The organism is Mesorhizobium sp. M0207 (genome assembly GCF_040321995.1).
Lineage (GTDB): Bacteria > Pseudomonadota > Alphaproteobacteria > Rhizobiales > Rhizobiaceae > Mesorhizobium.
Window position 1 is genome coordinate 55,678 of sequence record NZ_JAMYSQ010000006.1, and the last position, 55,017, is coordinate 110,694.

Annotated in this window: 60 protein-coding genes (1 of these 60 only partly in view); 17 read left to right on the top strand and 43 right to left on the bottom strand. The window is 62.2% G+C overall.

Annotated elements, in window-relative coordinates; translation table 11 throughout:
• Positions 1-525: the 5' portion of a PhzF family phenazine biosynthesis protein gene (locus NKJ15_RS11395; protein WP_352681705.1), read on the bottom strand. It extends 381 nt beyond the left edge of the window; the window shows 525 of its 906 coding nt (coding positions 1-525); it begins with the start codon at positions 523-525; the stop codon falls past the left edge of the window.
• Positions 526-636: 111 nt separating this feature from the next.
• On the opposite strand from NKJ15_RS11395, the gene NKJ15_RS11400 reads away from it, so the two are divergent.
• From NKJ15_RS11400 to NKJ15_RS11415, 4 genes are all read left to right on the top strand, one after another.
• Complete coding sequence (locus NKJ15_RS11400; RefSeq protein ID WP_352815345.1) at positions 637-1,929, top strand: efflux RND transporter periplasmic adaptor subunit; 1,293 nt, start codon at positions 637-639, stop codon at positions 1,927-1,929.
• A 2-nt stretch (positions 1,930-1,931) separates the two neighbouring features.
• Entirely contained in the window at positions 1,932-2,639 is a 708-nt protein-coding gene (locus NKJ15_RS11405) for an ABC transporter ATP-binding protein (protein ID WP_352815347.1), read from the top strand.
• Positions 2,640-2,641: 2 nt separating this feature from the next.
• Positions 2,642-3,859, top strand: coding sequence for an ABC transporter permease (locus tag NKJ15_RS11410; RefSeq protein WP_352815349.1), 1,218 nt, complete (start codon positions 2,642-2,644; stop codon positions 3,857-3,859).
• A 114-nt stretch (positions 3,860-3,973) separates the two neighbouring features.
• Positions 3,974-4,216 (top strand): hypothetical protein, encoded by a 243-nt coding sequence (locus NKJ15_RS11415; RefSeq protein WP_023720771.1) that lies wholly within the window; start codon positions 3,974-3,976, stop codon positions 4,214-4,216.
• Here the strand turns inward: NKJ15_RS11415 and NKJ15_RS11420 are convergent.
• Both NKJ15_RS11420 and NKJ15_RS11425 read right to left on the bottom strand, forming a co-directional pair.
• Positions 4,213-4,941 (bottom strand): hypothetical protein, encoded by a 729-nt coding sequence (locus tag NKJ15_RS11420; RefSeq protein ID WP_352539593.1) that lies wholly within the window; start codon positions 4,939-4,941, stop codon positions 4,213-4,215. The genes NKJ15_RS11415 and NKJ15_RS11420 overlap by 4 nt on opposite strands.
• Positions 4,942-4,948: 7 nt before the next feature.
• Complete coding sequence (locus NKJ15_RS11425) at positions 4,949-6,061, bottom strand: endonuclease/exonuclease/phosphatase family protein (RefSeq protein WP_352539592.1); 1,113 nt, start codon at positions 6,059-6,061, stop codon at positions 4,949-4,951.
• Here NKJ15_RS11425 and NKJ15_RS11430 point away from each other — a divergent pair.
• The 3 genes from NKJ15_RS11430 (at position 6,060) to NKJ15_RS11440 (ending at position 7,291) form a co-directional block, all read left to right on the top strand.
• Positions 6,060-6,197 (top strand): hypothetical protein, encoded by a 138-nt coding sequence (locus NKJ15_RS11430; protein WP_352470206.1) that lies wholly within the window; start codon positions 6,060-6,062, stop codon positions 6,195-6,197. The genes NKJ15_RS11425 and NKJ15_RS11430 overlap by 2 nt on opposite strands.
• 49 nt (positions 6,198-6,246) lie before the next feature.
• Positions 6,247-6,831, top strand: a complete 585-nt coding sequence (locus NKJ15_RS11435) for a BA14K family protein (protein ID WP_352539591.1) — start codon at positions 6,247-6,249, stop codon at positions 6,829-6,831.
• 175 nt (positions 6,832-7,006) lie between these two features.
• Positions 7,007-7,291: a PilZ domain-containing protein gene (locus NKJ15_RS11440; RefSeq protein WP_352470452.1), complete on the top strand. Its 285-nt coding sequence runs from the start codon at positions 7,007-7,009 to the stop codon at positions 7,289-7,291.
• Between the two features lie 10 nt (positions 7,292-7,301).
• Here the strand turns inward: NKJ15_RS11440 and NKJ15_RS11445 are convergent, their stop codons facing one another.
• The 5 genes from NKJ15_RS11445 to NKJ15_RS11465 all read right to left on the bottom strand — a co-directional run bounded on the left by NKJ15_RS11445 (position 7,302) and on the right by NKJ15_RS11465 (position 11,865).
• A complete protein-coding gene (locus NKJ15_RS11445; protein WP_352815351.1) occupies positions 7,302-7,925 on the bottom strand; it encodes a hypothetical protein in 624 nt (207 codons plus the stop codon).
• A complete protein-coding gene (locus NKJ15_RS11450; RefSeq protein WP_352539589.1) occupies positions 7,918-8,439 on the bottom strand; it encodes a hypothetical protein in 522 nt (173 codons plus the stop codon). Before NKJ15_RS11450 ends, NKJ15_RS11445 begins: the two co-directional genes overlap by 8 nt.
• 494 nt (positions 8,440-8,933) lie before the next feature.
• Entirely contained in the window at positions 8,934-9,911 is a 978-nt protein-coding gene (locus NKJ15_RS11455; protein ID WP_352539588.1) for a DUF3592 domain-containing protein, read from the bottom strand.
• A 257-nt stretch (positions 9,912-10,168) separates the two neighbouring features.
• Positions 10,169-11,188 carry a ketol-acid reductoisomerase gene (gene ilvC, locus NKJ15_RS11460; protein WP_023676662.1) on the bottom strand — a complete coding sequence of 340 codons (1,020 nt, stop codon included), beginning with the start codon at positions 11,186-11,188 and terminating at the stop codon, positions 10,169-10,171.
• 23 nt (positions 11,189-11,211) lie between these two features.
• Positions 11,212-11,865 (bottom strand): TetR/AcrR family transcriptional regulator, encoded by a 654-nt coding sequence (locus NKJ15_RS11465; protein ID WP_352470201.1) that lies wholly within the window; start codon positions 11,863-11,865, stop codon positions 11,212-11,214.
• A gap of 155 nt (positions 11,866-12,020) precedes the next feature.
• On the opposite strand from NKJ15_RS11465, the gene NKJ15_RS11470 reads away from it, so the two are divergent.
• Complete coding sequence (locus NKJ15_RS11470) at positions 12,021-12,449, top strand: anthrone oxygenase family protein (RefSeq protein WP_352815353.1); 429 nt, start codon at positions 12,021-12,023, stop codon at positions 12,447-12,449.
• Between the two features lie 38 nt (positions 12,450-12,487).
• Here the strand turns inward: NKJ15_RS11470 and NKJ15_RS11475 are convergent, their stop codons facing one another.
• The gene (locus NKJ15_RS11475) at positions 12,488-12,940 is read right to left on the bottom strand and encodes a MarR family winged helix-turn-helix transcriptional regulator (protein ID WP_352470199.1); all 453 of its coding nucleotides are present in this window, start codon (positions 12,938-12,940) and stop codon (positions 12,488-12,490) included.
• A gap of 100 nt (positions 12,941-13,040) precedes the next feature.
• On the opposite strand from NKJ15_RS11475, the gene NKJ15_RS11480 reads away from it, so the two are divergent.
• Both NKJ15_RS11480 and NKJ15_RS11485 read left to right on the top strand, forming a co-directional pair.
• Positions 13,041-13,346, top strand: coding sequence for a Rieske (2Fe-2S) protein (locus NKJ15_RS11480; RefSeq protein WP_352470198.1), 306 nt, complete (start codon positions 13,041-13,043; stop codon positions 13,344-13,346).
• Between the two features lies 1 nt (position 13,347).
• Entirely contained in the window at positions 13,348-14,073 is a 726-nt protein-coding gene (locus tag NKJ15_RS11485; RefSeq protein ID WP_352815354.1) for a glutathione S-transferase family protein, read from the top strand.
• Here the strand turns inward: NKJ15_RS11485 and NKJ15_RS11490 are convergent.
• Positions 14,021-15,259, bottom strand: coding sequence for an FAD-dependent oxidoreductase (locus NKJ15_RS11490; protein WP_352815356.1), 1,239 nt, complete (start codon positions 15,257-15,259; stop codon positions 14,021-14,023). The genes NKJ15_RS11485 and NKJ15_RS11490 overlap by 53 nt on opposite strands.
• 74 nt (positions 15,260-15,333) lie before the next feature.
• Positions 15,334-15,744: a winged helix-turn-helix transcriptional regulator gene (locus NKJ15_RS11495; RefSeq protein ID WP_352466906.1), complete on the bottom strand. Its 411-nt coding sequence runs from the start codon at positions 15,742-15,744 to the stop codon at positions 15,334-15,336.
• A 136-nt stretch (positions 15,745-15,880) separates the two neighbouring features.
• Between NKJ15_RS11495 and NKJ15_RS11500 the strand changes: the two genes are divergently transcribed.
• Entirely contained in the window at positions 15,881-16,771 is an 891-nt protein-coding gene (locus tag NKJ15_RS11500) for an SDR family oxidoreductase (RefSeq protein ID WP_352815358.1), read from the top strand.
• A gap of 43 nt (positions 16,772-16,814) precedes the next feature.
• Here the strand turns inward: NKJ15_RS11500 and NKJ15_RS11505 are convergent, their stop codons facing one another.
• From NKJ15_RS11505 to NKJ15_RS11515, 3 genes are all read right to left on the bottom strand, one after another.
• Positions 16,815-18,734, bottom strand: a complete 1,920-nt coding sequence (locus NKJ15_RS11505) for a potassium transporter Kup (RefSeq protein WP_352450049.1) — start codon at positions 18,732-18,734, stop codon at positions 16,815-16,817.
• Positions 18,735-18,892: 158 nt separating this feature from the next.
• On the bottom strand, positions 18,893-20,806 hold the full coding sequence (locus NKJ15_RS11510; RefSeq protein ID WP_352815360.1) for a potassium transporter Kup: 1,914 nt from the start codon (positions 20,804-20,806) through the stop codon (positions 18,893-18,895).
• A 96-nt stretch (positions 20,807-20,902) separates the two neighbouring features.
• A complete protein-coding gene (locus NKJ15_RS11515) occupies positions 20,903-21,643 on the bottom strand; it encodes a pyridoxine 5'-phosphate synthase (RefSeq protein WP_352471639.1) in 741 nt (246 codons plus the stop codon).
• A 115-nt stretch (positions 21,644-21,758) separates the two neighbouring features.
• Here NKJ15_RS11515 and NKJ15_RS11520 point away from each other — a divergent pair, with 115 nt between their 5' ends.
• Positions 21,759-22,163, top strand: coding sequence for a SpoIIAA family protein (locus NKJ15_RS11520; RefSeq protein WP_352450052.1), 405 nt, complete (start codon positions 21,759-21,761; stop codon positions 22,161-22,163).
• A 19-nt stretch (positions 22,164-22,182) separates the two neighbouring features.
• On the opposite strand, the gene NKJ15_RS11525 is transcribed toward NKJ15_RS11520, so the two are convergent.
• The 8 genes from NKJ15_RS11525 to NKJ15_RS11560 all read right to left on the bottom strand — a co-directional run bounded on the left by NKJ15_RS11525 (position 22,183) and on the right by NKJ15_RS11560 (position 31,384).
• Positions 22,183-23,310, bottom strand: coding sequence for an ATP-dependent DNA helicase (locus tag NKJ15_RS11525; protein WP_023720791.1), 1,128 nt, complete (start codon positions 23,308-23,310; stop codon positions 22,183-22,185).
• 148 nt (positions 23,311-23,458) lie between these two features.
• Positions 23,459-23,791, bottom strand: coding sequence for a nitrile hydratase accessory protein (locus NKJ15_RS11530; RefSeq protein WP_156937343.1), 333 nt, complete (start codon positions 23,789-23,791; stop codon positions 23,459-23,461).
• Positions 23,792-23,810: 19 nt separating this feature from the next.
• A complete protein-coding gene (nthB, locus tag NKJ15_RS11535; RefSeq protein ID WP_352767821.1) occupies positions 23,811-24,470 on the bottom strand; it encodes a nitrile hydratase subunit beta in 660 nt (219 codons plus the stop codon).
• The gene (gene nthA, locus NKJ15_RS11540; protein ID WP_352501008.1) at positions 24,467-25,072 is read right to left on the bottom strand and encodes a nitrile hydratase subunit alpha; all 606 of its coding nucleotides are present in this window, start codon (positions 25,070-25,072) and stop codon (positions 24,467-24,469) included. Before nthA ends, nthB begins: the two co-directional genes overlap by 4 nt.
• A gap of 56 nt (positions 25,073-25,128) precedes the next feature.
• On the bottom strand, positions 25,129-28,287 hold the full coding sequence (locus tag NKJ15_RS11545; RefSeq protein WP_352815363.1) for an efflux RND transporter permease subunit: 3,159 nt from the start codon (positions 28,285-28,287) through the stop codon (positions 25,129-25,131).
• Entirely contained in the window at positions 28,284-29,531 is a 1,248-nt protein-coding gene (locus tag NKJ15_RS11550) for an efflux RND transporter periplasmic adaptor subunit (protein WP_352815365.1), read from the bottom strand. The genes NKJ15_RS11545 and NKJ15_RS11550 overlap by 4 nt, the downstream gene beginning before the upstream one ends.
• Before the next feature lie 168 nt (positions 29,532-29,699).
• Entirely contained in the window at positions 29,700-30,296 is a 597-nt protein-coding gene (locus NKJ15_RS11555; protein ID WP_352815367.1) for a LysE family translocator, read from the bottom strand.
• 131 nt (positions 30,297-30,427) lie between these two features.
• Positions 30,428-31,384, bottom strand: a complete 957-nt coding sequence (locus tag NKJ15_RS11560; RefSeq protein WP_352815368.1) for an acyl-CoA desaturase — start codon at positions 31,382-31,384, stop codon at positions 30,428-30,430.
• Between the two features lie 186 nt (positions 31,385-31,570).
• Here NKJ15_RS11560 and NKJ15_RS11565 point away from each other — a divergent pair, with 186 nt between their 5' ends.
• Positions 31,571-31,975: a metalloregulator ArsR/SmtB family transcription factor gene (locus tag NKJ15_RS11565; RefSeq protein ID WP_352681732.1), complete on the top strand. Its 405-nt coding sequence runs from the start codon at positions 31,571-31,573 to the stop codon at positions 31,973-31,975.
• Here NKJ15_RS11565 and NKJ15_RS11570 read toward each other — a convergent pair.
• The 7 genes from NKJ15_RS11570 to NKJ15_RS11600 all read right to left on the bottom strand — a co-directional run bounded on the left by NKJ15_RS11570 (position 31,972) and on the right by NKJ15_RS11600 (position 38,213).
• Positions 31,972-32,547 (bottom strand): SEL1-like repeat protein, encoded by a 576-nt coding sequence (locus tag NKJ15_RS11570; RefSeq protein WP_352815371.1) that lies wholly within the window; start codon positions 32,545-32,547, stop codon positions 31,972-31,974. The genes NKJ15_RS11565 and NKJ15_RS11570 overlap by 4 nt on opposite strands.
• A gap of 114 nt (positions 32,548-32,661) precedes the next feature.
• The gene (gene ilvN, locus NKJ15_RS11575) at positions 32,662-33,234 is read right to left on the bottom strand and encodes an acetolactate synthase small subunit (protein ID WP_023676680.1); all 573 of its coding nucleotides are present in this window, start codon (positions 33,232-33,234) and stop codon (positions 32,662-32,664) included.
• 66 nt (positions 33,235-33,300) lie between these two features.
• Positions 33,301-35,052 carry an acetolactate synthase 3 large subunit gene (locus tag NKJ15_RS11580; protein ID WP_352471629.1) on the bottom strand — a complete coding sequence of 584 codons (1,752 nt, stop codon included), beginning with the start codon at positions 35,050-35,052 and terminating at the stop codon, positions 33,301-33,303.
• 351 nt (positions 35,053-35,403) lie between these two features.
• On the bottom strand, positions 35,404-36,564 hold the full coding sequence (locus NKJ15_RS11585; protein ID WP_352815373.1) for a PcfJ domain-containing protein: 1,161 nt from the start codon (positions 36,562-36,564) through the stop codon (positions 35,404-35,406).
• 219 nt (positions 36,565-36,783) lie between these two features.
• Positions 36,784-37,311: a GNAT family N-acetyltransferase gene (locus NKJ15_RS11590; RefSeq protein ID WP_352471627.1), complete on the bottom strand. Its 528-nt coding sequence runs from the start codon at positions 37,309-37,311 to the stop codon at positions 36,784-36,786.
• 22 nt (positions 37,312-37,333) lie between these two features.
• Positions 37,334-37,645 carry a hypothetical protein gene (locus tag NKJ15_RS11595; RefSeq protein ID WP_352815375.1) on the bottom strand — a complete coding sequence of 104 codons (312 nt, stop codon included), beginning with the start codon at positions 37,643-37,645 and terminating at the stop codon, positions 37,334-37,336.
• A 1-nt stretch (position 37,646) separates the two neighbouring features.
• The gene (locus NKJ15_RS11600; RefSeq protein ID WP_352539571.1) at positions 37,647-38,213 is read right to left on the bottom strand and encodes a helix-turn-helix domain-containing protein; all 567 of its coding nucleotides are present in this window, start codon (positions 38,211-38,213) and stop codon (positions 37,647-37,649) included.
• Between the two features lie 151 nt (positions 38,214-38,364).
• Between NKJ15_RS11600 and NKJ15_RS11605 the strand changes: the two genes are divergently transcribed.
• Entirely contained in the window at positions 38,365-40,191 is a 1,827-nt protein-coding gene (locus tag NKJ15_RS11605) for an ATP-binding protein (protein WP_352815378.1), read from the top strand.
• 36 nt (positions 40,192-40,227) lie between these two features.
• On the opposite strand, the gene NKJ15_RS11610 is transcribed toward NKJ15_RS11605, so the two are convergent.
• The 3 genes from NKJ15_RS11610 to miaA all read right to left on the bottom strand — a co-directional run bounded on the left by NKJ15_RS11610 (position 40,228) and on the right by miaA (position 42,613).
• Positions 40,228-40,614, bottom strand: a complete 387-nt coding sequence (locus NKJ15_RS11610) for an ester cyclase (RefSeq protein ID WP_352539569.1) — start codon at positions 40,612-40,614, stop codon at positions 40,228-40,230.
• A 131-nt stretch (positions 40,615-40,745) separates the two neighbouring features.
• Complete coding sequence (locus tag NKJ15_RS11615) at positions 40,746-41,540, bottom strand: GGDEF domain-containing protein (protein WP_352501016.1); 795 nt, start codon at positions 41,538-41,540, stop codon at positions 40,746-40,748.
• A gap of 104 nt (positions 41,541-41,644) precedes the next feature.
• Complete coding sequence (miaA, locus tag NKJ15_RS11620) at positions 41,645-42,613, bottom strand: tRNA (adenosine(37)-N6)-dimethylallyltransferase MiaA (protein ID WP_352815494.1); 969 nt, start codon at positions 42,611-42,613, stop codon at positions 41,645-41,647.
• On the opposite strand from miaA, the gene serB reads away from it, so the two are divergent.
• Together serB and NKJ15_RS11630 are read left to right on the top strand one after the other, a co-directional pair.
• A complete protein-coding gene (gene serB / locus NKJ15_RS11625; RefSeq protein ID WP_352501017.1) occupies positions 42,603-43,490 on the top strand; it encodes a phosphoserine phosphatase SerB in 888 nt (295 codons plus the stop codon). The two genes, miaA and serB, sit on opposite strands and share 11 nt — an antisense overlap.
• Positions 43,487-44,059, top strand: a complete 573-nt coding sequence (locus NKJ15_RS11630; protein WP_352815381.1) for a GNAT family N-acetyltransferase — start codon at positions 43,487-43,489, stop codon at positions 44,057-44,059. Before serB ends, NKJ15_RS11630 begins: the two co-directional genes overlap by 4 nt.
• Before the next feature lie 47 nt (positions 44,060-44,106).
• Here the strand turns inward: NKJ15_RS11630 and NKJ15_RS11635 are convergent, their stop codons facing one another.
• The 5 genes from NKJ15_RS11635 to NKJ15_RS11655 form a co-directional block, all read right to left on the bottom strand.
• Positions 44,107-45,624 (bottom strand): DegQ family serine endoprotease, encoded by a 1,518-nt coding sequence (locus tag NKJ15_RS11635; protein WP_352815383.1) that lies wholly within the window; start codon positions 45,622-45,624, stop codon positions 44,107-44,109.
• 145 nt (positions 45,625-45,769) lie between these two features.
• Positions 45,770-46,732, bottom strand: a complete 963-nt coding sequence (gene hflC, locus NKJ15_RS11640; protein ID WP_352501020.1) for a protease modulator HflC — start codon at positions 46,730-46,732, stop codon at positions 45,770-45,772.
• On the bottom strand, positions 46,732-47,826 hold the full coding sequence (gene hflK, locus NKJ15_RS11645) for an FtsH protease activity modulator HflK (RefSeq protein WP_352471619.1): 1,095 nt from the start codon (positions 47,824-47,826) through the stop codon (positions 46,732-46,734). The genes hflC and hflK overlap by 1 nt, the downstream gene beginning before the upstream one ends.
• A 161-nt stretch (positions 47,827-47,987) precedes the next feature.
• Complete coding sequence (locus NKJ15_RS11650) at positions 47,988-48,506, bottom strand: dihydrofolate reductase (protein WP_352471618.1); 519 nt, start codon at positions 48,504-48,506, stop codon at positions 47,988-47,990.
• Entirely contained in the window at positions 48,506-49,516 is a 1,011-nt protein-coding gene (locus NKJ15_RS11655; RefSeq protein WP_352471617.1) for a DUF4424 domain-containing protein, read from the bottom strand. Before NKJ15_RS11655 ends, NKJ15_RS11650 begins: the two co-directional genes overlap by 1 nt.
• Positions 49,517-49,657: 141 nt before the next feature.
• Between NKJ15_RS11655 and cobF the strand changes: the two genes are divergently transcribed.
• Positions 49,658-50,431 (top strand): precorrin-6A synthase (deacetylating), encoded by a 774-nt coding sequence (gene cobF / locus NKJ15_RS11660; protein WP_352471616.1) that lies wholly within the window; start codon positions 49,658-49,660, stop codon positions 50,429-50,431.
• 32 nt (positions 50,432-50,463) lie between these two features.
• Here the strand turns inward: cobF and NKJ15_RS11665 are convergent, their stop codons facing one another.
• The 6 genes from NKJ15_RS11665 to NKJ15_RS11690 all read right to left on the bottom strand — a co-directional run bounded on the left by NKJ15_RS11665 (position 50,464) and on the right by NKJ15_RS11690 (position 55,013).
• Positions 50,464-50,805, bottom strand: coding sequence for a winged helix-turn-helix domain-containing protein (locus NKJ15_RS11665; protein ID WP_023676697.1), 342 nt, complete (start codon positions 50,803-50,805; stop codon positions 50,464-50,466).
• Positions 50,806-50,886: 81 nt separating this feature from the next.
• The gene (gene modC, locus NKJ15_RS11670) at positions 50,887-51,999 is read right to left on the bottom strand and encodes a molybdenum ABC transporter ATP-binding protein (protein WP_352815386.1); all 1,113 of its coding nucleotides are present in this window, start codon (positions 51,997-51,999) and stop codon (positions 50,887-50,889) included.
• Positions 51,996-52,700 (bottom strand): molybdate ABC transporter permease subunit, encoded by a 705-nt coding sequence (gene modB / locus NKJ15_RS11675; RefSeq protein ID WP_352539561.1) that lies wholly within the window; start codon positions 52,698-52,700, stop codon positions 51,996-51,998. Before modB ends, modC begins: the two co-directional genes overlap by 4 nt.
• A gap of 15 nt (positions 52,701-52,715) precedes the next feature.
• Positions 52,716-53,507, bottom strand: a complete 792-nt coding sequence (modA, locus tag NKJ15_RS11680; RefSeq protein ID WP_352815388.1) for a molybdate ABC transporter substrate-binding protein — start codon at positions 53,505-53,507, stop codon at positions 52,716-52,718.
• Between the two features lie 286 nt (positions 53,508-53,793).
• Positions 53,794-54,588, bottom strand: coding sequence for a thymidylate synthase (locus NKJ15_RS11685; protein WP_023676701.1), 795 nt, complete (start codon positions 54,586-54,588; stop codon positions 53,794-53,796).
• A gap of 113 nt (positions 54,589-54,701) precedes the next feature.
• Positions 54,702-55,013 (bottom strand): DUF2853 family protein, encoded by a 312-nt coding sequence (locus NKJ15_RS11690; protein WP_023676702.1) that lies wholly within the window; start codon positions 55,011-55,013, stop codon positions 54,702-54,704.
• Between the last annotated feature and the right edge of the window lie 4 nt (positions 55,014-55,017).

The window sequence follows — 55,017 nt, forward strand, 5'->3', positions numbered from 1 at the left end:
CTCCAGATTGGCGACGGGGATGGTCACGTAGGGCACGCCCGCCGACCAGAACGAAACGCGGTGGTTCTCGAAGCCGATCTCGTGCGGCCCAAGGCCAAGGGCCGCGCCGATCGCCTCGGGATCGGCCGACAATGCCAGCTGCGCCGGCAGTTTCGCCAGGTCGAACTCGGCAAAGGTCGAACCGTCGTGCTTGCTGACAGCGCAGCGCACCGGGCCAATATTCTCCTCGAGCACGAAGATGCCGGCGGCCTCTCCCGCAATTTCGGCGAGCGCTATCGCCGAGCCGACGGTTGGGTGGCCGGCGAACGGCATTTCATAATCGGGCGTGAAGATACGGATGCGGGCCCGGTGCTTCGGGTTGTCCGGCGGCAGCACGAAGACGGTTTCGGACAGGTTGAACTCGCGCGCCACCGCCTGCATCGTCGCAACGTCCAGCCCATCACAGTCGAGCACCACGGCCAGCGGATTGCCGGCCAGCCGGTTGGTGGTGAATACGTCGTAAAGCAAGTAATTCCGCGGCTGCATCTCAGTAAGTCCTCTGCCTCATTCCAAACATGAGCGAAATTTAATTTGAATTTTGAACCATAAGGCCTGATTTGTGCACCGATGGGATATCACTGAACATAGGGGTCCGGCGTGGACCAGATTGTCAATCTGCCAAAGACGGAATCCGCTTCCGCCATCGAGACGGCGCTCGGGCTCGACCACCAGGGCCTGAAGACAAAACGCCGTCGCGGTTGGGGTTACGCAGTGTTCGCACTGCTTGCCGTCGCCGCGAGTGTCGTCGGCTACCAGTGGTATGCGGGCTCGCCCGCCAAGATCGAGTATACCACGACACTGGCCGCCATGGCCGACCTTACCGTCGCCGTTTCGGCTACCGGCACGCTGCAGCCTCTCACCCAGGTCGATATTTCCAGCGAACTCTCCGGCGTCGTCCGCTCGGTTTCGGTCAACGAGAACCAGCTGGTGAAGAAGGGCGATGTGCTGGCCGCGCTCGACACCGCAAAGCTGGAGGTGCAGATCGAGCGCGCCCAGGCCTCCGCCAAGGCAGCGGCGGCGAGCGTCGAGGACGCCACCGTGACGCTTGCTGAAAACGAAAAGGCGCTGGTGCGCGCGGCACAATTGACCAAGCGCGGCATGGCGACGGACCAGTCGCTTGAAGCGGCAACCGCCACCCGCGACCGCTCGAAGGCGGCGCTTGATATCGCCAAAGCCAACCTCGCCATGGCCAATGCCGATCTCAAGGCGCAACAGACGGATCTTGCCAAGAGTACCATCTACGCTCCGATCGACGGCATCATACTGACGCGCTCGGTCGACCCCGGCCAGACGGTCGCCTCTTCGCTGCAGGCGCCGGTGCTGTTCGTCATCGCTGCGGATTTGAAGAACATGGAATTGAAGGCTGCGGTCGACGAGGCCGATATCGGCGCCGTCAAACCCGGCCAGCATGCGCGCTTCACCGTTGACGCGTTCCCCGAACGGCCATTCGACGCCGAAATCCGCGACATTTCCTATGCCTCGGTCACCACCGACGGTGTCGTTACCTATGATGCAAGGCTCGACGTCGACAATAGCGAGCTTCTGTTGCGGCCCGGCATGACAGCCACCGTCTCGGTCGTCACCAAGCAGGCCAAGAACGTGCTCACCGTGCCATCGATCGCCTTCCGCTACCGGCCGGCGCAGACGGCGGAGCGCGGCTGGAGCCTCACCGACGTGTTCACCGGCCGCATGGGACGCCCCGGCGGCAACCGCCAGCGCCAGGCGGCGACGAAGCCCAACGACGGCTCGCGCACGCTCTACGTGCTGGAGAATGGCCGGCCGCATCCGGTCAACGTCAGGGTCGGCTCGACAGATGGCGAACTGACCGAGATCGTTTCCGGCCTGGAGGAAGGCGCGCAAGTCATTATCGCCTCGCAGCAGCGGAGCTGATCGTGGCATCGGGCGCGACCCTCATCGGCTTCGACAAGGTCTGGAAAAGCTATGGCCAGGGCGAAGCCCGGGTGCATGCGCTGGCCGGCGTCGACCTTGCCATCAGGCGCGGCGAATTCGTCGCCATCATGGGCCCGTCCGGTTCGGGCAAATCTACGGCCATGAACATCATTGGCTACCTCGACACGCCGACCGCTGGGACCTACAGCTTCGAAGGCATCGACGCCGGCCGTCTCGATCGCAATCGCCGCGCCGTACTGCGCAACCTCTATGTCGGCTTCGTCTTCCAAGGCTACAACCTCTTGCCGCGCACCACGGCGGCGGAGAATGTCGAACTGCCGCTGATCTACCGCGGCGTTGGTGCCCGCGAGCGTCGCGGCCTTGCCATGCAGGCGCTTGCCGAGGTCGGCCTTGTCGGCCGCGAGCATCATACGCCAGCCGAGCTGTCCGGCGGCCAGCAGCAGCGCGTGGCGATCGCCCGCGCCATCGTCACCAGGCCGACGCTGCTCGTTGCCGACGAGCCGACCGGCAATCTCGACACCGCACGCACGCACGAGATCATGGAACTCCTGACGCAGCTGAACAGCGAGCTCGGGCTGACTATCGCCATGGTCACGCACGAAGCCGATGTTGCCGGCTATGCGCAGCGCACGATCCGTTTCCTCGATGGCCATGTCGCCTTGGACACAGCCAATCTCGAGATGGCCTAGCCATGATCTGGGAAACCGTTCGCCTCTCGCTCCGCTCCATCCGCCGCAACGTGCTGCGCTCGTTCCTGACGCTGCTCGGCATCGTCATCGGCGTCGCCGCCGTCATCGCCATGCTGACCATCGGCTCGGGCACCACCGAGAAGGTCAAATCCGACATTTCCAAGCTCGGCAGCAATCTGCTCGTCATCCGTTCCGGCCGTCCGGCCGGGCCTGGCGGACCTGGAGGGCTCGATCAGGTCGTCCGACCGCTGGGCGACAAAGATCTCGCAGCGCTTGTCGCGCATCTGGACGGCGCGCGTGCCATCTCGCCGGCGTCGCAAAAGCAGGTGCGCGTCATTTTCGGCACCGAAAGCCTGACCTCGGGCGTCACCGGAACCGACAGCGTCTATCTCGATGCCCGCGACTGGAAGCTGGTTTCGGGCCGCCCGTTCAGCGATTCGGAAACCCGCTCGGGCACCGGCGTCTGCCTCATCGGCGAGACGGTGCGCCAGCAGTTCTTCGGCGCCGGCGACCCTGAAGGCGAGATCATCCGCGTCAACCGCACTTCCTGCAAGATCATCGGCTTGCTCGAACCGAAGGGCTATACCGGTTTCGGCCAGGACCAGGACAATGTCGTGCTGATGCCGCTCGCCGCCTATCAGCGTCGCATTGCCGGCAATCGCGACATCGATTCGATCTATGTCGCCGCCGACGACCGTACGCCAACCACGGTGCTGCAGCAGCGCGTCGAGGACATCTTGCGCGACACACGCCGCATCACGCCCGACCGCGACGATGATTTCTCGATCCGCGACATGACCCAGATCGCCGATGCCATGGCCAGCGCGACCACCACCATGACTGGCATGCTCGGTGCCGTCGCCGGCGTCAGCCTGCTCGTCGGCGGCATCGGCATTATGAACATCATGCTGGTGTCGGTAACCGAGCGCACGCGCGAGATCGGCATCAGGCTCGCCATCGGCGCCCACGAAAAGCACATCCTCATCCAGTTCCTAGTCGAGGCAACCGTGCTGTCGCTGCTTGGCGGCATCATCGGCATCCTGATCGGCCTGGCCCTTGCCGGCCTCGCCTCGCTGACGCTGACGATCCCGTTTGCGCCAAGCCCGGCGGTCATCCTGCTTGCTGTCGGCTTTTCCGCGCTGATCGGCATGGTGTTCGGCTTCTTCCCGGCGCTGCGCGGCGCGCGGCTTAACCCGATCGACGCGCTGAGGCATGAATAGGCATTGCAGCAAGTGTCGCCTCCAGACGCTGCCAATTTTTTATGCAACCTGCCCTTGTCGCAGCACATTCTGCAATGATAACAATGCTGTTGGGGACTAAGGGGGGAACAATGGATGAGCAAGAAAGCGCGACTGGCTCTGGCGATTGTGATCGTCGAAGCCGCCTTGGCAGGGCTTTGGTGGAATTTGATCCTTTATGGGATGGAGAATCCCGATCGCGTCACCGCTGACTTCCAGCAGGTAATTGGGCAGACGATGGGAACAGCGATGGGGGCGCTCCTGGGTCTCGGCGTGCTGTTGTATTTTGTTGCCGCCCGCAACGACCGCAAGGCTATTGAAGGTAGGCTACGGCGTTAGAGTTGGAAACCTTGCTCGCTCGCAAAGTGCCATTCGATCAGCGGTCTCATATGCGGCATCAGCCCGTCCGGCAGATCGGCGGCATTGCGGATGATTACAGGGCCTTCGATTTCAGGCTCTGATTCGGCGGCGACGAATGCACTGATCCGCTGTGCGAGGTCGTCGGCGGAGGCCGTCTCGCGGTAGCGGCGAAAGATCACCGTGCCGGTTGCCGTCGACAGGGCGTAATGGCGCCTGCCGCGTGTCGCACCTGATAGATCGAGCCCGGTTTCCTCCAGTACCTCGCGGATCATGTTGAAGTCGACGTCAACAATGCCGTCGCGGAAATCGGTTGGCTCGAACGAACCGGCGGCGAAGTAGACGCGCCCGGCATTGACCGTATGCGGTGCCATACGGATCGCCACCAACGCGTTGTCGCCGGCGACCAGCATGGCGTGCGCGTAGGCATGTTCGGCGCCAGGCACCTGTCGATTGCTGCGCCAAAGCATGAAGGTCGAATAACGCACCGCATGGCAACGGCCGACTAGGCGATTGTCGCGATAGCTGAGAGCGGAAAGCAGCACCACGGTGCCGTCGAAAAGCGCCGGCTTGGCCGCGGTCTCACGCCGCCAGTTCGCCGCGATCGCGTCGGCATGATCGCGCTCGAACGGATGCGGGCCGGAATCGAGCCTGACGTCGATGGCATCGACCGGCAGGATGACGTTGCGCGGCAAATCGAAACTCACGCCTGTCTCACACCATGTCGAGGGCAATTGCTACTGGGCAATGGTCGGATGCCTTCGGCCGGTCCCACCCGGCGCGTGGGAAGCGCTCGACCTCCTGGCCCGCCGGAAATATGGTGCGCCAAGGCTGCCCGCTACGGATGATATCGGGAACGGCGGTGGCGTTCTGCCTGGCTAGCGCCCTCGACAAAAGGATGTAGTCGAGCTGGCAGAGATGCCGCTCTTCCGGTCCGCGCGTGTGATAGAAAGTCCAGCGGTCCATTTCCGGCCGCCGCTCGACCGTGTTTTCGCAAAAACCGCCGGCAGTGAGCACGTCGATGCAGGACCGGGTCTCGTCGATCACCTCGAAGCGATGGCCGTCGAAAACATCGCCAGTGATCTTCACGCGCTGCCGGTAGTCGTTCATGTCGCCGCAGATTGCCCAGCGCTTGTCGGCGGCATTATCCTTACCGAAGCGCTCCTCGATGATCCGGCGCACCGCTTGCGCCTCGGCGATGCGCAGCGGCATTGTCGCCTCGCGGCCGTCGAGGCCGTTACGGGGTGAGCCCATCGACTTGAAATGCACGAGATACAGCGTCAACGGCGCGCCAGCGACCGTCAGATCGATTTCCAGGCAGTCGCGTCGGAAGATGCGTTCATTGGCCTGGTGACCAAGCGCTGCCAATTCCGCCGTGTGCAGGCCGAATTGCTCGAACGTGACATAGGCGTAGCTAGTCATGCGCACGAATTCGATTGGCTGGCCCTGCGCGGTCTCGTTGCGCATCATCACGGCGACGTCGATGCCGCGCGAATCATTGCCGGCGGTGGTGTATTTCTGCCGGTAGCCTTGCCCCACCATCTTGAACAGATAGCCATATTCGAAGGCCCTCAGCGCCTCGATATTGTCGACTTCCTGCATGCAGATGATGTCGGCGCGGGTGGCCGCGATCGCCAGCGCCGTCAACTGGCGCGTGTCGTCGGACTGCGCGATCGCCCGCGCCTGCTCGAGCATCTTGTATTCGGCCTCGCTCTGGATGTCGAAAAGCGCCAGTGTGCGATCTTCGTTGAGCTGATTGCGGTATCCGGAATAATCAAACCTGTTCATTAGGTTTTCGACGTTGAAGGTGGCAAGGCGCAGCGACATGGCTTTGAGCTTTGCCCGCAAGCGCGCCCGAAAACAAGGGCGCAGAAACCAGGCGGCTCTGATTGATCGCGCGCTCGCCATGGTTGACGGAACCTTTTTGTTCATCTTCCGTTCAGATGGAAAGTTCCATCAATAGGCCCTTCCCCGAGGTTTCTGGGCGTGGGGCCTGAATTTCGGAGAGTGCGATGAAACCGCTCTTTTTATCTTCCGTCAGATCCGGGCTGATGGCCCTCGGTCTGATCGCCAGCCTCTCGGCCCCGTCGCTTGCCGGGCCGATGCCCAAACCCCTGCTGCCGGTGGCGGGCAACGCTGCCGACATCGTGCAAATTCGTGAAGATTGGGCAGGCGGCAATGACAGGCAGATCTGGCGTTGGCGCAATCGCGGCTTTCGGCAATGGCACGGCGGCGACGATTGGAGATGGCGGTCCCACAATTTCCGCGGCCGTCATTTTTCGAGACACTGGGACAATGGCGGCTGGGACGACAGCTGGCGCTGGCGCCACCATCGCCGCCATTACCGCGGCGGCTACTATGATGATGGTGCGGGTGCCGCGATTCTTGGCTTGGGCCTGGGCCTCGGCCTTGGCAGCCTGTACAACAGCTACAACTACTACGACGCGCCGCCACCGCGCCGCTATTATCGCGCAGGGCGGCTTTCCAGTGCACATGTCCAATGGTGTTACAATCGCTACCGGTCGTACCGCGCCTGGGACAACACCTTCCAGCCCTATTACGGGCCGCGCCAGCAATGCTACTCGCCCTATAGGTAAGCAGGCCGACAACAAGCATCATTCGGCGCCGTGCTTCGCGGCGCCTTTTTCTTCCAGCCAGGGACCGCGAACATCGCCCAGTCCCGACTGCTGATAACGCTATTTTTATCAGGCAGGTCTAATAATCCTCCCGATCAGAACGCCCGAGACGCGAAAAATGGCTGGATTGCGTGCGATGGCCGAGGACGAACAGAGGGACAAACACCGGCAGCGCGTCTTGAAGGGCGCGACGATCCTGACCGGCGTGAGCAATTCCGAGGTCACATGCACGCTGCGCAACATGCACGCCGGCGGCGCCGAATTGAAGGTCTCGATCGACGCGCGCGTGCCCGATGAGTTCCTGCTCTATGTTCCGACCGACGGCATTGCCTACAAGGCCGTGGTCCGCTGGCGCCGCGAGGATCGTATCGGCGTGATGTTCACCGGTACCGAACCAAAGCCCAGTTGGCACTACGGCTGAGATCCCGGCGCTATCCGGGTGGCAGGACTCGCAGTGTCTGCTCGTCAAACAGCGGCTCATCCTGGCCGACGCGAACGAATAGAAGCTTTCGCAGTTCGGGTGATTGCACCTCGAAATACTGAATGCCGTCCGGGGCTTCGCCCCATTCGCCGCAAGGCGGTACGCCGACCTCGTCAGGGTTGGCGACGGTCTTCAATTCCTCACGATAGGCGGCATTGGGACTGAAAACATACCGGAGGATGCGCGCGGGCGTCGCCCCTTCGGTGTAAGGCATGAGCACGCAACGTGTGCTGATGGCTTTCTCGGTCTTCTCCGTAAAAATGCGCTGCAACGCAGCATCGGCGGCCTCGCCAGGCAGCATATCGAAGACTTCGACGACAGGATCGGCCGGCCCGCCGTCGCTGTATTTGATGGCAAGAGCATTGCCGCCAAGCTCGAAATGAATCCGGCGAAGACCGAAATCGCAACGCCGCACCCAGGCAGCCAGCCCGACATCCCTGTCCGCCAGCCGTTCCCAGGTGCATTTGTCGACAGGCGGACGCGACGGCTTGCCTTGGTCGGCGCGAGCGCCGGTTGCCATGGCAACAAGGACCGGCAGGGCGCAGATGCAGGCCGGCAGTCTCTTGCTATTCATCGCTGCAACCCGACAAGGTAAAGGCATCCCAGGCTGAACCATCGGGATTGGCATTGGCGAAATCGGGCCATTCGGTAAAAATCGCGCCGAAGTCAGGCAACAGCAACCCTGCCGGTGCCGGCGAGGCTTCGCGGGAATTCAACTGCTCGGCACCGCCTGCATTGAACGCATAGACCTGCCCATCCCACACTCTGCACAGCCCGGTGCCGTCCTCGAGACCAGCCTCACGATCGTCGTCGGTGCAGGTGTGCCGGATCGTGCCCACAGGAAAGGAGTACTTGCCATTGGTCCAGGTAATGTCCGACGGCAGACGAATGTCGGTGTTGGGCACGATCAACGAAAAGACCTCGGTCGTCAGCGCGGCCGGCTCGTTGTTGGTTGGCCGGAACTGTATCGTCGCTCCCGAACGCGGCTCGCGATAGGTCGCATGGCTGAGCGAACATTCTGTTGCGTTCGCTGCTTGCAACAGGCTCAGCATGCTCAGAAAAATAGCTGCTGCTTTGCGGATGATCATTTAAGTCCCTTGGAGCAGCATCATTGTGAAGTTTGAGCATCGATGCTTTAGCATGGCCCAAGGCCGCGTCGAAAAGAAAGAATCGATGATGCGAAATCTCTTGATGCTCATTTCGATCTTAACATTTACGTGCGGCAGCGCCTTTGCCACGGAACCCTATGTGGGCACATGGTCCGGGGACAGATCGAACTGTACCGCCGTTGCGGATGTTCAACGCCAGACTGTCTACACATTGTACCGCGACGCGCTGTCGGTCCCTGCTCTCGGCTGCGAACACGCATCGTTTCTCAAGACGCCTACGGGCTGGGTGGCTCGGGCCAGCCAATGCTACGGATCCGACCCGTCGGCCGAAGAGCCGTTCTCCCGTGTCATCCATATTGTGGTCGACGGGGCGACGGTGAGATTGACATGGCCTGGCTTCGACAGCGGAGTTCTTGTCAGATGCTGAAGACAGGCGTCTTTTTCCGCTGGATATGCAGCCTAGGACAGCAGCTTCAGATGACGCCTACCAGCAGCGCGGCTCCACCGAGGAGGCCAACTGCGCAGACCCACAGGAGCCAAAGCCCGCTCACCCTGCATTCGAGAACCGCTGCAACCGGGTTGTCGGGATCGTAGTGGACCTCGACCTTGTCGCCCTGGAGGTAGCGCTGCGATCGACCGCTGACGAGGCTCGGCAGCGAAGCCGTCACGTTTGCGCCGAACGCGATGCGATCGGCGGCGTAGCGCTGGCCGGCGACGCTATAGCTGTAGACGACGCGGGATTTGAAGACTGTCCGCCAGGGCCGATAGCCGCCTCCGGACCTGTCGCGGGTCTCGAATTTCCGCAGGCCCGAAGCATCGATGCGTCCTGCCGTGATCGGCCATTTGGCCGCCTGTTCCGCAAGTGACTTCTGGGCAAAGCCCATGCGCAGGACAAACAATCCCATGAAAAGCAGCAGGGCAGCGGCGCCGAGGTTCTGCGGCCTGGGCAAAAACGGCCGGATCGCTTCGAGGACGCCGCCGACGGAGAAGACCAATACAAGCGCGCCGACCACCAGCCCGGCCGAAAGCTGGACCATGAACTTGAAGGAGCCGTCGGGCATGGTGCGTTCGATCACCGCCTTGGCTGGATCGGCCGGATTGTAGAAGACGGTTACGCCGGCCCCGTTTGGAAATTTCGCAAGGGTTTCCGCCACTGCAAAGTTTCCAAGGTTCTCCTGCACGCTGTAGTGCGAACTGCGAAATGTCTTGCCGTTCACCTTGTATTCGAAGGTGATTGCCGGGAAGTTGCGGATTTCGGTCGACCCTCTGCTGTCCGAACCGGATCCCGAACTGGTCACCTCGCGGGCCTCGACCCGCGACGAGATGATTTTTCCCGGCGTCGGAGACCAGCGGCTGACCGCCCTCACCTCCCACCATTTCAGCAAGGTGACGAGGGAGAGCATGCCGGCAACCGCGCAGGCAAACCCGATCAACAGAAATTTGAGTTCCAACTCTCACCCCCTTGGCACTTTTGTGCCATGCCCCGCACAGGCATATCACGGTGATGAGGATAGTGCGCCTGTCCAGAAGCCTGGAAACCACACGATCTTGATGCGAAAAGGCCGGCGGATCGCTCCGCCGGCCTTTCTTGATCGGCAATGAAATTGCGATCAGTTCTTGGCCTTGTCGACCAGCTTGTTCATGGAAATTCCCACGCGCCCGCAGGGCGAAGCCCGAGGACGGGTAACGAAACGAACGTGGATGTCCTTCAGTTCTTGGCCTTGTCAACCAGCTTGTTCTTCGAAATCCACGGCATCATCGCGCGCAGCTTGGCGCCGACTTCCTCGATCTGGTGGCTGTCGTTGTTGCGGCGGATGCCCTTGAAGCGCGACATGCCGGCGCGGTATTCCTGCATCCATTCCGAGGTGAACTTGCCGGTCTGGATATCCTTCAGCACGCGCTTCATCTCGGCCTTGGTCTCGGCGGTGATGATGCGCGGGCCCGAGACATATTCGCCCCATTCGGCGGTGTTCGAGATCGAGTAGTTCATGTTGGCAATGCCGCCTTCATAGATCAGGTCGACGATCAATTTGACCTCGTGCAGGCACTCGAAATAGGCCATTTCCGGCGCGTAGCCGGCTTCCACCAGTGTCTCGAAGCCGGCGCGGATCAATTCGACCAGGCCGCCGCACAGCACCACCTGCTCGCCGAACAGGTCGGTCTCGCACTCCTCGCGGAAATTGGTCTCGATAATACCCGAGCGGCCGCCGCCAACGCCGCAGGCATAGGAAAGCGCCAGGTCGAGCGCATTGCCCGAAGCGTCCTGGTTGACCGCGACCAGGCACGGCACACCACCGCCCTTCTGGTATTCGCCGCGCACCGTATGGCCAGGCCCCTTCGGCGCGATCATCACGACGTCAACCGAAGCTTTGGGCTCGATCAGGCCAAAATGCACGTTGAGGCCGTGGGCAAAGGCGATCGCTGCGCCATCGCGGATGTTCGGCGCGATCTCGGATTTGTAGATGTCGGCCTGCAGCTCGTCCGGCGTGGCCATCATCATCAGGTCGGCCCACTTGGCGGCATCGGCTACGCTCATCACCTTGAGCCCGTCGGCCTCGACCTTCTTGGCGGTCGCCGAGCCGGCCTTGAGGCCGATGGCGATGTCCTTGACGCCGGAATCCTTAAGGTTGAGCGCATGCGCCCTGCCCTGGCTGCCATAGCCGATGATGGCGACCTTCTTGCCCTTGATCAGGTTGAGATCGGCATCGCGATCGTAATAGACACGCATTTTTGTTCCTTCCCGTTTTGAATTCAGAGGCCTTGCGGCCCGGTTTTTGCCCCGTAAAGAGCGAGAAACTGCTGCGTCGCCCGGACGGCATCGCCGCCGATCGCCGCATCAGTCAATTCCAGCCGGTCGCCAAGCAGCAGGCGGATCTGCACGTCGCGGGCGACCAGCCCGAAAAAGGTGCGGAACGCCGTCTCCGCGTCGGAAAACTCGAGGAAACCAGCTTCCTTGCCTGCCTCCAGCACCGGTTTAAGGCGCCGGGCCAGTGCGAAGCGGCCGTTCTCCAGCACGATGGCGCCGAGATCGTCCTTCCCCGAACTAGCATGGCCGACCGCCACCCTGTTCAGCGCGATCGAGGTGTCGCTCGAAATTACCTTGAGCCAGTCCGAAGCGAAGCGTTCGAGGCTCGCCGTCAGCGAAGGGAGGTCGAGCCCCTTGCGGTCGACCGGCACTACCCGCACCTTAGACGCCTGCCATTGTACCGTTGCCGTCAACAGCCCGTCGCGATCGCCGAACCATTTGTAGAGCGTCTCCTTCGAGCAGCTCGCCCGCCGCGCCACGGCGGTCATGGTCAACTGATCGCCCTCTTCGACCAGCAGGCGAAGGGCGGCGTCGAGCACGTCCTTCTGCCGCTCCGTCAGCGCCTCGCTGGTGTCGATGTCGGTCACAGCGTGCAACACAGTTTTTCCTCAGGAGGCAAACTCACCGCAGTTCTGATATGAGCTCGATGGCGTACCGTACGTTACGGTTCGGCTTTATGGCGTATTGTCCGACCCGACGCAAGCCTTTATTTCTGTAGCCTGCTCCATGCGGGGCATCACGGGAGACACTGATCATGCTCGCCGGATTGCTTGCGTTGACCGTTACCGCAGTGTTCGCGGGTGCGGCTATCTACGTCAGCGTCGCCGAACAGCCGGCGCGGCTTCGCCTCGAGGACAAAGCATTGCTGCAGGAATGGCAGCCTTCCTACAAGCGCGGCGCCGCCATGCAGGCCTCGATTGCCGTCATCGCCTGTTTTCTTGGCCTCGTCGCGTGGTGGCTGACCGGCAATCTCGCTTATCTGGCCGGCGCCGTGCTGATCATCCTGCCTTGGCCATGGACGTTGCTGGTGATGATGCCGGCAAATAGGTTGCTGGAGGCGATGGACGCGAACTCCGTCAATCCTGAAGCTCGGACATTGATCGCCAAATGGGGCAATCTGCATCTGGTCCGCATCGGGCTTGGCGTTCTGGCGACATTGGCATTCCTCTGGGGCAGTGCCTGACCTCGCCAATCGGTCGCCATCTTCGTCATGAAGGCGTGTCACTCCAGGGCGGGCGGATCTCGCAGGCGCCCAAGCAGAGCTGACAGCGCGTCCAGCTCAACATTGGAAAGCCGGGAGCCGACCAACTCCGCGATCGACCGGCCGTAGACAGCCCACATGCGGCGGCGCGTCTCGCGTCCCTTGTCTGTGACGCGGACTGTTTGCCCGCGGCCGTCATCGGCAACTGGAAGCTTCTCGACCTGCCCGTCGGCTTCGAGCCGCGCCAGCAGCCGGGAGATGTTGTACTGCGCAAACAGGGTGCGCTCGGTGAGTTGGAACGGCCGCAATCCGCCCTCGCCCGCCTCGGCAAGCTCGTGCAGGACGTCGTACCAGGCAAGCGGCGGCAGGCCACTGTCCTTCAGCGCGTCCTCGGCTCTTTCCAACAACTGGCGCGAAACCCGCATCAGGCGAGCCCAGGCCTTGATGGCTGGAGGTGAAGGAATCCCGGTCATGATTGCATCGTAGGCGATAGATGCAATTGCATCAAGCTTGACGATCGATGCAAATGCATCTATATAGATGCAATTGCATCAATCCCAAGAGGCAATTCCGATGAAGCATGAAATCTGCAAGATCGCCGACATTCCGGAAACAGGCAGCCTCATCGCTCCGTTTTTCGGCCGCGAGGTCCATGTCTACCGCAGCGGCGAGCGTATCCGCGCCGCCGCCAACGTCTGCCTGCATTTCGGTGGCCCGCTCGACTGCAAGGACGGCAAGCTCGTCTGCCAGTGGCACGGCGCCTCGTTCGACATGGCGAACGGTGATCGCCTCGAAGGCCCGGCGCCGAAGGGCTCCCGCCTGATGTTCCTCTCCACCCGCGTCGAGGACGGTGCTTTGAACTATGTCTGGGGGGAGTGAGATGACCGACAAGCTCACTCTCGTCAGCCATCATCTTTGCCCCTATGTGCAGCGCGCGGCGATTTCGCTTCGCGAAAAGGGCGTGCCGTTCGAACGCATCACGGTCGATCTCGCCAACAAGCCTGCCTGGTTCAAGGCGATATCGCCGCTCGGCAAGGTGCCGCTGCTCCGCGTTGAGCATGACGGCCAGGAAACGGTGATCTTCGAATCGCTCGTCATCCTCGAATTCCTCGAGGAAACCCAGCCCAATCCGCTGCATCCCACCGACCCCTATGCCCGTGCCCGGCATCGCGCCTGGATCGAGTTCGGCTCAGCAATCCTCAATGCCATCGGCCGCTTCTATTCAGCACTCACCGAAGCCGCCTTCATCGCCGAACGCGGGGCTCTGGCAGCAATGTTCGATCGCCTGGAAGTGGAACTGGCGAACGGCGCGGCTGGACCATGGTTCGACCGCGAGCGTTTTTCACTGGTCGACGCGGTCTACGGGCCGATCTTCCGCTATTTCGACATCTTCGACCGGATCGGCGATTTCGGCATCCTGGACCGAAAGCCGTTTGTCTCGGCCTGGCGCAAGGCCTTGCACGAACGCCCATCCGTGAAGGACGCGGTCGCTCCCGATTATCCGCAACGCCTCCACGCATTCTTGCAGGCTAAGGGTTCGCACCTTTCGGAAATCATCCGCCAAAACGATCCGGCCACAGCGCTTCCGCAAGCCCTATCGGCTTGAATGGATTGAGCACCGTTCCTGTAACCATGGAAGCAAGAAACTGCGGCGCCGGCGGGACTTTTGCCAGCGTCGCCACCAGCCTGTCGCGGACGAACGGCATCACAATCGAATCCGACTGATAAAACGGCGTCAGCACCAGCGACAGCGCCTGGAAGACCCGCACATGCCATCGCCGCGCCCGGACATAGGCCCCCAGCGCAGTATCGATACGGTCCGTTCCTATGAGCGCGTAGTTGAGCGCGGCTGCATCGAGCAGCGCCATGTTCGCGCCCTGCCCGAGCTGCGGGCTTGTCGAATGGGCCGCGTCGCCGATAACGGCCAATCGCCGTCCGGCTGGCGTCTTCATCGTGTGATGGCCATAGCGCGCCAGCGAGAGCTGCTCGAAACTGTCGATCTGGTCGATGAAGGCCGCGCATTCAGGCCACAGCCCGGCCAATCTCGCCTTCCATGCATCGAGACCTGCCGCCCAGACGCGCTCGGCATCCGCCGGCTTGAGGCTCCAGAAGAATGCCGCCATCTTCTGGGCATCCGGCTCGGGCCGGCCGATTGGCAGCACGCCGATCATCACGCTCGCGCTGTCGTAGCGCTGCAGCAGCGCGTGCTCGTCGAAACCCTCGCCGCGCCAGCCAAGCGATGCCCAGAACGCGCCATAGGCGAGCGATCGCGGTTCGCCCGGATTGTTCACGCACCGCCGCAGTTTGGAGCGCGAACCGCTGGCATCCACTACCAGGTCGAACGACCCTATCCGTTGTCCGTTGCCGCAGATCAATGTTGCCCGCTCGCCGGTTTCCAGCGTCTCGAGCTCGATACCTGTCTCAATGGTGAGCGCCTGGCGCCGGGCGGCGCGGAAAAGCACGCCGAACAGAGCCGCGCGGTGCACCGCCAGCCCGAAGCGGCCGCCACTCCGGGCATCGTAGCGGACGTCGAGCACTGTGCGGCCGGTCTTGGCATCTGCACCATGCAGGCGGTCTATGCGGCTGCCCAGCGCCAGAATGTCATCGAGCAGGCCGAGATCGGCAAGCACCGTCAGCCCGGTCGGCTGCAGGATCAGCCCGGACCCGACCGGTTGTGGCTGGTTGAAGCGCTCGAAGATGGTGACCCTATGTCCGGCGCGCGTGAGATAGAGCGCGGCGGCAAGTCCAGCCGGCCCGGCGCCGGCAATCGCGATGTCCAGAGAATTGCCCATCTGCCCGCCCCAACCCAGGCCGGACAATCCTTCAGCACCGCCGCTAAATCAAGCCGCCGTCTCGGCCTGGAGGCTCAGCCTTCGGCAGCATCGAAAACCTTCCGCGCCTCGCGTACAGCGCCGTGATTGAGCTCGGCCCATTGGATCAGCTGATGCAAGGGTCCAAACATCGAGCGCCCGAGATCGGTGAGGCTGTATTCGACGCTCGGCGGTTTGGTCGGAAACACCTGGCGATGCACATAGCCGTCGCGCTGCAGATCGTGCAGCGTCTGGGTGAGCATCCGCTGTGAAATATCGGGCACCAGCCGCCGCAATTCGCCGAAGCGGTACGGCTTCTCGGCCAAGGCCTCCATCAACAGTGAACTCCATTTATTGCTTATGCCCTGGATCACGTCGCGAACCGGGCAATCCGCAAGGTTTCCGCCACCGCTGCCTGCTTTGTATATCTCGAGCTTCGATCTCAGATTGACGATCTTGCCGTCCATGGCTGGTTCCCTGGGTGTGCCTACCTCCCGCAAAACTGCCTTCTTTACGAGGATGGGTCAATTCCTATTTTAGTGCTGGTCTCTTTTTGAGACTAACATATGCACCCGCCGCTCCGGCGCAACGTCAGGACATCTCATGACCGACACCCTTCTCGTCACCGGCGCCTCCGGCCAGCTTGGCCGCGGCGTCATTAATCATCTGCTTGACACGCTCAAGGTCTCCCCTCAGCGCATCATCGCCGCCACCCGCAACCCGGAAAATCTGGCCGATCTGGCAGCCCGAGGCGTCACCATCCGGGCAGTCGACTTCGACGACGCCACGTCGTTGGCCAGTGCATTTACCGGCGCGGACAGGGTTCTGATCATTTCGACAAACGAGCTCGCCGTTCCGGGCAAGCGCCTGAAGCAACATGAGGCTGCGGTCGCCGCCGCAAAAAGCGCCGGCGTTTCGCATCTGCTCTACACGTCGATGCCCAGTCCGGAGCCAGGATCGCCGGTACTGTTTGCGCCTGATCACCACGGCACCGAGCAGGCGATCAAGGCGAGCGGTATCCCCTACACCATCTTCCGCAACGGCTGGTATCAGGAGAACCTGTTCATGGCGCTGCCGCACGCCATCGCCTCGGGGCACTGGTACACATCCGCTGGAGACGGCCGCATTGCCCATGGCGCACGCGACGACATAGCCGCGGCGATCGCCGCCTGTCTCGCATCGGGGGCAACCGAAAGCAAGACATACACGCTGACGGGTCCGCAGGCCTATACGGTGGCTGAAATCGCGGCCCTCGTCACCGAAGTTACCGGCAAGCCGATCGAGGTCGTCCAGCTTTCGGACGAAGCGCTGACCGGGGGATTGAAGGCAGCCGGCGTCCCCGAAGGTTTCGCCCCGGTCATCGTTTCGTTCGACACCAACACACGTTCCGGCCGCATCAGCATGGTGACGGACGAGATCGAGACGCTGTCCGGCAGGAAGCCGCGGCCGCTGAAGCAATTTCTTGAAGCAAATAAGGCGGCTCTGGTGAGCTGAGCCTGACAAATGGCCGTGCCCTTCGAAGGGCACGGCCATTTATTTAGATAGCCACCTGCGTTCCGATCTCGACGACGCGTCCGGTCGGGATCTGGAAATATTCCGTCGCATCGGCCGCCGTGCGCGCCAGCCCGATGAACAGCTTGTCCTGCCAGACCGGCATGCCGGAATTGGGCGAGGCCTTGAGCGAGCGCCGCGACAGGAAGAAGGACGTCGTCATGATGTCGAACTTCCAGCCCTGTTTGCGGCAGATCGCCAGCGCACGCGGGATGTTGGGCTGCTCCATATAGCCGAAGGTCAGCGTCACCCGCATGAACAGCTCGTTGACCATTTCCATCTTGACGCGCTCGCTGTCGGGCACGACAGGCTGCGGTGCCGTCACCACCGAAAGGATGACGTTCTGCTCGTGCAGCACCTTGTAGTGCTTGAGGCTGTGCATCAGCGCCGTCGGCGCGCTCAGCGGGTCGCTGGTCAGGAACACCGCGGTGCCCGACACCAGATGCGGCTTCTTCTTCAGCAGATTGCCGGCGAGGAAATCCAGCGGGATCTCGTTCCGGCGCGTCTTGTCGAACAAATAGCGGCTGCCGCGGATCCAGGTCCACATAGTCATCACGATAACTGCGGCGATGGCAAGCGATGCCCAGCCACCTTCAAACACCTTGACTATGTTGGCGGCAAAGAAGCCGGTATCGACGAAGGCGAACACGGCCATCAAGGCGATCGCGACGCCGAGCGGCCATTTCCAGATGCGCGTCATCACAACAAAAAGCAGCACATTCGTCACCAGCATGTTGCCGGTCACCGAAATGCCGTAGGCCGAGGCCAGGCGGCTGGATTCGCCGAAGCCGACCACCAGCAACATCACCACCAGCGCCAGCATCAGGTTGATGCGCGGCAGATAGATCTGGCCCGACTGTTTTTCCGACGTATGCTGGATAACGAAACGCGGCAGCATATTGAGCTGCACCGCCTGTCTGGTCAGCGAAAAAGCGCCGGAGATCACCGCCTGGCTGGCGATGACGGTCGCCGCCGTCGCCAGCACGACCATCGGAATAAGCGTCCAGCCCTGGTTCATCTCGAAGAATGGATGACCGACAACGCCGCCATTTGCCAGCACGAAGGCGCCTTGCCCGACATAGTTGAGCAACAGACAAGGAAACACGATTGCCAGCCAGGCGAGTACGATCGGCTTGCGGCCGAAATGGCCGAGGTCGGCATAGAGCGCCTCGGCGCCGGTGACGGCGAGGAAGACCGCACCAACCGTGACGAAGGCGACATCGGGCGAGTTGACCAGGAACGACACGATGTAATGCGGGCTGATCGCCAGCAGGATTTCCGGATCGGCGATGATGTGGTTAATGCCGGAAAGGCCGATGGCCAGGAACCACAGCGCGGTGACTGGCCCGAACACCAAACCTACGCCGCCGGTGCCGAATCGCTGTACCGCAAACAGGATCGCCAAGATGGCCAGTGTCAGTGGCACCACATAGGGCTGGAATGTCGGCGTGACGACGTTCATACCTTCGACCGCCGATAGCACCGAGATCGCCGGCGTGATGACTGCGTCGCCGAAAAAAAGCGCCGCGCCGACGATGCCGATGCCGAGGATCACCGCCGAGCGCGTCGGGAAGCTGTTGCGCGCCAGCGCCATCAGCGACAGCACCCCGCCCTCGCCTCGATTGTCGGCGCGGAGCACGAACATGATGTATTTGATGGTGACGGTGATCGTCAGCGACCAGATGATCAGCGACAACACACCGAGGATGTCGCCACGGTTGGCGACGTTGCCACCGGCCGATGCGTGCAACGCCTCGCGAAATGCATAGATCGGGCTGGTACCGATATCGCCGTAAACCACGCCGAGCGCGCCCAGCATCAGCACCTTGGTGCTGTGCTGCTCGACCTCAGAATGGCTGGATTGTTCGACAGGTTCTGCCTCGTTACCAGCATTGGTAAGGGCCATGGACGACACTCCGGTAAGCGGGCGGTGCTCTACGCTTGCTGCGCTGCAATATCAAGTGCCGTCACGTAATGGCTCCGTCCCGATATTGCGAGCCCTCCACGACTTGGCAGACTCAGTCCGATCGGCAGACCACCTGGAATGTCGCAACGGACACGTTTTTAAATAGCCACCTGCGTCCCGATCTCGACGACGCGTCCGGTCGGGATCTGGAAATATTCCGTTGCATCGGCCGCCGAGCGCGCCAGCCCGATGAACAGCTTGTCCTGCCAGACCGGCATGCCGGAATTGGGCGAGGCCTTGAGAGAGCGCCGCGACAGGAAGAAGGACGTCGTCATGATGTCGAACTTCCAGCCCTGTTTGCGGCAGATCGCCAGCGCACGCGGGATGTTGGGCTGCTCCATGTAGCCGAAGGTCAGCGTCACCCGCATGAACAGCTCGTTGACCATTTCCATCTTGACGCGCTCGCTGTCGGGCACAACCGGCTGCGGTGCCGTCACCACCGAAAGGATGACGTTCTGCTCGTGCAGCACCTTGTAGTGCTTCAGGCTGTGCATCAGCGCGGTCGGCGCGCTCAGCGGATCGCTGGTCAGGAACACCGCGGTGCCCGACACCAGATGCGGCTTCTTCTTCAGCAGATTGCCGGCGAGGAAATCCAGCGGGATCTCGTTCCGGCGCGTCTTGTCGAACAAATAGCGGGTGCCGCGTATCCATGTGGACATGATCAGCCCCATGCCGCAGGCGACCGTGATCGACACCCACCCGCCTTCGAGGATCTTGACGACGTTTGCGAGGAAAAATCCGGTATCGATCGTGCCGAACAGCAGTGTGAGCGCGGCCGCCAGTGCAAGCTGCCATTTCCACCGGAACCGCATCACCACGAACAGCAGGATGGTCGTCATAAGCATTTCGCCAGTCACCGAAATGCCATAGGCGGAAGCCAGCGCACTCGAACTGCCAAAGCCGACAACCAGCAACATCACGCCCAGCGCGACCACCAGATTGACCCGCGGCATGTAGATCTGGCCGGATTGCATCTCGGAAGTATGCTGCACCTCGATACGTGGCAGCAGATTGAGCTGTACCGCCTGGCGAGTCAGCGAGAACGCGCCGGAGATCACCGCCTGGCTGGCGATCACCGTCGCTGCCGTCGCCAGGCCAACCATGGGCATCAGGGCCCAATCAGGCAGCATTTGGAAGAACGGATTGGTGGGTTTGCCGCCATTGGCCAGGACGAACGCCCCTTGTCCGAAATAGTTGAGGAGCAGACAAGGGAACACGACGGAGAACCACGCCAGCACTATTGGCCTGCGGCCGAAATGGCCGAGATCGACATAAAGGGCTTCGGCCCCGGTGACCGCCAGGAACACAGCCCCGACCGTGACGAACGCACCGGTGGGCGTATTGGCCAGATAAGCGACCGCGTAATAGGGATTGATCGCCAGCAGGACCGACGGGTCGTCCAGCAGATGGTAGACCCCGGCGGCACCGATCGCCAGGAACCACGCTGCCGTCACCGGTCCGAACACGGCCGCCACCCTGCCGGTGCCAAAGCGTTGCACGGCAAAAAGCATTGCCAGGATGATCAGCGTGATCGGAACAACATAAGTTTCCAGCGTCGGGGTCACCACTTCCAGGCCCTCGACCGCCGAAAGCACGGAGATGGCCGGCGTTATGATGGCGTCGCCGAAAAACAGCGCCGCGCCGCAAAGTCCGATCCCCAGAATGAACCGGGCTCCCTTTGGATAAGCGTTGCGCGCAAGCGCCATCAGCGACAGCGTGCCGCCCTCACCCTTGTTGTCGGCTCTGAGCACGAAAGCGACGTACTTTATCGTGACGATGATCGTCAGCGCCCAGACGATAAGCGACAGCACGCCAAGGACGTCGTTGCGCGCTACCGGTCCCGACGATGCGTGCAGCGCTTCCCGAAACGCGTAGATTGGGCTCGTGCCGATATCGCCGTAAACCACGCCCAATGCGCCCAGCATCAAAACTCTGGTGCTGTGCTGCTCGGCCTTGGAGTGGCTGGATTGTTCGATGGGTTCTGCCTCGCTACCGGCGTGGGCAAGAGCCATGGACGACACTCCCATAGACGTGCGGCGCTCGACGCTGCGGGATGGAAAGGACGCGCTGCCGTGCCCGGAACGCATGGCCTATCGGCTCGCCTTTCTCTACCAGCCACAAGCCTTCAGAAACCGCCTGACCGTTGCGGCCATGCCATACTCCAACGCATCGGCTGTCAACCCATGTCCGATCGACACTTCGGCCAATGCCGGGATGCGCCTGGCCAGCGCCGGCAAATTGCTCACCACAAGGTCGTGCCCGGCGTTGACCTGGAGCCCTGCCGCCAATGCGGCATCCGCCGTCTTTCCCAATTTCTCCAATTCCTTCGCCGCTTTTGCCGAATCGGAATGATAGCTGCCGTATGGACCCGTATAGAGTTCGATCCGATCGGCGCCGGTGTCGCGAGCGGCGTTCACGCCAGCGGGATCCGGATCCGAAAACAGCGACACGCGAAAGCCTCCCTTCTTCAGGCGCTTGACGACCGGTGTCAGGAACGCAGCCTCGGCGGCGAAGTTCCAGCCATGGTCGGAAGTCGCCTGCGCCGGGTCGTCGGGCACCAGCGTCACCTGCTCGGGCTGATGCTTTTCCACAAGCGCCAGGAACTCCTCGGTCGGATAGCCCTCGATGTTGAATTCCGCATTCGGGAACTCGTCGTCGATCAGCGCCCTGATCTCAGGCAGATCGGAATGCCTGGTGTGCCGCTCGTCGGGTCGTGGGTGCACCGTGAGCCCATGCGCGCCGGCGGCAAGGGCGATGCGTCCGAGCCCCGTCACGCTTGGCCACGGCAGGTCGCGCCGGTTGCGCAGCATGGCGATCGCATTGAGATTGACGGAAAGCTTTGCAGGCATTTGCACGGCTCCAGGCTGATCTTGGCGCGCATCTATACCGCCTTTAATGGGAACAGACAGAGGGTTTCAGGTGTTCCAAGGTGTGCGAAGGAAATCGAGCGCAAGGAGTTCCCTGTTGAATTTTCTCGAGGCCGTGCCGGCGGTTCGCCGCATCGACACCGATCGCGAAGACCTCTTCGCCATCGATGTCGTCGGCCATGTCGCAGCGGCTGACGCCGAAAACCTGTTCGGATTGCTGGAGGCGGCCTATGCGCTGCATCCGAAGATCGACGTGCTGGTGCGCCTGATCGACCATGAGGGTGTCGACTGGGCCGACGTATCGGACGAGACGATCGAACAGGGCATAGCTCATGCCGTGGAGCATATCGGCCGCTGCGCGGCGATCGGTGAGCCGAACTGGATACCGGAGGCAAGAGCCTTTTTGCCTGCCTCTTTGCCTATCGAACTCCGGCATTTCGAGGCCAAGGACGAAGCCGCCGCCTGGGAATGGCTTGACGCCAGACCGATCGCCCAGCGCTGATACGACGGACCTGACAGCCCTATCGGACGATCGTCAACCGTTCGGCCGCGCGCGTGATAGCGGTATAGAGCCAACGCTGGCGAGTTTCCTTGAATGCCCAGCTTTCGTCGAAAAGCACGATCTCGTTCCATTGCGACCCTTGCGCCTTGTGCACGGTCAGTGCATAGCCATAGTCGAAATCGTCGAAACGTTTCTTCTGCTGCCAGGGAATGTCGGCGTCCGGATCTTCGAATGCCGCCTTGAGCAGCTTGATCTTGGCGACGCCGCGATCCGGGTCGTCTTCCTCCGGCGAAACCAGCAGATTGATGCCAGGCTTGACCGTCTCGCGCGACGAGGTCATCACCTTCCACAACGAGCCGTTGAGCAGTCCCTTGGCCGGATCGTTGCGCAGGCAGACCAGCTTGTCGCCGGCTTGCGGATAATCGGCGTTGAACCCCTTCAGCTCGCGCAGCCGCTGGTTATAACGGCGGCGCGTACGGTTGGTACCGACCAGCACCTGGTCCGCCTTCAGCACCAATTCCTGGGTGACGTCTTCCTTGCCGATCACTTGCGCCGCGCCATAGTCGCCGCGCATGAACTCGCGGCCCTCGCGCACGTCAAGCGCCAGCCTGATGATCGGGTTGTCGCGCGCCTGGCGGTGGATTTCGGTGAGCAGAATGTCCGGCTCGTGGTCGGTGAAGAAGCCGCCGCCGGAGATTGGCGGCAACTGGCCGGGATCGCCGAGCACCAGGATCGGCGTGCCGAAGCTCATCAGGTCACGGCCGAGTTGCTCGTCGACCATCGAGCATTCGTCGATGACGACGAGCTTGGCCCGCGAGATCGGGCTCTGCCGGTTGAGCGAAAATGTCGGCGACATCGATGTCTTGCCGGTCACCTCGTCCGCTACCGATTCCTCGCCCTTCGGCCGGTAGATCAGCGAATGGATGGTGCGGGCATTGACCGCGCCCTTGGAACGCAGCACCTGCGCCGCCTTACCGGTAAACGCGGCGAACTGCACCTGGCCGTCGACATGCTCGGCGAAATAGCGCGCCAGCGTCGTCTTACCGGTGCCGGCATAGCCGAACAGCCGGAACAGCTGCGGCTTGCCGGCTTTCAGCCAGCCGGCCACCGCCTTCAGCGCCTCGTCTTGTTGAGGAGAGAATTCCATCAGCGCGACAGACCGGATTCGCGAGGGAAAGACAAGGTGACTGCCGTCACCGGCAAATTTTCATCGCCGGCAATCACGCCGCTGCGACAGGGTCAGGCTATCAGTGACGAACAGGAACGTAAAGAGAACAAGGCCGGGCGGCCGCAGCTTACCCGGCCCGCTGTGGATCGTTCTCCAGCTGGATCGGCTTGCCATGCGGAGTTGCGTGCGCGGCGCGTTCCCAGGCAGCGGCGAGCGCATCGACGTCGCGCTTTCCGGCAACGCCCTTGGCCAAAAGCAGCTTTTCCAGCGCTGCCAGCCAGTGCTCGTAGTAATCGTGACCGTCGCGCGCGGCGCCCGGCCGCTTCACCTCTGCCGACAAAGCATCCGCCCATTCGCTCCACGAAAACAGCCCGTTGTCGTGCAGTGCTACCGTCATGGCAAAGGCCTCTGCTTGCCACGGCTCGGCAAACACAGGCGCCTCGACACCGGCGGGCAGCATGGCGGCAACTGAGCCCGTCTCACGCCGGCTCAAGGTAGCTCTCCCAGGCGTCGATCGACACGACAAGTGTCGGATCGGCGCCCTCGCCCCAGATTTCGCCGCCGGTGAAGGCCACCGTATAGACCCATTGCGGGTTTTCGCCCTGGCCGTGCGCATTGGTGTCGGGAAAGACAAAGCCGTCGCGCACAGCCTCGACGACGCCTCGCTTGCCGCGTGCATAGCGCGGCAGTCTGGTGTGGCCGGTCGGATGAAAGTTCTTGGTTCGCACGGGGTCGCCCGCCTTGAACCGCGCAGGCGCGGCGACAGGCCGGTCGCAGTGCCCGCCCTTGGCCAGCACCGCCGGAACGTCCTTAGCCTTCAGCACCCGTTTGGGTGTCGCTGCCGGGTCGACTGCGTCGCCCGTAGTCAGGTCCCGGTCGCTGACGAAACCATGGCGTTTGAGCAGCACCTCCAGCGCCTTGATCCATATCTGGTAGTAGCTGGAGGCATAATAATCCGCTGGATGCAGCGATTCCCGCGCGTGCCGGCTCTCGTCGATGGTCCAGGCGCCCATGGCGCCGGCGCACAACGTCACGCCCAGCGCCCGCCTTTCCCAATCGGCATGGAAATAGGGTTCGTCAGGTTCGGGCGCGACCGGCCCGAAACCCATCTGGCCGCCGAGATCCTGCGGCCCATTCATGCCGGTTCCCGCACCAACGCCGTGCCGATCATGGCATCGCGCGTCACCAGATCGGCGAGCCTTGCCTCATCCCAGCCCTCCGTACCCCGGGGGCGCATCGGCACCACCAGATAGCGCAGCTCGGCGGTCGAATCCCACACCCGGATTGTCGTCCTCGCCGGCAAGGTCAGACCGAATTCCTCGAGCACGCCGCGCGGATCGATCACTGCGCGCGAACGGTAGGGCGGCGCCTTGTACCAGACCGGCGGCAGGCCGAGCACCGACCACGGATAGCAGGAGCATAGCGTGCAGACGACGAGGTTGTGCGTGTCGGCCGTGTTGAACACCGCCTGCATGTGCTCGCCTTGCCGGCCGGTGTAGCCGAGCGATTCGATTGCCGCCGTCGCATCACGCTTCAGCCATGCGGCAAACCCGGGATCAACCCAGGCCTTCGCCACCACCTTTGCGCCGTTGCGCGGCCCGATCTTAGTCTCATAGGTGTCGACGATAACATCGATCGCCGCCGGATCGATCAGGCCTTTGCGGGTGAGAATCGTCTCCAGCGCGCGCACCCGCGCCGCAAAGGGATCAAGCTCGTTGTCGTGGTCGTGATTGTGCGGCATGGCGTCAAATTACGATCGCGGACCTCCGGCCGCAAGCACCACGGCTTGGGCCAGCGCTATTCGGCTGCCGCCTTTTGCGGCACCGGTTCTTCCTCCTCGTCGAACAGTGACGGCTGGTCGACCGCTTCGACCGGGCTCGGCTCGCCCCGGCGCCGCGCCCACAGCCTGACCAGCCAGCCGGAAAAATGCTCCATGTAGACGTAAATGACGGGTGTGACGAACAGCGTCAGTGCCTGCGAGGCGACAAGACCGCCGACCACCGCCACGCCGAGAGGCTGGCGCAATTCCGCGCTGGCGCCGGTGCCGAGCGCGATCGGGATGGTACCCATCAGCGCGGCAAGCGTGGTCATCATGATCGGCCGAAAGCGCATCAGGCAGGCCTTGTGGATGGATTCGACGGGCGACATCCCCTCGCGCCTGAGTTCCAGCGCCACGTCGATCATCATGATGCCGTTCTTCTTGACGATGCCGATCAGCATCAGGATGCCGATCACCGCGATCACCGACAGATCCATCCCCGCCAGCCGCAGTGCCACCAGCGCGCCGAGCACCGCCGATGGAAGCCCGGTCAGGATGGTGAGCGGGTGGATGAAGCTCTCATAGAGCATGCCGAGAACGATATAGATGGTCAGAATCGCGCCGCCGATCAGCAGCCCCTGGTTGGAAAGCGAATCCTGGAACGTCTTGGCCGTGCCCGAGAAGGCGGTCGAGATCGTCGGCGGCATGCCGATCTTGTCCTTCAGCCCGTTGATGTGGCTCACGCTGTCGCCGAGGGCCACGCCTTGCGGCAGATTGTAGGAGATGGTCACTGCCGGAAGTTGGCCGAGCTGGTTGACGGTCAAAGCACCGGCGGTCCGATCGACGCGGGCGAACGCACCGAGCGGCACTAGGCTGCCGCTCGCCGTTCTCACCTTGATGGCCAGCATCCGCTCGGGCGACCACTCGATCTTCGGATCGAGCTCCATGATCACGTCGTAGCTGTCGGCCGAACCGAAGATGGTCGACACCTGCTGGGTGCCGAAACCGCCGTAGAGACTGGAGCGCAGCGTGTCGGTATCGACGCCGAGGTTCGCCGCCTTGTCGCGGTCGATCACCAGCGTCGCCTGTAGCGCGTTGTTCTGCAGGTCATTGGTGACGTCGGTGAAGGCGGCATGATCGGCAGCCATCGCGTCCGTCAGCCTCTGCGCCCAGACGTTCGTCAGGCCGGTATCGAGGCCCTGAACGGCAAGCTGGTAGGCACTCGCCGAAGAACGCGCGCCGAGCCGCAGGTTCTGCACCGGCTGCATGTAGGTTTCGATGCCGGGCACATTGGCCAGCTGGCGCCGCAGGTCCGTAAGCACCTTGTCGATGTTCGGTCGGTGGTCCTTGTCTTTCAGCTGCACAAACAGCTGGCCCTGGTTGAGCGCATTGTTTCCACTGCCCGCCGACCAGCCGACATGCGCGACGTAGGGCGAATGGGTGAAGACATCCGCCACTTGCCCCTGCAGCTTCACCATCGCGTCAAACGAAATGTCCTGGCGCGCGATGGTCGTCACCGAGACCTGGCCGATATCCTCCTGCGGGAAGAAGCCCTTCGGCGAAATCTGGATCAGCCACACCGACAGCCCGGCGGTCACGAGGAAGACAAGGAAGACAAGGAAATTGTGGCGCAGGCAGAATGTCAGCAGCCTGTCATAGCCCCGCATGAAGACGTTTTGTCTATGGCCTTCACCGTGCGCTGCTTTCTGCTCGGCTTTCGATAATGACAACAGCCGCGAGCACAGCATCGGCGTCAGCGTCAGCGAGACGAACATCGACGCCAGGATGGCGACCGTCACCACCACCGCGAATTCGTTGAAGATGCGCCCGATCACGCCGCCCATCAAAAGCACCGGAATGAACACGGCGACCAGCGAGATCGAGATCGAGATGATGGTGAAGCCGATCTCGCGCGCGCCCTTGAGTGACGCCTCGAGGGCCGAGAGCCCGTCCTCCTCCATATGGCGGAAAATATTTTCCAGCATGACGATGGCATCGTCGACGACAAGGCCGACCGCCAATGTCAGCCCCATCAATGAGACGTTGTCGATGGAAAAGCCGAACAGGTACATCACGCCCAGCGTGGCGATGAGCGAAATCGGTACCGCCACCGCCGGGATGATCGTCGCCGTCACCCGGCGCAGGAACAGGAAGATCACCATCACCACCAGCGCGATGGTGAGCAGGAGCGTGAACTGCACGTCATCGACCGCCTCGCGGACCGATGTCGAGCGGTCGTTTAGCAACTGGATGCTCGCCGCTGCCGGCATCTGATCGTCGAAGGAAGGCAGCATCGCCTTGACGCGGTCGACGACGTCGACGGTATTGGCATCCGGCTGGCGCTGCACCGCCATAATGATGGCGCGGGTGCCGTCATACCAGCTTGCCGTCGTCGTGGTCTCGACCGAATCGATGACGCGGGTCACCTCGCCGAGCCGCACCGGATGGCCGTTCTTGGTGGCGATGATGATGTTCGAGAATCCCGCCGCATCGGTCAGCTGCGTGTTCGCGGTGATCGTCAGCTGCTGTTTGTTGTTCTTGAGCACGCCGAGCGGCGTGTTGCTGTTGGCCGAGGCAATGGCCGTCTGCAGCTGGTCGATCGAGATGCCGCGTGCGGCGAGCGCCGTGGGATCGATCTGGACGCGTACGGCATATTTCTGCTGGCCGTAGATCGAAACCTGCGCAACGCCGTCGATCGTCGACAGCGACGGCGAAATCACATTCTCGGCAAACGCGTCGAGATCGGTCAGCGGAATTGTGTCGCTGACCAGCGACATCAGCAGGATCGGCGCGTCGGCTGGATTGACCTTGCGGTAGCTCGGCGGGCTGGTCATCTCCGGCGGCAATTGTCGTTGCGTGCGTGCGATCGCTGCCTGGACGTCAGCGGCGGCTGCATCGATGTCGCGGTTGAGCACGAACTGAATGGCGATCGAGGTCGAGCCGAGCGAGTTGGTCGTCGAGATCGAATCGATGCCTGCGATAGTGGCAAACTGCTTGATCAGAGGCGTTGCCACCGAGGTCGCCATGGTTTCCGGCGAAGCCCCGGGCAGCGAGGCCGAGACGTTGACAACCGGAAATTCGGCGCTTGGCAGCGCCGCGACCGGCAGGAATTTGTAAGCAAATAGTCCGCCCAGAACCAGGGCGAACGACATGAGCAGCGTGGCGACGGGCCTGCGGATGCAGAATTCGGAAATCATGGCTGTGTTCCGCCCGTCCGGTCAGCCTCGGCAACCTTCGGAGCCGCCTGATCGCCGGTGCCGGTCGAAGCCTTGCCTTCGCGCACCGCCGCGCCGTTCTTCAGTTTGGTCTGACCCTCGACGACGACACGCTCGCCGCTTTTCAATCCTTGGCTGATTGCGGTGCTGGTGCCTTCTGTCAGCGCGACCTGCACGGGCCGCATTTCAACGGTGTTGTCCGGCTTGATTACATAGACGAACGGGCCCTTCTGGCTGGGCTGGACGGCGACCGTCGGAACGGACGTCATTTGTGGCATGATCCCGGCATCGAGCACGACGTTGACGTATTGGCCCGGCCATAGCGAAAGATCGGCGTTCGGCACACTGGCCCGCGTTGCGATCGTGCCGGACGCCGTGTCTACGCTGGAATCGACGAAATCCAGCGTTCCCTTGCCGATCGGCTTCGGGTCGCCGTCCTTGGTCAGCGTCACCGCACCTTGCTGCGGCGCTGCCAGCGCCTTGTGCAGCAAGGCAAGATCGCTTTCGGGGAGATTGAAGTTCACCTGCAGCGGGTCGACCTGCGTGATCGTCACCAGTGGAGTCGACGTGCTGCTGCCGTTGCTGGTGGTGACGAGATCGCCGACGGCGACGTTGACTGCGCCAAGCCTGCCGGAGATCGGCGCCCTGATCGTGGCGAAGCCAAGCTGGATTTGGTCTGCATCGATCGTTGCCTTGTCGGCGTCGACGGTGGCCGCGGCGGATTTCTGCGCCGCGACGGCCTGATCGTAGGTCTGCTGTGTTCCGGCCTGCCTGGCGACGAGATTTTTGGCGCGCTGAAGATCGGCCGTGGCGCTGGCAAGCAGCGCCTGGTCTTTTGCGAGCGTCGCCTGATCGCGTGCCAGTTGCGCCTTCAACGAGCGATCGTCCAGCGAGAAAAGAAGGTCGCCGGCCTTCACCATCTGTCCGTCCTTGACCGCGATTGCGACGATCTGGCTCGAGACCCGCGCGTTGATGCTGACCACGGCAGGAGAGGACACAAAGCCGATGGCATAGCGCCGGACCGGGAAATCGGCCGTCGCAGCGGTGGCGGCAACCACCGAAGTCGTACGCGCGGCATTTGCCGCTGCAGCGGGCTTGTCCGCCGTCGCCGTCTGCTTCGCCGACAGCATCTGCTGAAGACCGCTCATTGCGCTGGGCGAAAGATAGAGCCACGCCGCGGCAACGCAGGCTGCAGCGATCACCGCTAATACGATCTTTCCGCGCATCGACAAAAGACCTCTCGATCCGACACGCCGCTATCCGGTGGCCGTAGTCTAGCTCAACTCGCAGCCTCTTGCCGCGCTTTTGCCAGATAATAGAGGATGCCGAAGGCGAAAAAGGGCCAAAACCCGTCATTACGAAGATTTAATGTGCAGTGCACAATAGAACGGCAGCTAACGCAGCATCGGCCACAGCGTCGCCGCAAGCATCACACCCATGGCGATGTTGAACCATTTGAGCCGCACCGCATCCGCCAGAAAGCCGCGCAGCGCCATGCCGAAACCGGCCCAGGTCGAAATGCTCGGCAGCATGACGACGGCGAAAGCGGCTGCGATCAGCACCACCGACACAAACGGGCGTTCCGGACTGGTATAGACGGCCATGGCTGTAATCGCCATCACCCAGGCCTTGGGATTGACCCACTGGAATGCCGCAGCCTCGATGAAGCGCATCGGCTGGCCCTTCGTCTTGTCTTCGCCGCCGAGCGAGCGCGACATGGCGATCTTCCAGGCGAGATAAAGCAGGTAGAGGCCGCCAGCGATCTTCAACCCGGTATGCAGCACCGGAAAGGTCGTCAACACGGCGCCAAGCCCGAAGCCTACGGCAAGCAACAGCACGAGGAAGCCGAAGCCGATGCCGAGCATGTGTGGCACGGTTTTGACCAAGCCGAAATTCACGCCCGAGGCCAAAAGCATGAAATTGTTCGGACCCGGCGTGATCGAGGTCACGAAGGCATAAACCAGCAGAGCAAGGAATGCATCGAAGGTCATGGAGGATCGCAAAGATCAATAATACTGAAATACTGACTTAAATCGATGAGGTGCTGAGTGCAATTGCAATTCGTTGGTCCACGCGCCCCAAGCGTTCCTTCATATCTTAGGCCAATATCCGCTGAGAACATCTATCTGCGGTAGGGCTGCACCGACCATAGATCTGAATTCGGGGCAGTTTCGCGCTGACGGCGCACGCGTCGCAGCCCTTTTCGTCTCGGCGTATTCTCCGGAATCTTGACGCTGTGCGCCAGACCCAGGATCGCCAGAACCTGAATGAATAGCCAGCCGAGATCGATCTGTCCGTGTTCCAGACCAAGCCGTGCAGACTCGGGAAACGCGTGATGGTTGCCGTGGAAACTCTCGCCGAACGTTACCAGCCCGAAACGCGGCAAATTGTATCCTTGCACGGCAACGTCGTCGACGCGCCATCCTTGCTCCCCATCTCGGTGCGCAAAATGCCCAACCAACCAATGCCCGGTAAGCGACACTGAAACGCGCACCGCGATTCCCCATACCACCCAATCCCAGCCGCCAAGCGCGAAAAAGAGGATCGCCCAGGGCAGTTGTTGCAGCATCCAGGTGCGCTCGACGAACTTGTAGAACCGGTCATTCGTGATCGAGTGTTCGATGACGAAGGTGGGTGGATTGCGCAAAGCGACCGCGCAATGCATCTGCCAGAAGGCATCGGTGAAAAATGGCCGACGATGGGCATGGAGATCGTGACATGCGGTCTGGCGCTGAGCCCAGTCACGAATATCGTGAGCATAGATCATCCCAAAAGGACCGGCCATGCCGACGAGCACGCCAAGGTAGACCAGCGCATGCTCGACCCAGATATGAACCTTGAACGACCGGTGGATGAGCAGACGGTGCATCCCCACCGAGTGTCCGGCGCAGATTGTCGCCGCCGTTGTCGCAACGAATAAGGCGAAGGCACTCCAGCTAAATGTCATCGGTCCCAACACAATGGCGACGATCGTCATCGCCCCGACCCAGATCGACTTTGCCGGCACCCACACGACTTTGCCGTCTTCGGCGTCGCTGTCCTGTTGGGAAATCATTCTGCCCGTGGATATGGTTTTCATCGGTACCCCTCCTCCTGCATGAACATTTCCGGACCACAGCCTTGCCTTCTGGCGCGTCTTCCATTACTTAGGCAGTAAGCTAATCGTCTACTACTACGAGTTAGGTATTTAGGCAATAGTCTAAGTGAAAATAAGAAAAGCGGACCGAGGCGCAGCCAACGCCTCGGCATCACAAGGTGGCAGACAGTGATCGAAGATGCAGAGCACGCAGCGGATGCCGAAACGGCTGCTCACGCAAATGGCGCGATACAGCGCGTGTTTGAAGCGCTATCTTCAGCGCCCCGGCGCAAGATCCTCGCCTATCTTGCGCACTCTTCCCTAACGGCGGGCGAGATCGCGGCGCGCTTCGAGATGTCGAAGCCGTCGATCTCGCAGCATTTGAGCATTCTGGAGACGGCCGGGCTCATCGCCAAGGAGCGGCACGGACAGTTCATCCACTATTCTCTGGTCCAGAACAATCTTGTGAACACGCTGAATGGATTTGTTCAGGATGTCTGCCCGGTATCGCGCCCTATCAAGAGAGAAAGCAAAGAACTTGGTCGAGGCGAGGCAACGCAAAGATCGCACTTGCGCAAATCTGAAAAGCCCTAGCGGCTTTGCATTGTTTTCATGAGCGCCTTGGCGTATCGGCAGGCGTCAAATTCCACAGCGATCTCGCAAGACTTTTTGTAAGCGGCCATCGCCTCGGCTTCGTCCGCAGAGACGCCTTCACCATGCTGAAGGGCGCCGCCATACATGGTGCAACCCCAGGCATCGCCCTCATTGCAGCTCAGCTTGAATGTGCGATAAGGGCAAGATTCGTTTGCACTACCGGCGGCAAGCAGTTTGTTTAGCCCAAGCCGACCCAAAAGAATTCCCGCGCCGCGATTTGTGCAGCCGCCGATACTGCCAGTTGCGCAGGCCTGGGCGAACATCTCCTCGGTCCATTGCTTGTCTTCTGGCGAGTGCTCCTGGATGACCCTGGCCGTCTCGAAACAGGCTTCGCCCCTGCGTCCGTCGAAACACCGCCTGGCACAGGCCAAGACGTCTTTCTCACAACCTTGGTAATCTATTCCCGGCGTGGAAAAGAGCGCGTCATCGACGCCCGACGCCCTGCGCCAAATATCGGCCGGGCATTGTTGGAAATAATAGCTCGGTGTGCCCCTGCGGGTCGATTTCTTCAAACAATTTCGGCAGCACTGACTTGTCGAATACCGGCTCCTAGCTGGCCGCCGCCGTCGTGACCGCAAGAACGATTGCGCCGGCGCCTGCTAGAATTGCCGCCGCGAGCATCATGATCACATCCCTTGCGGGCCGCGGTTCATCGCCGCCACCCCGGTACGGCAGATCTCGACCAGCCCGAGCGGTTTCATGATGGCGATGAACTGATCGAGCTTGGAGCCCTTGCCGGTGATCTCGAAGATGAAATGCTCGGTGTTGGCATCGATGACGCTGGCGCGGAATGCATCGGCGAGCCGGAGCGCCTCGACGCGGGCTTCGCCGGTGCCGGCGACCTTGACCAGCGCGAGTTCCCGCTCCAATGGCCGCTCCTGTCCGAATTCCTGCGACCGCACGGTGAGATCGACGACGCGGTGCACCGGCACGATGCGCTCGAGCTGGTGCTTGATCTGCTCCAGCACGTGCGGCGTGCCGCGCGTCACGATGGTGATGCGCGACAGGTGCTTTTCGTGCTCGGTTTCCGAGACCGTCAGGCTCTCGATGTTGTAGCCACGTCCGGAAAACAGGCCGATGACCCGCGCAAGCACGCCCGGCTCGTTGTCGACCAGGACCGAAAGCGTGTGGTTCTCTGGTTTTTCCGTCTCCTTGGCGATGAAATAGGCGGAGCCGGTCGGTTGCAACTGTGCGTTCATGACATGAATCTCGATTTCAAACTTTTGCGCTAATCTGCTGTTTTCGCACAGCTTCCTTGAACCAGACTACACCAGTTCCCTACCCTTGGCGTCGATCGCGTTGGCGACAGCTTCGTCCGTCGCCTCGTCCGGCAACAGCATCTCGTTATGCGCCTTGCCGGACGGGATCATCGGGAAGCAGTTGGCGAGCGTCGCCACGCGGCAGTCGAACAGGACGGGCTTCTTGACCGCGATCATCTCCTTGATGGCATCATCGAGTTCGTCCGGCTTGTCGCAGCGAATGCCGTGGCCGCCATAGGCTTCGGCGAGCTTGACGAAATCCGGCATCGCCTCGGTGTAGGAGTGCGACAGCCGGTTGCCGTGTAGCAGCTGCTGCCACTGCCGCACCATGCCCATATACTGGTTGTTGAGGATGAAGATCTTGATCGGCGCCTCGTGCTGCACCGCCGCGCTCATTTCCTGCATCGTCATCTGCACCGAGGCATCGCCGGCGATATCGATGACCAGCGCATCCGGGTGCGCGATCTGCACGCCGAGTGCCGCCGGCAGGCCGTAGCCCATCGTGCCCAATCCGCCAGAGGTCATCCAGCGGTTCGGCTTCTCGAAATGATAGTGCTGCGCCGCCCACATCTGATGCTGGCCGACCTCGGTGGTGATGTAGGTGTCGAGGTCCTTGGTCAGCGCATAGAGCCGCTGGACGGCGTATTGCGGCATGATCACCTCGTGGTTCATCTTGTAGGCGAGCGAATCGCGCGCGCGCCATTTGGCAATCTGCTCCCACCACGGGTGAAGCGCTTTCTTGTCGGCCTTGGCGGTTGCCCGCCACAGCCGCACCAGATCCTCCAGCACACGCCCGACATCGCCGATGATCGGCACGTCGGTGTGGACGTTCTTGTTGATCGACGACGGGTCGATGTCGATGTGGATCTTCTTCGAATTCGGCGAAAACGCCGTCAGCCGCCCGGTGATGCGGTCGTCGAAGCGCGCGCCGATGCAGAGCATGACGTCGCAATCGTGCATCGCCATGTTCGCTTCATACGTGCCATGCATGCCGAGCATGCCCATCCAGTTCTTGCCCGACGCCGGATAGGCGCCGAGGCCCATCAGCGTCGAGGTGATGGGAAAGCCGGTGAGGTCGACCAGCTCGCGCAGCAGATGGCTCGCCTCCGGGCCGGAATTGATGACGCCGCCGCCCGAATAGATGATCGGCTTTCGGGCAGCCCCCATCAGCTCGACCGCCGCCTTGATCTTTTCCAGATCGCCCTGGACCTTCGGTTGGTAGCTGGTGCGCGGCGCCGTCTGCGGCGGGACATAGATACCCCTGGCGAACTGCACGTCCTTCGGGATGTCGACGACGACCGGACCGGGGCGCCCTGTCGTTGCCACATGGAAGGCCTCGTGGATCGTTGCCGCGAGCTCGTTGACGTCCTTCACCAGCCAGTTGTGCTTGGTGCAGGGCCGCGTGATGCCGACCGTGTCGCACTCCTGGAACGCATCCGAGCCGATCAGCGAAGTCGGCACCTGGCCGGTCAGGCAGACCAGCGGGATCGAGTCCATCAGCGCGTCCTGCAATGGCGTCACCGCATTGGTGGCGCCCGGCCCTGAGGTCACCAGCATGACGCCGGCCTTGCCAGTCGAGCGCGCATAGCCTTCCGCCGCGTGGCCCGCGCCCTGCTCGTGGCGGACGAGGATGTGCTCGACCTCGTCCTGCTGGAAGATTTCATCGTAGATTGGCAGAACCGCGCCGCCCGGATAGCCGAAAACATGCTTGACGCCATTGTCCTTCAGCGCCTGCACCACCATTTCGGCACCCGTCATTTCGCTCCTTGGCATTTCAGTTCTTGGCATTTCGCGCCGCTCATTCTGTCCACTGCTCATCGTTCTGGTCCCGTACTGTTCGCCATCTGGCGATTGCTCGTCGTTTAGTCGTGTTTCGGGCAATAAAAAAGGCCCCCGAGGGAGCCTGTGTCTTGCGCATGGGAGGTCACCGCCCGGCGGTTACACCGCCTTGCCCACGCGCTTTCCTACGAGAATGAGTGCCTTTTTCATGGTGGCGGACAATAGAATTGGTTTGACGCCGCTGTCAACGGCGAATGTGCACTTGGCCTGACGTCGCACATCCGCCCATTGTGCACCCGCGCCGCCTTTCCGCCGCGCGGGTGTTCCGTTTCAGGCGCAGAGCACCACACCCCTCGCCTTGGCCCAGCGCTCGATGATCTTGCGCTCCTCGAGCGAGGCGAGACGATTGCCGAAACCGCGCACCTGCACCGCACGGTTTTGCGGGTCGAGTTCGATCGTCAGCAACCGCTCGATCTTGCCGAGCGCCGAGCGCCGCAGCACCCAGATCGAGGCATTGCCGGCGATGCATTTGGCCGCGTATATCGAGACGCAATGATGCATCGCCCGGCTCTCGGCGACCAGATCCTCGGCTGTCTTCAACTGACGGATGAAGAAACGCTCGCCATGCGCCCTTGCCTCTTTGGTCGACGGCTGCCAGTCCCAGTCGTCGAGGCGCGAGCCGTCCCAGGCGCGACCCTGCGACTGCGTCCCGGCAGTACGCGTGGCCCGCCCGGCAGCGCGGCGGCGCATTGCCTCGATGCGTTCGATCGCGGCAATGTCTCGATGCCATTCCAGCATCTGCCGACGCAGCGAGGTGAGCGTGCGACCCTTCAGGCTGTACGCCGCATCGCGCTGGTGCACGGCGCCGATATAGTCGCATAGATCGTCGATCTCCTCCTTCGACGCGGGTTGCCCGCAGAAGAACCGTGTCACCTCGCGCCAGAAGGCCAGATCGTTACGTGGCGTGCGCGCGATTTTCGACTTGGCAAGTCGGGCCGCCAACCCGGAATCATCCGTGTAGGACCGGGCGATCACCACCCAAAATGCCTCGTCGAACGTGAAATCGCCGGGCAAGTTCAAGAAGCAATGCACCTCCTTGCGAGACAGCCACGCACAGGCGCCCGCCTTGTAAAGCGAGTCACCACGCGCCACTGCGATATACCAAGCCTTGCGAAGCGCAATCTCGCCGACATTCAACCCCGAGCTGTCCAGCCAGATCCCCTCGAGCGCGGCTGTAACCGGGTAGCGCGCATAGAGATGGCGCGCCGCGGCCAGCCGCAGCCGCTCGGGGTCGCGCGTCTTCAGCTTTGGACGCCACAGCGCGCCGTCGCGGATCGCCATGCCGGCAAAGCCCCGACGTGCCTCGTCGAGCGCCCGCTCGAAATCCGGAGCGGGACGCGGGACGGGAAAAACCCGCCGCAGCGTTACGGCATATGCTTCAATGCGTTCGCGCTCGGCATCCTGCCTGCGCTGGATCATGGACTTTGCCATGGCCGTTCTTCCTGATTGGAACCCTGTCAGCCGCACGCAATTCCAGCGTCGGCACGAAATGTGTCGATCTGGATCGCCGGGTCATTGACAGGTCTCCTTTCAGGACGACGGATCAGAATGGGCGGCTTCTCTAAGCTCGCCGCCAATTTGACGCAAGAGCTATTCTTTCCACGCCCGCGATGGTCTGACGGGTGTTGCAAAGGTGCATCGTTGTCGCCATCAGCGTGTCCGGCCGACGCGTTTCCAGTAGATGAGGGTGCCTGTGAGCCCGCCATGCGGCTTCAGCGCATAATCCGGTATTTCGCCGGCCAGCGTGAAGCCGAGCTTTTCATAGAGCCCGGAAGCCCCCTCCTCTTTTGCCGTGTCGAGGACCAACAGCGTGCGGCCTTTCTCCACAGCAACGGCTTCCGCCGCCTCCATCAGGCGGGTTGCGATGCCCTTGCCGCGGTAATCGAGGCGGATCATCAGCTTGGCGATCTCGGCCCGGTGCGGCTGGTTGGGAGGGCAGTCGAGCAGCAAGGTGATGGTGCCGACCAGAGCCTCGCCGTTCCAGGCCCCAAGCACCGCCCTTTCGCCTCTGGCGGCCGCCTGAAGCGACTTGTTCCAGAAGGCCGCGGCCATCTCCGGCACCAACGGATGCATGAAGCTGACCGAGCCGCCGGCAGCGACTGTCCCGATCAGCAGTTCCGTCAGCATTTTTTGCGTTCCGTCAGCATTGCTGAGTGGCCTGATTTCGATCGAACTCATGTCGTTCCCCTGTCGCCGTCCGTCAGTCGAAACGACTGGTCCGCTTGCGCTTCCTGGCCCGCCGGATTTCCGCGATGCGATCGGCGTCTTCCTCTTGCAGATGTCGCCCGCGTTCCAGCGGTTCGAGCGTGTATTCCTCATAGGTCAGGCCCAGCCGCTCGGCCTTGTGCAGCCGCATCAGCATGATCTCGCGGCTCGGCACTTTCCATGCCTGGGCATGGGCGGTCCGCCAGGCAAGAAAGACATAGGGGTCGCCCTTGCCCCAGGGCGGACCGTCATAGTCGTCGAGCGGCGGACCGCCATTGTCGCAGCGTTTTGGACGGCGCGCCTTCACCTCAGCTCCTGGCCAACGCAACCAGATAGTCGGCGGCGTCCGGCCCCGGAGCGTGAAAGACGCAATCGGATGGCGCGCCGAGCGCCAGGCAGTCGCCCGGTTCGAGCCGGTGAACGATGTCCCCCTCGGTGAATTCCAGCCGCCCGGAGATCAGCCATATCTGTTGCCTGATGAAGGCATAAGACGCCGCCGGGAAACTTACCTTGGCGCCGGCCGGCAACTGGATCCGGATCAGTTCGAGGGGTATGTCGGAGACCGGCGAAAGATGCCGCCGCACATAACCCGTAGCCGGATCGCGCCAGAGCGGCTGGTCACGTTCGCGAAGCAGGCCACCGCCCTGCAATTCCGCCCTTGCGATCAATGTGGACAGCGTCATGCCGAAGGCGGCCGCAATACGCACAAGGAGTGCCGCCGTCGGGCTGGTCATGCCGCGTTCTACCGTGCTCAGCATGGCTTTCGAAACATTGGACCGCTCCGCCAGCTCTGCCAGGGACCAGCCTCGAGCCACTCTTTCGGTATGTATTCTTCTGCCGATGGTCGAGGAGATGTCGTTCGCTATATCATCCATTAATCCAATATATCGAAATTCTTCTACAGAGCAACGGCCGTTTCATCCAGTTTTCGCAAACACCTTAATGTCCGCTAAACCATCCGGCCTCATCCCACCTTAACCCCGTTCGCCTAGGCTCATCGCTTGGGAAAAGGGGACCGGCGTATCCATGCTCGTTGAACGCGAAGCCTCCATTGGGGAACCGACTTTGCTGGAGCGCCGCAGGGCGGAGCAGAACGACAAGCGCATTCTGGGCAATGTCGTGCAATGCGACGGCGCGCGCGCCACCATCAGCGCCTATGCCGACGATATCGAAGGCACGGTCACCGGCCTGTGGAGCGTCGGCAAGATGATCTCGATCAATCTCGGTACATCACGAACCGTCGGCCTGGTCTATGAAATCGGCAAGTCGGATCGTGCGTGGAGCAGCGAGGGCCAGAATCCGATCGAGGTCAGCATCGAATTGATCGGCGAGGTGCGCGACGGGGCCGAACCCGGCGCGAAGCCGATCTTCGACCGTGGCATCACAACCTACCCGCATATCGGCGCCATTGCCCATCGTATCCGCAGCCGCGACCTGCAGGCCGTCTACGATCTCGCAGGTCGTCATTCGATCACCATCGGCACGCTGTCGCAGGACGAGGCGATCGACGCCAATATCGCCATCGACGATACGCTGGCGCGGCATTTCGCCATTGTCGGCACCACCGGGGTCGGCAAATCGACCGCCGTGTCGCTGCTCTTGCGCAAGTCGATCGCCGCCCGGCCCGACCTGCGCGTGCTCATCCTCGATCCACACAACGAGTTCGCCGCGTCGTTGCCCGAATATTGCGTCAGGGTCGATTCGACGACGCTCGACCTGCCCTTCTGGATGTTCAAGCTAGAGGAATTTGCCGAGGTGCTGTTTCGCGGCCGCGAGACGGTCCCGGAAGAGGTCGACGCCTTGCGCGATCTCATCCCCGCGGCCAAGAACCTCTACCGCAATCCGAACTCCGGCAACTATCTACGGCGCAGCACCGATGCGCTGACCGCAGACGCGCCGGTGCCCTATCGCATTGCCGACCTCATCAAGCTGGTCGACGAGCGCATGGGGCTGCTGGAAAGCAAGAACGATCGCCCGACCCTCAGGTCACTGAAGACACGTATCGAATCGGCGGCATCCGATCCGCGCTACCGTTTCATGTTCAACTCGCGCCTGATCGAGGACACCATCCACGAGACGATCGGCAACATCTTCCGCGTGCCGCATCACGGCCGCCCGGTGACCTGCTTCGAAATGGCCGGCATGCCGTCCGAGGTGGTCAATTCCGTTTGCTCGGTCCTGGCGCGGCTGGCCTTCGACCTGGCGTTGTGGAGCGAAGGCCGCCTGCGGCTGCTCTTCCTGTGCGAGGAAGCGCATCGCTATATGCCGGCCGATCCGCGCCTCGGTTTCGCGCCGACGCGGCACGCGCTGTCGCGCATCGCCAAGGAAGGCCGCAAATATGGCTGTTATCTCGGCGTCGTCACCCAGCGCCCGGGCGAACTCGACCCGACCATCCTGTCGCAGTGCTCGACGTTCTTTGCCATGCGGCTCGCCAACGAGCAGGACCAGGCGATCATCCGCTCGGCGATCGCCGATTCCTCGGCTTCGACGCTCGCGTTCCTGTCTTCCATGGGCCAGCGCGAGGCTATCGCCTTCGGGGAAGGCGTGGCGACGACGATGCGGATGAAGTTCGAAAAGCTCTCCGAGGATTTGATCCCCGGCACCGCCAAACGCGAGAATGCCTTGCCGTCCGAAACCGGCGACGAGGTCGACCTCGTGGCGATCGTCGAACGGCTGCGCAACGTGCCGAAATCACAACAGGCAATGCCTTTCGCGGAAGTCGTCGATCCGGGCCGGCAGGCCGGCGATTCGGACTATCGCAAGCGGTCGGCCGTACGCACCCAGCGAAACGACGATTTCGACTTGCGCTACGGCCTCAAGCCGGCGACCTTCGGCCTGCGTCCCCCAGAATGATTGAGCCGAGCGACTTTTAGGCAGCGCTCGCAGATATCAAAGCTGAGTTTCGATGGCTGTCTTGTCTATAACTGACCACACCTGGCGAATTTTCCCTCTCTGAAGCTCATAAAATACGTTCTCGGCAAACGAAATTCTCTTCCCGCTTACATCGAGCCCAAGGAACGTTCCCCTTGGCGCGCAGTCGAAGCTTAGCCGGCTCGCTACATAAGGCGGATCGGCAACCAATAGCTGAATGTTGAAATAAAGGTCCGGAATTTCGTCGAAGTCTCTCACCAACATCTCGAGATAGCCGGACAATCCGAGCTTGCGACCGTTGTGGGTCACTTCATCATGAACAAACCTCCCCAGATTTGGCCAATCCTGCTTGTTCAGGCATGCAATATAGCCTCGGTAAAGACCGGAGAGATCGGATTTAGTCACGGCAACACCTCTATTTCCGGCAAGCCCCGCAAAGGCAGCATCTCAGCTTGACGGGGTGATGTCGGTCTGCGTGCACCGGAAACGAAGAAAACGATACCAGACGGCCGGAATCACGAATTCAATGACGGAATTCAGGCACAGACGCGGTTGCGCCCTTGCCTCTTCGCCTCATAGAGCTGGCGATCGGCGCGGCGATAGAACTCCTCGGCGGTTTCCTTGCGATCCCAGACGGCAAGCCCGACGCTGGTGGTGATTTTCAGTCGGACATTGCCCGTCAGCACCGACATGTTGGCGATCGCCTTGCGGATGCGCTCGGCGAATTTGGATAGCAGCTCGGCGTCCATATTGGGCGTGACCACCGCGAACTCCTCGCCGCCCAGGCGCGCCACCACGTCGTGATAGCGTGTCATGTCCTTGAGACAGTTGGCGACCGCCCGCAACACCTCGTCGCCGACATCGTGGCCGTGGCTGTCGTTGACCTGCTTGAAATGGTCGAGGTCGAGGATCATCAGCCCTACTGGTTTCTCGATGCGGCGGAACTCTTCGAGATATTCCTTCAGCGCATCGTCGAAATAACGCCGGTTCTGCATGCCGGTGAGGCTGTCGGTGAGCGCCGCATGCTCCAGCGTCTCCGAACGCGCGCTGAGCGAAACGGTCATGGCGCGCAGCTTGCCTTCTTCCGTCGCCTGCTTTCGGATCAGCGGGTAGATGAAGAAAATGCCGAAGAACAGCGCAGTCGCCAACAGCACGCCCGTCGCAAACAGCAGCTTGTTGAGATAGACGATTTCATCGAGTTTTGAAGGCGTATTGCTAATGTCGGCGGCCAGGGTTTGCAGGAGCCCATAGGCGTAAAGCGTCACCAGGCCGGCGGCCAGGATCACAAAAATAAAGACGAAAAAGGCTGATTCCGCCTTGTGGAAACGCATCTGCTCCCCGTTGGAAAGTTCGTAGCGATCTTATGGCATGCGGGAACTTACGGACAGTTAACCTGGACAACTTCAACGCGAAATGTCCCCTCGGTGTCGACTTTTCAGGTTGCGCTCGAAGGAGGGAGTGAGAGCATCGAGTCGATCCCCCCATCAGGACGCAATCTCTGCCATTCCGGGCCCAATTGGTGCCTGAACCAGGTCGCCTGCCGTTTGGCATATTGCCGCGTCGCGATTTTCGCGCGCTCGATGGCCTCGGGAAAACTGAAGGCGCCGGCCAGCGCGGCCTGAAGCTCGCGAACACCGATTGCTTTCATCGCCGGCAGGTCGGGATCGAGGCCGAGCGCTGAAAGCTGTTTCACCTCGTCCAGTGCCCCCTCATCCAGCATGCGGTCGAAGCGGGCATCGATCCGCTCCACCAGAGCCGCTCGCTCCGGCTCGATGACGAAAAAGCGCGCGCTGCTCCCGTCGATCAACGGCCGGCCACGCGCGGCCTGCCAGTCCAGGATGGAACGGCCCGACGCGTCGAGCACCTCCAGCGCCCGCACGATGCGCTGGCCATCCGTCGGCTTCAGCATCATGCCGGCCGCAGAATCCTCGCGCAACAGGATGCGGTGCAATCTCACTGCGCCCTGTTCCTGGAGCTCGTAGCGCCAGCGATCGCGGATCGACTTCGGAATGTCGGGCATCTCCGAGATACCTTCCGTGAGCGCCCGGAAATAAAGCCCGGTTCCGCCGACGAAAATCACTGGCCGCTCCGAAAGCGTGCCGTCGTCGATCAGCTTTATGACATCACGCAACCAGGCGCCGGTTGAATAGGCGGTGGACGGATCGACGTGTCCATAAAGAAAGTGGGGAACGCGGGCGAGTTCGGCAGGACCAGGCCGCGCCGTCAGCACGTCGAGCACCGAATAGCCTTGCATGGAATCGGTGTTGACGATGACACCGCCATTGCGCTCGGCGAGGTCGAGTGCGAGCGCCGACTTGCCGCTGGCGGTCGGCCCGGCTATCAGGATCGCGTTCTTCAGGCGGCCTTCGCCCGCCTGTCCGCTGGAATTTTCGATGCTGCTGATCGCCACGCTTCTATCCCATCCCGCCGGCCGCGCGTTGACGTCGACGCTAGCGAATATGGCCTCGCGGTCGGTCGGCGCAAGCGCTGTTCGCTGGCTGGCCGAAGGCATCGCCTGCGAGCTCGACTTGCCGGAGACCGCCGACGCTTCCGAAATAACGGCGCGCCTGCGTGCCGCGCTGGCTTCCGAACCGATCGACGTGGCCGTCCAGCCGGCCGAGAACAGGCGCAAGAAGATCCTGATCGCCGACATGGATTCGACGATGATCGACCAGGAATGCATCGACGAGCTTGCCGACGAGATCGGCGTCAAGGATCGCGTCGCCGCCATCACGGCGCGATCGATGAACGGCGAGATCGCATTCGAGCCGGCCTTGCGCGAGCGCGTGGCGCTGCTCAAGGGTCTCGATGCCGCAATCATCGACCGCATCATCGACAATCGCCTGACGCTAGCCTCCGGCGGCCGCACGCTCGTCCAGACAATGGCGGCCAATGGCGCCTGGACGGCGCTGATCTCCGGTGGTTTCGACATCTTCACCACCCGCATCGCAGCATTGCTCGGCTTTCACGAAAATCGCGCCAACCGCCTGATCGAGCAGGATCGCCGCTTCACCGGCCTGGTCGCCGAACCGATCCTCGGCCGCGCCGCCAAGGCCGAAGCCCTTATCGAGATTTCCGCCGGCCTCGGCCTGACGCCTGCCGATGCCATTGCCGTCGGCGACGGCGCCAACGATCTCGACATGATCCGTCTTGCCGGCATCGGCGTCGCCTTGCATGCCAAGCCGGCCGTCGCAGCCGAGGCAAAGATCCGCATCGACCACGGCGACCTCACCGCCTTGCTTTATCTGCAGGGTTATCGCCGGGAGGAATTTGTCGAATGATGCCGATCCGCACCGAGCGCCTGATCCTGCGCAACTGGGAAGATCGTGACCGCGAGCTCTTCCATCGCATCAATTCCGACGAGTTGGTCATGGAATTCTTTCCGTTTCGCCGCGACCGTGCCCAGTCGGACACCAAGATGGAGGAGTTGCGCGCGGCTATCGATCGCGACGGCTTCGGCTTCGCGGCCGCTGAGATCGCAGCCACAGGCGAATGCATCGGCTTCGTCGGCATAACCCGAACTGATCATTTGCCATTCCTGCCGCCCGGCACGATCGAGATCGGCTGGCGGCTGGCACCCGAATTCTTCGGCCGCTTCTATGTCACCGAAGCAGCCGAAGCCTGGCTCACCTATGGCTTTGAAAGACTTGGCCTCGACGAAATCGTGTCCTTCGCAGTCAAGGATAACAGCCGGTCCACTGCCGTTATGGAGCGCCTGGGCATGATCGCCGACCCCGCCTCCGATTTCGACCATCCCGGCGTTCCGGACAGCCACACCGCACTCAGGCGACATGTCTTCTACAGGCTGTCACGCACAGACTGGCAGGCAAGAAAAAGAGCGGCCCGCTAGCCGCCCTTTTTCGTTTCAAGATCAGAGCATTGCAGGCTCTTCCGGACTCAATCCATCCGGATTGTCACAAACCTCAGCTCGCCGGTCTTCGACGCCAGCATCAACAGCGCGTTCTTGCGCCCCTGCTCCTTCAGCGCGCCGATCCGGTCCATGACGTCCTTGGGCGTTGCGACCGATTCCTGCGCGATCTCGGTGATCACCTCGCCCGGCTGGATGCCGCGTTCGGCAGCCGCCGAATCCTTGGAGACGTCGGTCACGACGACGCCGGAGACGTCGGCGGCGATGCCGAATTTCGTGCGCGTCTCCTCATTGAGCTCGCCGATCGTCATGCCGAGCACGGCAGCCGTCGAAACCGCAGGCGCCTTGTCGGCATCGTCCCGGTCGGCGTTGCCGTTTTCACCGCCGCTGGCAAGCTTTTCGCCGTCCTCGAGCCGGCCGAGCGTCACCTTGACGGTCTGCTCGACCCCTTTGCGCACGATGATCACGTCGACCGCCTTGCCGACCGGGCTCTCCGCCACGACGCGCGGCAGGTCGCGCATTTCATGGATGTCCTTGCCGTCGAATTTGATGATGACGTCGCCGGCCTGGATTGTGCCGTTGTCGACCGGCCCGCCCTTGATGACGCCGGCGACCAGCGCGCCCTTGGCGGTCACCATGCCCAGGCTTTCGGCAATGTCGTCGGTCACCGGCTGGATGCGCACGCCGAGCCAGCCGCGCCGCGTCTCGCCGAACTGGCGAAGCTGGTCGACGACGCCCGAGGCAAGCTGCGACGGGATCGAGAAGCCGATGCCGATCGAGCCGCCCGATGGCGAGATGATTGCCGTGTTGATGCCGATGACCTCGCCGCTGCTGTTGAACAGCGGTCCGCCGGAATTGCCGCGGTTGATCGCGGCATCGGTCTGGATGAAGTCGTCATACGGGCCGGAATTGATGTCGCGATTGCGTGCCGAGACGATGCCGACCGTCACCGTGCCGCCGAGACCGAACGGATTGCCGATCGCCATCACCCAGTCGCCGACACGCATCGTGTTGGAATCGCCGAACTTCACCGCCGTCAGCTTGTGCCCTTTCGGATCGACCTTCAGCACCGCGACATCGGTCTTGGTGTCGGTGCCGACCAGCGTCGCCTTGAGCGTCACCCCATCGGAGAAATTCACCTCGATGTCGTCGGCATCGGCAATGACGTGGTTGTTGGTCACCACGATGCCCTGCTCGGCGTCGACCACGAAGCCGGAGCCCAGCGACTGCACCTTTTGCCCGCCGCCGCCCTTGTCGCCGCCACGGTTCTTGAAGAAATCGTCGAAGAAGTCCTGGAAGGGCGAGCCCTCCGGCAGCTGCGGCATCGGCACTGCGCCCGGCCCTTCAGTGCCTTTAACAGTCTGCGACGTCGAGATGTTGACCACGGCGCCAAGCAGGCCGGCGGCGAGATCGGCAACCGAGGGCGGCCCGTCGGCTGCCATCGTCGGCGCCACGAACGACGGAACGGCAATGGCGCCGACCAGAAGCGCAGCGGCCCCGGCGATGAACGTCCGCCTCGCTGCACGCAGAAGGGTGGTGGATGTCATCGAAAGGCCTCCGGGTGTTCTGAAAAAAGCGCTTCGGCAAAAAACGCCGCGTCGCGTCATGTTGGCAAGAAATAAGGCACGTTTGCGGCTATGGCTACCGCCAGAGAATAAATCCTCTGTTACGCCGGCTATCCCTGCACCGGCCCTACTGGCCGGTGCTTGGCTGAGCCGCCGGTGGCGCGGGAGCGGCAGGTGCTGGCGCTGGTGCCGCCGGTGCCGCAGGCGTTTCCTTGCTGTCCGGGTCGCGGAAGAAGCGGAAGAACTCGGAATTCGGCGACAGCACCATCGTCGTTCCTGCGCTGTTCAGCGCCGTGCCATAGGCATTCATCGACCGGTAGAAATCGAAGAAGGCCGGATCGCGCTGATAGGCCCCGGCAAACGTCGCGCTGCGCTGGGCTTCACCTTCACCGCGCAGGATTTCAGACTCTTTCTGCGCTTCGGCGACGATTTCGACCACTTCGCGGTCGGCGCGAGCCCTGATCCGCTGCGCTGCCTCGTTGCCGCGCGCCCTCAGCCGCTCGGCTTCGGCGAGACGTTCGGCCTTCATGCGGTCGAAGGTCTGCTGCGAGACTTCGGCCGTGAGATCGGTGCGGCGGATGCGGACATCCTCGATCTGCAGGCCAAGCGAGGTGGCATCAGGCCTCAGCTGATCGCGCACCTCGCGCATCATCACGGCGCGCTCTTCCGAGAGTGCCGCCTCGAAGTCGCGCAGGCCGTAGACGCGGCGCAAGGCAGCGTCGAGACGCGTCCTCAGCCGGGCCTCGGCCAGTTCGATCTGGCCGGAAACCGCGGCGCGGAACACACGCGGGTCCGAGATACGATAGGCGATAAAGGCATCGACCTCATAGAATTTGCCGCCCGAAACCTGGACACGGATGTTGTCGAGGTCGAAGCGCAGGACCCTGTTTTCGATCAGCTGGACGGTGTCGGCATCGAAGAAGGAGAATGGCGCCTTGAAATAGATGCCCGGCTGGTTCTTGACGTCGACGATTTCGCCGAACCTGAGCACCAGCGCCTGCTGGCGCGCATTGACGACGAAGACCGACGAATAGAGCAGGAACAGGATGACCGCGGCGATGACCGCAATGACGGGAAGACGGTTGGCCATCACTGGTTTCCTCCGGTGGCCGGTGCCGGCGCCTTCTGCTGCAATGCCGGCAGCGGCAGGTAGGGAACCACCCCTTGCCCGTTGCCTTGCTCGACGATGACCTTGCTCGAATCCTTCAGCACCCTCTCCATCGTCTCCAGGTAGAGCCGCTTGCGCGTCACTTCCGGCGCCTTTGCATATTCGTCATAGACCGAGATGAAGCGCTGCGCCTCGCCTTCGGCCTCCTGCACGACCCGGTTCTTGTAGGCGGCCGCGTCTTCGCGGATCTGTGCGGCCGCACCGCGCGCCTGGCCGAGCTTCTGATTGGAATACTGATTGGCCTGCTCGACGAACTTGTCCTCGTCCTGTTCGGCCCGCTGCACCTCGTCGAACGCGTCTGCCACCTCGCGCGGCGGCGCGGCGTCCTCGATGGAAATTGCGTTGACGTTGAGGCCGGCCTTGTAGCCGTCCAGCGTCGTCTGGATGATCTCACGCACCGACGCCGCAATGCCTTGCCGGTCGTCGCGGAAAATGTCCTGCGCCGGGCGCCGGCCGACCGCTTCGCGCATCGCGCTTTCGGCGACCTGCTGCAGCATGCCGCCCGGGTCGGACACGTCGAACAGATAGGCCTTCGGGTCGGAAACCTGATAGGCCACCGAGAATTGCACGTTGACGATGTTCTGGTCGCCGGAAAGCATCAGGCCATCGCCGCTGGTGCTGCCGCCGCCGATGCTGACAAGCTGCTCGGCGATGTTAGCGGTCTCGACCGTTTCGATGGGCCACCAATGGAAATGCAGGCCCGGCTGCGACAGTTCCGCCTTCGGCTTGCCGAACCTGAGCTCCACCGCAACTTCATCTGGCTGGACGGTGTACACTGCCTTGAACGCCCATAGCACCACCAGCGCCGCGGCAATCAGCCCGAACACGGCAGGGCTCGCGCCACCGCCGCCCGGCAGCGCGCGCCGCAACCGGTCCTGCCCGCGCCGGATGATATCCTCGAGATCGGGAGGCGAGCCCTGCGGGCCGCTGGGTCCTTTTGGTCCCTGACCCCAAGGCCCCTGATTGTTGCCGCCGCCCCACGGGCCGCCGCCGCCGCTCTTGTCGTTCCAGGGCATGAATGTCCTTTCGCTTGGAATTCCCTCAAGCGCCGGCTCACCGGCGCAAAATCCAATATTATTCTTCTATAGGGATGCGACGGCACGCTTTCAACGCGATCGGCTGCCGCCACTGTCCGCCTTTGGGTCCATCTAGACCTGTCGCGACCCCTTTGTCGCCTTCAATGCACGTCGCGGCGCCGCTCGTAAACCGAATAGCGTGTCGCATGGCTGTCCTTTTCGCCAGCCTCCACCTCCTGCGAGCGGACGATCCGCCACAGCGCCGGATCGATCGGCGGGAAATGGGCATCGCCGTCGACCGCGGCCAGAACATGGGTCACGTGCAGCCGATCGGCCAACGGCAGCGCCTGAGCGTAGATTTCGCCGCCGCCGATGACGCAGATCTCGTCGGCGCCGGCCATGCAGCGCCCGCGCACCGTCGCCAGCGCGATTGCGTCCTCGATCGAGTGCGCGACTTCGACGCCCTCGGCGCGCCATGCCTTGTCTCGTGTCACCACGATGTTGAGCCTGCCCGGCAATGGGCGGCCGATGCCTTCATAGGTCTTGCGGCCCATGATGATGGGCTTGCCCATCGTATCGGCTTTGAACCGCTTGAGATCGGTGGACAGCCGCCACGGCAACCCACCCTCGCGCCCGATCACGCCGTTCTCGGCGATGGCGACATAAAGCGCGAGGTCCATCAGCCGCCGTTTCCGCCATCCGACGGCTCCAGCAGCAATATGTCGATGTCATGCTCGGGGTAGAAGTTCTGCGCCTTCATCTCGAACGTCGTCGGTCCGATCTTCCTGACGTTTTCGCCGCAAAACGAGACCAGGTTCTTCGCATCGCCCTTGTCGACGGTCAGCTTGAAACTGCCGATGTTTCCCGACGCCCAGTTGCCGCCCGTGGTCAGGATATAGGCGATGCGGTTCTCGAAATATTTGGGGTAGCCGTCGGGATCGTCCTTGGCTGCCTTGCGCACGGCATTCTCGAAGGCATCGTCCATGCAGTAGCGTGTCTTGTAGGCGGCATACTGACCCTGGAACTGGCCGTCATAGAAGAAGCTGACCGAGGAGGTGCCGCCGACGCTCGGCTTGTAGCGATGCGAGACATGGACCGCCTTGTTGGCCGGAAACGTCGAGCGCCACCAATAGGTCGAGCGCAATTGCCAGAACGGCGTATAGACGGTCTTCATGCCCGAACCGTCGTCAGCAGTGTCCTCGATGATGATGCCGCGGTTGACCCAGTCGTCGGCGACCGCTTGCGGCAGCTTTGCCAGCGCTGCCTTGGCCGCATCGCCGAACGGATAGAACGGCACGCCCTGCGCCTTCAGGTCAGCGCCGATGTCGATGCCGAGCGCGAACACCTTCTGCTCGAGCTGCGGCTTTGCCGGCTCCCCGTCGATCGTCACTTCGAAGCCGAGGAAATTGTCGCTCTGCGCCTCCGGAATCGCTGGTATTTCTTCGGGGTCGCCTTCGATGTCGGGCATCGGAAAGGCGACGATCGCATCGACATCCTTGTCGGTATTGTTGCGGAAGACGTAATCGACCATCACTTTTTCCGGCGAGATGTAGAGATCCTCGCTTTCCATCGCCACCGCATCGCTGCGCGAAAGAATCAGCCCACCGGTGCCGAGTTCGGCGACCGAATCATTGGCGAGCGCAGGCGTAGCCGAGAGCGCCAAGGCTGCGGTCAGGACGTAACGGAACATGGAAACTCCCCCGGCGAGAATGCCAACATGACTCTAGCTGTTCAATGTGGCGTTTCAAAGCCTTTCGGCAAATGCGCCGGCGCCTGCCGGCATGTCGTGTCGGTCTAGACACGCCGGTCCCGATCGGGCAGGAGTTCGCCCATGCGCAAGCTTCTCGTCATCGGCATCGGCGCCGGCAATCCGGAACACATGACGGTCCAGGCCATTAACGGTCTCAATCGGGCCGACGTGCTGTTCATTCCTGACAAGGGCGCCAAGAAGAACGATCTCGCCGAATTGCGCCGCCAGATCTGCGACCGCTTCGTCATTAATCCGAACTCACGCCGTGTCGAATTCGACGTGCCGGTGCGCGCCGAGCCGGCGCCTTCCTACCGCTCGACCGTCGACGACTGGCACGAGGCGATCGCCGCGATCTACGAAGGCCTGATCCGCGACGAACTCCCTGAAGATGGCTGCGGCGCCTTCCTGATCTGGGGCGATCCGTCGCTCTACGACAGTGCGCTGCGCATCCTTGAGCGCGTGCGCCTCAGAGGCAATGTAGCGTTCGAGCTGGAGGTCGTCCCTGGCATCACCGCCATCCAGGCACTCGCAGCCAGCCACAAAATGGCATTGAACCGGATCGGCGACGCCATTTTGATCACCACCGGCCGCCGGCTCGCCGAGGAAGGTCTGCCCGAAAACGCCGGCAGCACCATCGTCATGCTGGACGGCAAATGCGCCTTCAACACGCTGGACGACAACGACGTCACCGTTCACTGGGGCGCCTATCTCGGGACGCCCGACGAGATCGTCATCTCGGGCCGGATTGGCGACGTCGGCGACAAGATCGTGAGCACCCGTGAGCAGGCCCGCCGGAAAAAAGGCTGGATCATGGACACCTATCTGCTGCGCAAGCCGGGCGAGCCTAAGAAGTAACAGGGATCACACGCGGCAGAATTCCGCCGGCGTCACGCTGCGTCGATCTCGGCTTGCAGCGCCTCCATATGCGCCGCCGCTGCTGAAGACGCAGCCCGCTCGATCGCGCGGAAGCGGCTGACCACAGCAAGCCCGACCGACGTCAACTGGGCGCCACCGCCTTTTTTGCCGCCCGTCTGTGCCGCAACCAGCGGCTTGCCGAACACGCGGTTCATGTCTTCGACCAGATCCCAGGCGTGCTTGTAGGACATCTCCATGCCGCGTGCCGCGGCCGAAATCGAGCCGAAGGCGGCGATCTGTTCCAGAAGCTCGATCTTGCCCGGTCCGATGCGGCCATCTGGATCGAGATTTATCCGCAAACTCAGCGACGGCATTTGCTCCTCCGCGGTCACGCTATTCTACAGGTTCTGCAGCGATACCGCTATTCCAAAACGATATAGCGAATCATCGGCCGTTCACTCATCCGCCTCGGCGGGCAGGCCGGCGCCGGTATTCGCCCGGTCGAAGCTCACCGTCTTGACCACGGCGAACACCTGTCGACCAAGCCGAAGCCCCAGTGTCTGCCGCGACTGTTCGGTGATGCGGGCAAGCACGGTTGCGCCATTGCAGTCGATGCCGATCTCGACCGTAGGCCCTTCGCCCGGCTTTATCGCCACGATCATGCCCGGCAATATGTTGAGCGCGCTGAGGCCAACCGGCTGCTCGGTGGCGACCATCACGTCGCGGGCACGGATGCGGACGCGCACCGGCGCACCGACTGGCGTTGCCAGAAGCGGCACCCGGATCTCGCCCGCCAATGAGCCTAGCACCGTCATGCCGAAGGCTTCGTCGTGGCGCAGAACCGCGGTATCCAGCACGGCACCGCCCTCGCCGCGCTCTTCGGCCGGCAACAGATCCAGCCGCTGCATGATCGCTCCGGTCGGACCGGAAGCGGCGACCTTTCCTTGCATCAGCACCACGACGTCGCTCGCCAGCCGCGCCACTTCGGCGATCGAGTGGCTGACATAGACGATCGGAATTTTCGTCTCGTCGCGCAGCCGCTCGATATAAGGCAAGATCTCGGCCTTGCGCGCCTCGTCGAGCGACGCCAGCGGCTCGTCCATCAGCAGCAATTTCGGACTGGCAAGCAGCGCCCTGCCGATTGCCACGCGCTGCTTCTCGCCACCGGAGAGTTTTGCCGGCCGCCGGTCGAGCAAATGGCCGATCCCGAGCAGTTCGACCACACCATTGATATCGGCGTAACGCTCGGCAGCCGGCGTGAACCAGCGGCCATAGCGCAGATTGCTCGCCACGCTCATATGCGGAAACAGCCGCGCATCCTGGAACACCATGCCGATCCGCCGTTTGTGCTTCGGCACGAACAGACCGGCATCGCTATCAACCAGCACGCGGCCCTCGGCCGCGATGCGACCTTTGTCGGGGCGGATCAGCCCGGCAATCAAATTGATCAGCGTCGTCTTTCCGGAGCCGGAAGGCCCGAACAGCGCGGTCAGCCGCCCGGCGCTTTCGAAGCGGGCATTGACGGTGAAATCGCCAAGCCGGTGGCTGATGTCGACCTGAACCGTCATTCGATGTCCATCCGCCGGCCGACACGCCGCGCCAGCACTTCCGAGGCAACAAGTGCCGCCATCGAGATGACGATCGAGATCAGCGTCAGCCTGAGCGCGCCGGCGTCGCCGCCGGGAACCTGCGTGAAAGTGTAGATCGCCGACGGTAGCGTCTGCGTCTCGTTCGGAATGTTGGAGACAAAGGTGATCGTCGCGCCGAATTCGCCCATCGCCTTGGCGAAGGAGAGGATCGCACCGGCGATCAGCCCGGGCAGGATCAGCGGCAGCGTGATCGTGCCGAATACCCATAGCGGATTGGCGCCGAGCGTGCCGGCGGCCGCCTCGATTTTGCGGTCGACGGCCTCGATCGACAGCCGGATGGCCCGCACCATCAGCGGAAAGCCCATCACGCCGCAGGCGAGCGCGGCGCCAGTCCAGCGGAAGGAAAAAACGATCCCGAAATGTTCGGCCAGGAAAGCGCCGGCCGGACCACGCTTGCCGAAAGTCAACAGCAGCAAATAGCCGGTCACCACCGGCGGCACGATCAGCGGCAGATGCACCAGACCATTGAGCAGCGTCTTGCCCCAGAACTGGCCGCGGGCAAGCACAAGAGCGATCAGGATGCCCGGCGGCAGGCTGGCAATCATCGCCACGGTCGCCACCTTGATCGACAGCCGGACCGCATTCCATTCGTCGGGAGCGAGATCCAGCAGCCAGTTCATGTGCGGTGCCGTACGTCAGTTGCTCGGCGCGAGGATTGTAAAACCTTGCGCCTTGAAGAGTTCGCCAGCCTTGGCGGATTGCAGGCATTTCAGGAATGCCGGCGTATCCCTGCTCTTCGAATCCGCAAGCTGGGCGACTGGATAGATGATCGGCGGATGGGTACCCGCGGGGAAAGTGCCGACCACCTTCACGCCAGGCTCCGCATGCGCATCCGTGGCGTAGACGATGCCGAGTGCTGCCTCGCCGGTCGACACCAGCTTTAGGGCGGCGCGGACATTCTCGGCCTGCGCCACCTTGCCTTCGACCGAAGACCAGGCACCGAGCGATTCGAGGGCTGCCTTGCCGTATTTGCCTGCCGGCACAGCTTTGACATCGCCCATGGCAAGTTTGCCGTCACCGACGAGCTTGGCAAGATCGAAACCCTTTTCGATCCTGGTTTCAACCTTGGAATCCCGTGGCGCAACCAGAACGATCTGGTTACCGAGCAGTTTCACTTCGGTTTCGGGCTTGGTCAGCTTCCTGTCAGCAAGATATTTCATCCAGTCGAGATCGGCCGAGATGAACAGGTCTGCTGGCGCGCCGCTTTCAATCTGCCTGGCCAGCGCCGAGCTCGCCGCGTAGGAAATGGTCGCCGCCTCGCCGACATCGACCTCGCAGGCCTTGTTGACGGCATCGAGCCCATCCTTCAGGCTCGCCGCGGCAAACACGACCACCTTGTCATCGGCATGGGCCGCCGGCACCGCGGCCATCAGGATGGCGGCGAGACCCGCGATGGCAATCGTCGTCGAACCTTTGCGCGCCAGCATGAAACTCTCCTCGTCTCGGAACGCCCGAAGCCGTCCATCGATATATCCATGTGAACATAACAAGGAAAGGCTCTTTACCGCCTACGGCATTCTGAGCTGAGGTTTTCCCGGCCTGCGATAATCTTCGTTGGATACAGCGGCACCGAGGCCGAAGGAAATATTCACATGAAAATCAGCGACCAGGGATTGCGCGTCAAGTCGACGTCGGCCAATAAAGATGGATGCTGACAACGCCCGAGGGCGTAGCCGCAGTAGGCAATGTCGATATGCACGGTCAGCTATGGTGCTAGACCGCGATCGGTGCCTTGATCGTCGCGTCGGCGAAATAGTTCTCGAGCCGGAAATCCTCGAAGCGGAAGGCAAAGAGATCCTTCACCTCGGGATTGATCCACAGCGTCGGCAACGCCTTGGGCGTGCGCCGCAATTGTTCGCGCGCCTGCTCGAAATGGTTCGAGTAAAGATGCGCGTCGCCGAGCGTGTGGATGAAATCGCCGGGTTTCAATCCGGTCACCTGCGCCACCATCAGCGTCAGCAACGCATAGGAAGCGATGTTGAACGGCACACCGAGAAAGATATCGCCCGAACGCTGGTAGAGCTGGCAGGAAAGCTTGCCTTCCGAAACATAGAACTGGAACAGGCAGTGGCAGGGCGGCAAGGCCATGGCCTCCACCTCGGCCGGGTTCCACGCCGAAACGATCAGCCGCCGCGAATTAGGATTTTTGCGTATCTCCTTCAGAAGATTCGCAATCTGGTCGATAGCGCCGCCATGGCCGTCCGGCCACGACCGCCATTGTTTGCCATAGACCGGGCCGAGATCGCCGTTCTCGTCGGCCCACTCATCCCAGATCGAGACGCCGTGATCGTTGAGATATTTGATGTTGGTGTCGCCGGCCAGGAACCACAAAAGTTCGTGGATGATCGACTTCAGGTGCAGCTTCTTGGTGGTGGTGACCGGAAAGCCGCGGGCCAGGTCGAAGCGCATCTGGTAGCCGAATACCGAGCGCGTTCCGGTGCCCGTGCGGTCGCCGCGATCAGCGCCGTTTTCCAGCACATGCTTCAGAAGGTCGAGATACTGGCGCATCGGCTCCGGTCCGATTCGGGTTGTCAGCCATCATAGCCGAATGACCGTCGGCCGAACACAGCAAAGCGAGACGATTCCAGCAGAAGTCTCACCAGCACCGGCGGCGAGGTTGCTCAGAGCGAGCCGAGCATGCCCAGATCCTTGGCGACGAGGTAATAGAATGTCACCCGGCTCTTGCTGTTGTCGGCCGCCATAGCTTTGCAGGTCTTTTCGATAGCCGCATCCGCCTTGGCACCGTCGGTGACGCCGAGCTTGCCGGCGACCCAGCTGTTCCTGACGCGCTTCAGTTCCTCCGGGTCGGTGCAGGACACCAGCGAGGAATCGCGGTTCCTGAGCGCGATGCCCAGATGCTTGACGATCTTGGCGACCGCGTCGGCATCCGCCGCCGCATCATACTTCTTTACGTCTGCGAGATAATCGGCCATCGAA

Coding starts and splice junctions, on each gene's coding strand:
- NKJ15_RS11410 (WP_352815349.1), top strand. CDS start 2,642: ATGATCTGGGAAACCGTTCGCCTCTCGCTCCGCTCCATCCGCCGCAAC.
- NKJ15_RS11415 (WP_023720771.1), top strand. CDS start 3,974: ATGAGCAAGAAAGCGCGACTGGCTCTGGCGATTGTGATCGTCGAAGCC.
- NKJ15_RS11430 (WP_352470206.1), top strand. CDS start 6,060: ATGGCTTTGAGCTTTGCCCGCAAGCGCGCCCGAAAACAAGGGCGCAGA.
- NKJ15_RS11425 (WP_352539592.1), bottom strand. CDS start 6,061: ATGTCGCTGCGCCTTGCCACCTTCAACGTCGAAAACCTAATGAACAGG.
- NKJ15_RS11435 (WP_352539591.1), top strand. CDS start 6,247: ATGAAACCGCTCTTTTTATCTTCCGTCAGATCCGGGCTGATGGCCCTC.
- NKJ15_RS11440 (WP_352470452.1), top strand. CDS start 7,007: ATGGCCGAGGACGAACAGAGGGACAAACACCGGCAGCGCGTCTTGAAG.
- NKJ15_RS11445 (WP_352815351.1), bottom strand. CDS start 7,925: ATGAATAGCAAGAGACTGCCGGCCTGCATCTGCGCCCTGCCGGTCCTT.
- NKJ15_RS11450 (WP_352539589.1), bottom strand. CDS start 8,439: ATGATCATCCGCAAAGCAGCAGCTATTTTTCTGAGCATGCTGAGCCTG.
- ilvC (WP_023676662.1), bottom strand. CDS start 11,188: ATGCGTGTCTATTACGATCGCGATGCCGATCTCAACCTGATCAAGGGC.
- NKJ15_RS11470 (WP_352815353.1), top strand. CDS start 12,021: ATGCTCGCCGGATTGCTTGCGTTGACCGTTACCGCAGTGTTCGCGGGT.
- NKJ15_RS11475 (WP_352470199.1), bottom strand. CDS start 12,940: ATGACCGGGATTCCTTCACCTCCAGCCATCAAGGCCTGGGCTCGCCTG.
- NKJ15_RS11480 (WP_352470198.1), top strand. CDS start 13,041: ATGAAGCATGAAATCTGCAAGATCGCCGACATTCCGGAAACAGGCAGC.
- NKJ15_RS11485 (WP_352815354.1), top strand. CDS start 13,348: ATGACCGACAAGCTCACTCTCGTCAGCCATCATCTTTGCCCCTATGTG.
- NKJ15_RS11490 (WP_352815356.1), bottom strand. CDS start 15,259: ATGGGCAATTCTCTGGACATCGCGATTGCCGGCGCCGGGCCGGCTGGA.
- NKJ15_RS11495 (WP_352466906.1), bottom strand. CDS start 15,744: ATGGACGGCAAGATCGTCAATCTGAGATCGAAGCTCGAGATATACAAA.
- NKJ15_RS11500 (WP_352815358.1), top strand. CDS start 15,881: ATGACCGACACCCTTCTCGTCACCGGCGCCTCCGGCCAGCTTGGCCGC.
- NKJ15_RS11505 (WP_352450049.1), bottom strand. CDS start 18,734: ATGGCCCTTACCAATGCTGGTAACGAGGCAGAACCTGTCGAACAATCC.
- NKJ15_RS11510 (WP_352815360.1), bottom strand. CDS start 20,806: ATGGCTCTTGCCCACGCCGGTAGCGAGGCAGAACCCATCGAACAATCC.
- NKJ15_RS11515 (WP_352471639.1), bottom strand. CDS start 21,643: ATGCCTGCAAAGCTTTCCGTCAATCTCAATGCGATCGCCATGCTGCGC.
- NKJ15_RS11525 (WP_023720791.1), bottom strand. CDS start 23,310: ATGGAATTCTCTCCTCAACAAGACGAGGCGCTGAAGGCGGTGGCCGGC.
- NKJ15_RS11530 (WP_156937343.1), bottom strand. CDS start 23,791: ATGCTGCCCGCCGGTGTCGAGGCGCCTGTGTTTGCCGAGCCGTGGCAA.
- nthB (WP_352767821.1), bottom strand. CDS start 24,470: ATGAATGGGCCGCAGGATCTCGGCGGCCAGATGGGTTTCGGGCCGGTC.
- nthA (WP_352501008.1), bottom strand. CDS start 25,072: ATGCCGCACAATCACGACCACGACAACGAGCTTGATCCCTTTGCGGCG.
- NKJ15_RS11545 (WP_352815363.1), bottom strand. CDS start 28,287: ATGATTTCCGAATTCTGCATCCGCAGGCCCGTCGCCACGCTGCTCATG.
- NKJ15_RS11550 (WP_352815365.1), bottom strand. CDS start 29,531: ATGCGCGGAAAGATCGTATTAGCGGTGATCGCTGCAGCCTGCGTTGCC.
- NKJ15_RS11555 (WP_352815367.1), bottom strand. CDS start 30,296: ATGACCTTCGATGCATTCCTTGCTCTGCTGGTTTATGCCTTCGTGACC.
- NKJ15_RS11560 (WP_352815368.1), bottom strand. CDS start 31,384: ATGAAAACCATATCCACGGGCAGAATGATTTCCCAACAGGACAGCGAC.
- ilvN (WP_023676680.1), bottom strand. CDS start 33,234: ATGAACGCACAGTTGCAACCGACCGGCTCCGCCTATTTCATCGCCAAG.
- NKJ15_RS11580 (WP_352471629.1), bottom strand. CDS start 35,052: ATGACGGGTGCCGAAATGGTGGTGCAGGCGCTGAAGGACAATGGCGTC.
- NKJ15_RS11585 (WP_352815373.1), bottom strand. CDS start 36,564: ATGGCAAAGTCCATGATCCAGCGCAGGCAGGATGCCGAGCGCGAACGC.
- NKJ15_RS11590 (WP_352471627.1), bottom strand. CDS start 37,311: ATGAGTTCGATCGAAATCAGGCCACTCAGCAATGCTGACGGAACGCAA.
- NKJ15_RS11600 (WP_352539571.1), bottom strand. CDS start 38,213: ATGGATGATATAGCGAACGACATCTCCTCGACCATCGGCAGAAGAATA.
- NKJ15_RS11605 (WP_352815378.1), top strand. CDS start 38,365: ATGCTCGTTGAACGCGAAGCCTCCATTGGGGAACCGACTTTGCTGGAG.
- NKJ15_RS11615 (WP_352501016.1), bottom strand. CDS start 41,540: ATGCGTTTCCACAAGGCGGAATCAGCCTTTTTCGTCTTTATTTTTGTG.
- serB (WP_352501017.1), top strand. CDS start 42,603: ATGCTGCTGATCGCCACGCTTCTATCCCATCCCGCCGGCCGCGCGTTG.
- NKJ15_RS11630 (WP_352815381.1), top strand. CDS start 43,487: ATGATGCCGATCCGCACCGAGCGCCTGATCCTGCGCAACTGGGAAGAT.
- NKJ15_RS11635 (WP_352815383.1), bottom strand. CDS start 45,624: ATGACATCCACCACCCTTCTGCGTGCAGCGAGGCGGACGTTCATCGCC.
- hflC (WP_352501020.1), bottom strand. CDS start 46,732: ATGGCCAACCGTCTTCCCGTCATTGCGGTCATCGCCGCGGTCATCCTG.
- hflK (WP_352471619.1), bottom strand. CDS start 47,826: ATGCCCTGGAACGACAAGAGCGGCGGCGGCGGCCCGTGGGGCGGCGGC.
- NKJ15_RS11650 (WP_352471618.1), bottom strand. CDS start 48,506: ATGGACCTCGCGCTTTATGTCGCCATCGCCGAGAACGGCGTGATCGGG.
- NKJ15_RS11655 (WP_352471617.1), bottom strand. CDS start 49,516: ATGTTCCGTTACGTCCTGACCGCAGCCTTGGCGCTCTCGGCTACGCCT.
- cobF (WP_352471616.1), top strand. CDS start 49,658: ATGCGCAAGCTTCTCGTCATCGGCATCGGCGCCGGCAATCCGGAACAC.
- NKJ15_RS11665 (WP_023676697.1), bottom strand. CDS start 50,805: ATGCCGTCGCTGAGTTTGCGGATAAATCTCGATCCAGATGGCCGCATC.
- modC (WP_352815386.1), bottom strand. CDS start 51,999: ATGACGGTTCAGGTCGACATCAGCCACCGGCTTGGCGATTTCACCGTC.
- modB (WP_352539561.1), bottom strand. CDS start 52,700: ATGAACTGGCTGCTGGATCTCGCTCCCGACGAATGGAATGCGGTCCGG.
- modA (WP_352815388.1), bottom strand. CDS start 53,507: ATGCTGGCGCGCAAAGGTTCGACGACGATTGCCATCGCGGGTCTCGCC.
- NKJ15_RS11685 (WP_023676701.1), bottom strand. CDS start 54,588: ATGCGCCAGTATCTCGACCTTCTGAAGCATGTGCTGGAAAACGGCGCT.
- NKJ15_RS11690 (WP_023676702.1), bottom strand. CDS start 55,013: ATGGCCGATTATCTCGCAGACGTAAAGAAGTATGATGCGGCGGCGGAT.